We start from the raw sequence: 54,542 nt of genomic DNA on the forward strand, positions 1-54,542 counted from the left end.
GAGAACGGAGAACAAGGCCGTGCCCTGCTCCGCATCGCTGCCCGGCGCTTCGATGCGGATGACTTCCGCACCCGCCTCCGAGAGCAGCAACCCGGCCGCCGGACCGGGGATGCCGCATGCGATCTCGACGACGCGGATACCGGCGAGGATGCCTTCGTGCATCGCCCTACTCCGCGTACGCCTGCTGCACATAGGTCATGCGCCCACCCGCTAGCATCAGCGCGCAGAACATGTTCAGCTCGACGATCTGGGCGGTGGAAAAATGGCGGCCGAGCTCGGCGAATACCGCGTCGTCGATGGCCATGTAGTCGGCCGCAAAGAGCTCGGCGTATCGCAGCGCCGCCTTCTCGTGCGGCGAAAAACGAGCATCGTCCGCGCTCAGGCAGGCGATATCCTCCTCGCTCACCGCGTCGTCCTTGCGCGCGAGCTGACACGCCTTGCAGGTCGTGATCGAGGCGATCCTGAGCCGCACCAGCTCGCGGAGGCGGCCGTCGAGCACCCCACTCACGTGCATCGTTTCCAGGGTCGCGAGCCAGGCTTGGGCAAGCTCGGGGCGATGTGCCCAGACCTGCACCGGGACGGTGGAACTCAACATGCGGTTGGCGCACCCCCGCGCCACTGCGTCGGCAAGCGGTGCAGGCAACGCATCGAGGGGAATGGGCTGGATTCTCGCCATGGTGGGTCCTCGGTTGGGATGAACGGATTGCCCGGCGAGACGTCGGTCAGAACGCTCAGGCAAGGCTGCAGAACTTCGACGAGCCACCCGACCCTGCATGAAGCGCTCGATCGCGGGGTCGAGCGGCCTCACCGATGCACAGCCTCTCGTAGTTATATGTTCAGTTTTTGCATTTTTGTTCAAATATACGACTGAATCCCCTCCGAAACAAGAACGGCGTGATCTGACCGGGTGTCAGAACACGCCGCACCTGCCTCAGGATGTAGAGAGGACGTTCGCAATCGCGGTTTTTCCCGACCGCGCCGTTACTGCCCGTTCAGGGCTGACGAATGAAGTAGCGCACGTGGAGCTTGCCGCCCTCGTCGAAGCGATAGAGCTCGATGGTTTCGATCGTCACATCGGTCCCCTTCACCCTGTTGCGGTTGTGACAGGCCGCCTCGCAGCCATTGATGATCATCGCGACCTCCTCGATGTCGATCTTGGCGTTCTGCGCGGTCCACATCGCTTCAAGCACCGGCCACCCGTCAGCGGGCGGTCGGCCGACGTATTCGATTGAGAGACCGCCGGGCGCGACCTCGCGGTAAGCAGCCAGCAAACCTTCCTTGTCGGAGGCGTTCCATCGGGCAAGCTGTGTGTGCAGGAAATGCTCGATGGCCTTCGCGTCGATGCTCATGGGAGCTCCTTTTTCGTGTCTCGTGTTGATTGGGCGCGTCAGAGTTCGCTGCCGCGCACATTGCGCGCGCTGCCGTTGCGGCGGTCCGATTCGCCCCAGGCCATCCAGCGATCCGGCTCGCGCGTATCACCCACACGCCTCCAGCGGCCTTCCTGTTGCGCGGTGATCGGGAATCCGCCGACAAAGTCCATCATTTCGCCTTTCGGATCAGGCAGGAACTCCCACTCCTCCCGGCCATCGACCACGATGCGGGCAGTTTCGGCGAAATAACTTCCCTCCTTGTGTCGCACCTCGCCCTCGATATCCGTCGTGCAATAGATCTCGCCCTTGTGGTTCTGGAAGATCGCGTAGCCCAGATTCTCGTGACCGACCATAAACGAGCCCGCATCCCAGGTCCCGTCCTTGTAGATCGTCGCGAACGACCACCAGATGACGTGCATCTTGTTGTTTACGACGAGGTCCTTCTGGAAGTGAATGGCGCCGCCGTCGGCCATCCACGCCTGGTCGAGCGCGATGACGCCCTTCACCGGACGCCCCTCGCAGATGCCGGACACGTCGTAGAGTTGCGACACGTAGAAGGTGCCCCAATCCTCGCCGGGCAGGTACCACTGCATGCCGTTGCCGATAAGCGGCCCGCCGATGTCGAGAAGCCCCTCCTCCTTCCAGCTGAAGCGCTCACCCGACGCGGTGATCAGCCACGGCTCGCCGGGTTCGCCGTCCAGGCTGGACCAGCAGGCGGTATCTCCTTCCAGCCAGCGTTTAGGGAACATCGTCATCGCGCGAGGCAGGATCCTTTCCTTGTCGACCCGAATGTGGCGCTCGTCAATCCGGGTGGACTGATAGATGAACTTTGTCGGATTGGGGGAGCTGCCAGGCGCATTTACGGCACGGACGAAGGAATAGATGTGCCCTTCTTCGTCGCGCACACTGCCGAAGGGCATGTGCTTGGTGAGCTTGAGCCCAAAATGATCACGCAGGTCCGCGAGCTTGGCGCCGCTGACTTTCTGCGGTCCGACCAGGCATTGATAGGCGAAATCGCCCCGTTGAGGAACGGTCTGGAAGATTCTCATCGTTGAATTCCGGAAGAGGTCGGGAAGCCGCCCGTGCGCGCGACGGGCGGGAACGGTGCCCGGGTTCAGTCCCAGATCACATGCACGTGGGACGCGCCGCGCAGCTGGGCACCTTCGATGACCGGTGCGGGCTTGTCCGGGTCCAGCCGCAGGTTCGGAAAGAGATCGAGGATCGCGTTGATCGCGCAATTGAGCTCCACCTTGGCAACGAACTGTCCGATGCACATGTGCGGGCCGAACCCGAAACCGAAGGAGGGCTTGAGCTTGCGGTCGATGTCGAACTGGTCCGGGTTCTCGAACACCTCCTCGTCCCGGTTCGCCGATACCACCATGCACTGCACGAACGACCCCTTGGGGATCGTCACGCCGTGCAGTTCCACCTCCTTGGCCGTCTCGCGCACCTTGAAGGTCGCCACCGGCTCATAGCGGACGGCTTCGTCGATCAGCTTGGGCACCAGCGAGCGGTCGGCCCTGACGCGATCGACCAGCCCCGGCGTCGTCAGCAACAGGGTCATGACGGAACTGAACGTGCGCGTGGTCGTCTCGCCCGCCGCCGGCAACAGCGAGCGCACAAAGGTGATGACCTGGTGGTCGTCGAGCCTCTCGCCCTCATATTCGGCACGCAGCAGGCGCCCAATGATGTCGTCGCCGTGGGAGCCCTCGGCGCGGCGCTTGACCACCACCTCCTGAATGGCGTCATAGAGCAGTTTGACCGCAACCCCGGCATCGCGGCGCGCCTCATCGATCTTCTCGGGGTCGACCTGGTTGCCTCCGACCATCGCCAGGGTCCATGCCGCGTACTTCTTGTACTTCTCGGTGTCGTCCGTCGGGAAACCCATCAGCGCGTACATTTCACGGATCGGGAAGTACAAGCCGAAGTCCATCAGATCCGCCTTCCTCTGCGACACCATCGGCTCGAGGAAGTCCTTGCGGATCACGTGGTCGATCTGGCCCCGCCACTTGTTGACCGTATCCGGCATGAAGGCCGGTTGCAGCAAGGCCCGCACGCGCCGGTGTTGCTCGCCGTCCATCGCGAGAATGATCAGGCCATCGAAGAATGCCCCCAGTCCCTCGGCAATGAATCCGTTGGTGTAAGTGTCGGCATCACGCAGCACGTTCATCACGTCCTTGTAGTCGAACAGCGCGAACGTGGGCCGAGTGCCCTGTTTGAGGCCGGCGTTCGTCGGCACGCCGAACTGCTTGATGAAGTCCCCGACGTAGATCGGGGACTTGCCGCGCATCTCCCGGCACGCGGCGTGAATGTCGCCTTTGCCCTTGTAGGTTTCCGATACGGCCGTGTATGCGGTTTCGAGGTCGAGGTTGAGGATATCGGTGCTCACGGTTGTCTCCTGTGTGGCGCCCGTTGCTGCGGTTATCGAGAAACAACCGCCAGACACATGCGCATTTTTTGCAAAAGCGTCCACATCCTAACCATCAAATCGAAGCGGTGGCCGATTCGGCAGCGACTGTCGTTTGACCTCGAGTCAACTGCGCTAAGCTTCGCGGACAACAAGCGGAAACGAAATCTTCCAACATGCCCAGCTCTTCCCGAAACCCGAGCAAGTCGACCGAACGCGCGGCCCCCGATAAGAGGGAGACCTTGCGCCGCATCAGCGCTGCGGCGCGACGGGAATTCGCCGCCAAGGGACTGGCGGACGCCCGCATCGACGATATCGCCCATGCCGCCGGCGTCACAAAACAGCTCGTTTATCACTACTTCCGGAGCAAGGAGGAACTCTTCGCCTGCGTGCTGGAAGACTCGTCCGCGACGACCATGGGCGAACTCGTCGCGGTAGAACTGGATCACCTGGCGCCGCGTGACGCGCTGCGGGCACTCCTCAACCACATGATCCGGCCCTATTGCGACCCCATGCTGAGCGCGCTCGCACAGGAAGGGATCCGCTACCACGAGAGCCATGCCACGCCGCGCAACAGCTTTGTCGACCTCGCTCCCGAGCTCAAGCGCAAGATGCGCAGCGTGCTCGCACGCGGGGCCCAAAGTGGCGATTTTTGTGCGAACGTCGACCCGGACCTGTTCCTCGCCGCAGCCGCGCAGGTGACCACCAGCGCCTTCGTCAGCCGCTACACCGTCGTCACCCTGTGCGGCCTGGACGTGGCGAACGCCGACGACGCGGACACATGGCGACGCTTCGCGGTCGACTTCGTGCTGGCTGCCGTCGAGCGCGAGCGCAGCGACCAACATCCGCTCATGCGGCCCGACGCCCCGCCGAAGACGCCGCCCGAAGCGGCCTGACAGCTACGGCCACCTTGCGCGACGCGCGCCACATCAGCGTGCGAGGAAACGCTTCACCCGACTGGCGGCGATCCGTCCCGGCAAGCCGTTGACCCCACCACCCGGGTGGATGCCCGCGCCTCCGAGGAAGAGTCCTGCAACCGGCAGGCTGTCCCCACCCAATCCCGCCGCCGGCCTCATCATCGCGGAACGCGTGGTGCTCGTATCCACATGCACCACGCAGCCGCGATGCACATTGAGCCGTTTCTCCAGGTCCGGCGCGGCCTCGACCCGACGACCGATCTCGAATTCCTTGAGACCCAGCATGTATTCGGCGGCCTGGTCGATGACCGTCTGCCCTACCCGGTCCCTGATGGCATCCCATCCTTCGCGCGGCTCGACCGGCGTCGCAACGGGATAGAGGTAGGCCACGTCCTGCCCCTCTGGCGCCTGCCCAGGATCGACAGCGGTCGGCACCGTGATCCACATGTAGGGCAGCTTCGACACCTCGCCGCGCGCGGCGCAGCGGAAGTTGTCGAGCACGGCATCGGAGGTGCCGATCAGGAGCACGCTCTTGCGCAGACTCAGCCCGTCGGCCCGCAGGGCTTCAATGCGGCGGTAATTCACCTGGCTACTGAGCGCGACATCGACCTTCAGTGGCGATGCCCCGTGGCCGTTGGCCGGCGCAAGTGCTACGCGAGTTAGCGTGCGCCGATCGAGCGCCCCGGGCGTAACCATTTCCAGCGCCATCTTCGGGTGGATCGACGCCACCACGGCTTTCGCCGACAGTACACGTCCGTCCTTGAGTCGCACCCCCTTCGCCCGACCATCGCCGGCAATGATCTCCGCCACCGGCGCAGAAACCAGGATCTCCCCACCCAGCTCGCGCAACCGGGCTGCCAGCGCATCCGACAACGCCTGAGTCCCCCCCACGGCGCGACCCAGCCCGAAGCGATGGATGAAGCCCAACAGCGCGAAGTAGATCCCCGTCGCGTCGTTCGCGATGGGTCCGGCCGCGCCAAGCAGGCAGCACAGCGCCGACTGTACGACCGGATGCTCGAAGCGCTCCATGATCGACGTGTACGCCGGACTGCCGATGAGCGCCATGATTTCCGGTTTCAGATGGCGGTTCCTGAGGACCGCCTTCAGGGCCTGCCATTTCGCGCCCAGGTTGCGCTGCGCGGGGTCGACACGCATCATCGGAATGGCCATGTCGATGAAGGCATCCACGAGCTTCATCAGTGCCAGGAACTCCTCCGCGTCTCGGGACGAGAAGCGCCGGATCTCGGCCGCAGTCTTTTCCGGCTCGCGCCAGAACACCAGCGAATTGCCATCCGGATGGACGTACACATATCCGGGAGACATTTCGACCTGACGAAACCCATGACGCTCGAGCTGCAGCTCCTGCGGCATCATGGGATGAACCCGGAGCGACATAAGATCAAGCGCGCAGGGGTTGATCAGATGCCGGGGCGCCTCCGGAATCAGGTAACCACTGGAGGCCATGCCGCCGATCTTCTCGCGGGCCTCGATGACGACGACACGTTTGCCTGCCTCGGCCAGATAACAGGCGGCCGCCAAGCCATTGTGCCCGCCACCGACGATCGCCACGTCATAACTGTTTGCGCCACTCATTCTGTCTCCCTCCGGGGTGTACCGGATGCGCTTGTTGGTGAAATGCGTCCGATTCGACGAACCAACCGATTGAAGCACAGCGCCCCGGCCGGACACGGCGGAGCGGTTTGACGCGGAGTCAAAGCGCAGTGGAAGACGGACGGATGCCGCACCCTCACTCGTCCGCAGCGGCGGGCGGACGCGGCGTGTTCAGCGGCGGGAAACGCGGCCCTGCATCAGCATGGCGAACATCCGCTCGAGGCGGCGCGGCAGGCTTCGGCGCTCAGGGCCGGCGGGGACGAGAATCTCACTGAGGATGTATCGGACCAGCAGTTCGCAGGTGAGCTCGCGGTCGATTTTGATTCCCGCACGCGACTCCCACGCATCGAAGACCGGCCCAAGCACGTCCTGGAACCGGATCACCGAGTCGGGGAAGATGCGCTGCAGCCAGCGCATTGCGTACTCCGGCGCGACCACGAGCAGCCGTCGTGCATTCCCGCGCTCGAGGTAATCATCGACGAATCGCAATACGGCGTCGAAACGTTCGTCCGGATCGGTATACGGAGCAGTCGCCTCGATCAGCGCGGCATGGAAACGATCGCGCCGATGACGTGAAAACGCGTCCAGGAGATCGTCCTGCGACGAAAAATACCTGTAGAACGTCCCACGCGAGATGCCTGCGGTCTCACAAACGTCGAGGATATTTACCCGGTCTGCTCCGGACTCGAGAACCACCGCTTCGGTAGCGTCGAAAATGCCCAGGATCGTGCTTTCGGACCGCCTGTTCCGGCGAACTGCCTTCACGGCCTTGACCGGCGCGGGCTCGGCGCCCTCCTTCGCAGAGGCGGTCGCGCGAGGCTTCTTCACCTTTGCCTTTCCCGCCTCGACTGCTTCCGCCATCTCCGCTCCCCGAGAATTCACCGACGGTGATTGTAGCGTGCCCCAACCGCATGAACATCCGAGCCCCCATCAAAATGATCACTCCGCCTCCTTATATTTGACAGTTTTTCTCTTTGTGTTTATGTTTTACCATCACAAGGAAAGCTGCACATCACCCCAACACGGCGAATCGGGACAGGAGACATTACATGGCAGGCATGGGCAATCAGGAAAGCTGGTCGGTCGGCCCACAGGATACGGTCATCGCGGCACTCGACCGGGCAGTTGCAAAGCACCCCGAGCGGGTGCTGCTCGACTTCGGCGGCGAGTTTTACACTTACGGCCAGGTCGACCAGCTTTCGACGCGCCTCGCCCACTCGCTCGCAGCATTGGGCGTCCAGGCCGGGCAGACGGTCCTGAGCATGCTCGACAACAACATCGATGCAGTCGTGACCTGGCTCGCCATCAACAAACTGTGTGCCGTGAGTGTTCCTGTCAACACTGCGCTGCGGGGCGAGTTCCTCCGCCATCAGATCGCGGACTCGCAGGCTGCAATCGTGATCTGCGAGGCGGATTACGTCGAACGCATCGCGCAGGTGGCGGACGGATTGCCGGAAATGCAGCTGATCCTTCACCGCACCCACCTCACCAAGGTCCCGGAGTGCCGCGCCCGCATCGCGCCGCTGGACGAACACCGGGGCCGGCGCGACGACGCGATCGAGACGAAGCCGAATCCCTGGGACCTCGCCTGCATCGTCTATACGTCGGGCACCACCGGGCCGTCCAAGGGCTGCATGCTGAGCTACAATTACATGTGCAATCTCGCCCGCCTCCAGCTGCGCGCGGGACCGGCAACCGAGAATGACATCACCATCACCCCGCTGCCGCTCTTCCACATGAACGCGCTGTGTGTCGGCATCCTCTCGAACATCATGGTCGGCGCCCGGGTCGCGATCGTGCAGCGCTTCTCGGTATCCAATTTCTGGCCCGAAGTCGAGCGCAGCGGCGCCACCATCGCGTCGATCCTCGGCAGCATGGGCGGACTGCTCGCCCAGGCGCCGGACAACGAGTCGATGAAACGTTGCGTCGGACAAATCCACACCGTGCGCGGCAACCCCTTCACCGAGGAATCAAAGAAGATCTGGCGCGAACGCTTCGGCGCCAAGCAGGTGGGCGGCAATGGCTACGGCCTCACCGAAGCGAGCGTCATTACCTCGCTACCCGGCGGCGAGTACGCAGCGCCCGGCTCCTCCGGGAAGCGCATCCCCGACTTCGACGTGCGCATCGTCGACGACCTCGATCGCGAGCTTCCGGCCAACACGCCAGGCGAGATCGTCGTTCGCCCCCTGCGCCCCGACATCATGTTCATGGGCTACTGGGGACGCCCCGCCGACACCATGAAGCTGCTGCGCAACATGTGGTTCCACACCGGCGACATCGGAAAATTCGACGAAGAAGGTTTCTTCTATTTCGTGGACCGCAAGAAGGACTACCTGCGCCGGCGCGGCGAAAACATCTCTAGCTTCGAGATGGAAGCCGCCTTCGCAGCGCATCCGGCCATCGAAGAAGTTGCGGTCCACGCCGTGCCTTCCGACAAGGGCGAGGATGACGTCAAGGTCACCGCGATTCTCAAGCCCGGCAGCGCCCTCATGCCCGAAGAATTGTTCAAGTGGGCAATCGACTCCGTTCCCTATTACGCCCTCCCCCGCTATATCGAATTCCGCAGCTCGATGCCCAAGAACCCGCAGGGCCGGGTGCTGAAGTACCAGCTGCGCGAAGAGGGCAAGACGCCAACGACCTGGGATCTGGAAGAGACCGACATCAAGGTCAGCAAGCGCTGATCCCCATAGGGCAGAAAAACAGAGAGGAAGACACCATGAGCATCTTTACCCACGTCACGCTCGGGACGCGCGACATCGCGCGCGCGAAGACCTTCTACGATCAGGTTCTCGAACCGCTGCAGTTCAAGTGCCTGCTTGAGGTCGAAGGCAAGGCCTGCGGCTGGGGTATCGATGCACCGCAGTTCATGATCCTCTACCCCCGTAACGGGGAACCCGCCACTATCGGTAACGGCATGACCATCGGCCTCGGAGCCCCGAACCGCGCTGCCGTGCGCGAGTTCCATCGGCGCGCGCTTGAACTCGGGGGTACCTGCGAAGGCGCCCCTGGCCCCCGACCTTTCGCGCCGCATGCCTACGCCGCATACATACGCGACCTCGACGGAAACAAGCTCGTGGCCTCCTGCCGCAAATGTGAAGAAGAGGGATAGGCTGTCTATACTGAATGATGAGTACGCCAGCCAATGCTCAAATTGCACGACCCAACGCTTCGGCGACGATAGCCGACAACGAGAAGGAACTGCTTCGCGTCAACCGCGCCCTGAAGACGCTCAGCGCAGGCAACAGGACGCTGTTGCGGGCCAGCGATGAGGCCGAACTGGTGAATGCGATGTGCCGCGTCATCGTCGAGCAAGGCGGCTACCGCATGAGCTACGTCGGCTACGTACAGCACGATGAGCGAAAATCCGTCTCCCTGGCGGCGTTCGGTTTCGACGACCACTATGAGCAGGAGGAGGAGACGCTTCGAAACCTGTATGCGAGCTGGGCCGACAACGAGTTCGGTCACAGCGTGACCGGTATTTCAATCCGCACGGGCAAACCGTGTATCGTGCGCCACCTGCTGACCGACCCCGATCACGCACCGTGGCACGCGGAGGCGCTTCGCTTTCACTACGCATCCGCCAGCGCCTTTCCGCTGCACGTCGACGGCGAGGTGATCGGCACGTTGGGGATTGCGGCCTCGGAGCCGGACGCCTTCGATGACGCCGAAGTAAAACTGCTCGCGGAGTTGGCCGACGACCTCGCTTACGGCATCGGCAACCTGCGCTCGCGGCTTCGCCGCCAGGAGGCTGAAGCTACCATTCACCGCATGGCCTACTGCGATGCGCTGACCGGTCTACCCAATCGGGCGAGCTTATGCGAGCGGTTCGAGTCCGTTCTTGCTACCGCGGTTGCGCAGAACCAGCCGCTCGCGCTCATGATCGTAAGCCTCGACCATCTGCAGGAAGTCAATGACACCCTGGGCTACGCTCAAGGCGATCGGCTCATCCAGACATTCGCGCGCCGACTGATCGAGGCCAAGCTTGCCGAAACAGTCGCCCGGGTGGGCGAAGGCGAATTCGCGCTGCTGTTGCCGAATGCCGATTCGGCTCGCTCCTCCGCGACGGCACAGCAGCTTTCGAAGTTGTTGCACACCTCGATCGACGTCGAGGGGTTGGCGTTCGATGTACACACTCACACCGGTCTGGCCCTGTTTCCCGGCCATGGGGCGGACGCGGAGGTGTTACTACGACGCGCTCGCGTGGCGATGCGCGATGCGATGCAGGCCGGTCGGGACTACGCGGTCTTTGCACCGGCGCTCGATCAGGAAGCCTCGCGCAGGCTGGCGTTGATGGGGGAGCTGCGCCACGCGATCGAGAGGCACCAACTCGCGCTCCAGCTTCAGCCCAAGCTGCACCTGGCTTCGGCAGCGATCTGTGGCGCCGAGGCACTGGTTCGGTGGAAGCATCCACTGCTCGGCCAGGTCCCGACGTTCGAGTTCATCACGCTCGCGGAACAGGCGGGAATGATCACCCCCGTCACTCACTGGGTTCTCGAAGCGACGTTCCGCCAGCGCTACGCGTGGCACATGGCAGGAATCGAACTGCCGCTGTCGGTGAATCTCTCGGCGCACGATCTGCGCGACCCGACGCTGCTCGACAAGCTCAAGGGCCTGGTCGAGACCTGGGGAGCCCAGCCAGGCTGGATTCAGCTGGAGCTGACGGAGAGCGCGCTGATGGTGGACGCCTCGGCCGCGGTCGAGATCCTTCACTCCCTGAAGCGGCTGGGTTTTCAACTTGCCATCGACGACTTCGGTGCCGGCTATTCGAGCCTGGGTTATCTGCATCGCCTGCCCGTCGATGCCATCAAGATTGACCAGTCGTTTGTCATCCCGCTGGTACAGAGCGAGGATTGCGCGACCATCGTCAGCTCGGCCGCACAGATGGCGCACAAGCTGGGCTTCGAAGTTGTGGCAGAGGGCGTGGAAAGCCAGGATGCGTTGCGGCGCGTGACGGAACTGGGATGTGATATCGCGCAGGGCCATTTTGTGAGCCATCCGATGGCGGCCGACCAGTTCGGGGCGTGGCGGGCCGCTTCGCCCTGGTCGAGCCCGGCTTCACTCGCGCACTGAGCCCGCGCGGGGCGTTTTTACCCATTGCGCGATGCCCGGCAAAGACTCACATAGATCTCAACCACCTCCGTTGCACCGACCGTCAATCGCCGATCCTGGCTGCTTTTCCCGATACCGTCGCACGTCCGGCGGTAGCGCGACGTCCGGCCGGGCAGCGCGGAGCCAACAGGGAATTAGGGAGCCACTGATTTATTCGTCCGCCACCGCCCGGCTGGTGGGATGCCTTTGAGATAATGGCCGCTGCTGAGCCACAACGGGACCTCAACCGATGCAATCGAGCTTTTCCGAGCTGGAGTACGCCGCCAAGAAGAAGCAGACGCGGCGTGACCGGTTCCTCGCCGAGATCGAGGCGGTGACGCCGTGGTCGGCGCTGGAGGCCGAGATCGAGCCGTTCTACCCGAAGGGCGCGGGTCGCGGGCGCCCGCCGATCGGGGTGGGACGGATGCTGCGGATGTACGTGGCGCAGCAGTGTTTCGGGTTGTCGGACGAAGGGATTGAGGACGCGATCTACGACAGCCAGGCGATCCGCGGCTTCGTCGGCATCGACTTGGCTCGGGAAGCGGCGCCCGACGCGACCACGCTGTTGAAGTTCCGCCGCCTGCTGGAGACGCACGGGCTTACGCGCAAGATCTTCGAGGTCATCAAGACGCATCTCGCCGAGAAGGGCCTGATGATGCGCGAGGGCACCATCGTTGATGCCACCCTGATCGCTGCGCCGCCCTCGACCAAGAACCGCGCCAAGGCGCGCGACCCCGAGATGCACCAAGCAAAGAAGGGCAACCAGTGGTACTTCGGGATGAAGGCGCACATCGGCGTCGATGCCGAGTCAGGCTTGGTGCATGCGGTGGTCGCGACGGCCGCCCACGTGAGCGACGTGAGCCAGACGCACAAGCTGCTGCACGGTAAGGAGACGGAGGTGCTCGGTGACGCGGGCTATCAGGGCGTCGAGAAGCGCGAAGAGAACCGGGGCACCAAGGTGACCTGGCACGTCGCCATGAAGCGCAGCAAGCGCAAGGCATTGCCGGCCAACCGGCTGGGGAAGCTTCTCGAGAAGCTTGAGCGCGTCAAGGCGAGCATTCGCGCCAAGGTCGAGCACCCGTTCCATGTGGTCAAGAACCTCTTCAAGCATAAGAAGACCCGCTACCGCGGGCTGGCGAAGAACGAAGCTCAGTTGTTCTCGCTCTTCGGCCTGGCCAATCTGTTCCTGGCGCGCCGACCGTTGTTGGCGCTTCATGCCCGAGGTGCGTCCTGATGGGACACCAAGGAGCGAAAACGGGGGGCAACAGCCCGTGAACGACCCGATCGGAAGCGAAAAATGTCTTCGACCTCGAATGGTCATCACTGATACGCGCTCGAAATCGGTCCGCGGGCGCTTGAACTTGATTTGTTCAGCATTTCCTTAGCATGCAGAACAAGTTCAACGAAACGGACAAAACGTCCGGTAGCGAGATCCTCCACGTCGCCGCGTGTCACTTGCCGACACCGTGGGCGACATTCGAACTCCACGGTTTCGAAGAAGTCGCCAGCGGACGCGAGCACGTCGCCCTGACGCTCGGCGCGGTGACCGACGGGGCGCCGGTGCTCACCCGCGTCCATTCCGAATGCCTGACCGGCGACGCGTTGTTCAGCCAGCGCTGCGACTGCGGCCCGCAGCTCGAAGCGGCGCTCGCCGCAATCGCCACCGAAGGCCGCGGCGTGCTGCTGTACCTGCGCCAGGAAGGCCGCGGGATCGGGCTGCTGAACAAGATCCGCGCGTACGCGCTGCAGGACCAAGGCGCCGACACCGTCGAGGCCAACGAACGTCTCGGCTTTCCCGCGGATAGGCGCGACTACTCGGTCGCGGCGGCGATGCTGCGCAGCCTCGGCATCGCGACGCTGAAGCTGATGACGAACAATCCCCGGAAGGTGCACGCGCTGGAGCGCTACGACATTGCGGTCGCCGAGCGCGTCCCCCACATCATCGAGCCGAACCCCCACAACGCCGGCTACCTGCGCACGAAGGCGGAGCGGCTCGGCCATCTGTTCCCTTGGCCGGAAGCTTGATCGGGGCGCATGTGTGCTCTGGACATTACGGCCCAAGGCTTCAATCGCGCCCAAACGAGCCAGTTGCGAAAGCGACGACTCCCTCTTCGCATGCCCGTACGTCAAGAGTATTTCGCGTAATTCAATTTGGTTGCAGCTACGCAGCGGGATTGGACCGAGACCGCAGCCTTGAGCGCGGGCACTGTGGTGGGCGCGCCGCCGTTCGCAGCTAGACGCAACAGTGAGCACGACATTTCACTTCTTGAAGTGAAACCGGTCACCGCGAGGCGACCGGTTTGGATTCGTCGCCGCTGTATCGTTTTCGCGCCCAACCAGAGGCAGGAGCTATCTCAGAGGCTGACCGGTCGCAACGCCCGGCTCGGCTTGGTCAACGGTGTGGATTCACGTCTCGCGCGCCGGCAGTCCGCCCGGGACAATCCGCAGGGCAACCACACCCGGCCATTGTCGCTGACATAGGCGACCTGATGGTCGCCGCTGTCGAGCACCTAGCCTCCTGCCCAATTGCCGGCGCCAGGCGCATACTCCGCGACAAAAGTACGCACGCACCAGCGCGCCTCATGCATCGAGGCGACTGGTGTCAATCGGTTGGCAATTCCCAGCAGCGGCAGGCCGGGATCCTGGCCGAGGTCCGGATTGCCGCGTGTGAGGAGTGCTACCAGCAACGGATGCATATGCCCCACTACACCATGGCAACCTCGTCGGCCTCGCGGTCGGCCTCGCGGTCGGCGTCACGGGCTCGGAACGCGCCTCGGCGCGACGCTGATATGAATCTCGCTCCAACTGCCGAAACCCGCGAATCCTGACCGTCCGGTGGCCCACCCATGCCCGTCGATCAGTGCATCGCACACGCGGGGACGCTAACCGTCTTGACCTGTGCACGCTACCTGAAACAGATGCAACCAGGAGAACGGCATGACCGGCACTATCCTCATCGGAACAGCCTCATGGACCGACAAGACCCTCATCGAGTCCGGACTCTTCTACCCCGACGAAGTGAAGACCCCAGCGGGCCGTCTCCATTACTACGCCACCCAATTTCCAGTCGTGGAGGCGGACAGCTCCTATTACGCCATGCCCTCGGTGAGAAACGCCTTGTTGTGGGTCGAGAGAACACCTCCCGACTTCACCTTTGACGTAAAGGCGTTTCGCCTTTTCACGCAACACCAGACCGATCCGCAGGCATTACCAAAGGACATCCGGGATGCTCTGGGAGCAGTGCAGAAGAAGAACGTGTATTACAGGGACCTACCGCCAGAGCTCAAGGATGAATTATGGACTCGGTTTGCAATGGCCGTGGAACCGTTACGTGCAGCCCAAAAGCTCGGGGTGGTTCTATTCCAGTTCCCGCCCTGGTTCGTGCCCTCCAGGGCGGCTTTCGATCACATACTGGAATGCGCTGAACAGCTCCGGGGATTTCAAGTGGCGGTGGAGTTCCGGAACCGGACTTGGTTTGAGGGCGATCGGGCAGCCCAGGTGATGGCGTTTGAACGGGAACATCGGTTGGCACACGTCGTCGTCGATGAACCCCAAGGCTTTGCCAGCAGTGTCCCGGCACTTTGGGAGGTGACGTGCCCGCACGTGGCGATTGTCCGGTTTCACGGGAGAAACACCGACACCTGGGACAAGAAAGGACTGAGCTCGTCCGGGGAACGGTTCAACTACCTCTATGCCGATGCGGAGTTGACCGAGTTGGCTCAGAAGGTCCGACAGCTGGCGCGGGAGGCCAAGTCCGTCCATGCCGTTTTCAACAACAACTTCGGTGACTATGCGCAACGGAACGCGGCCCAATTCCGGCAGATGGTCGCGAGAGCTATGACCGAACCCCGATAGCAACCTGCGGGCCTTGGGACTGATGCGCTCGCAGCTTCTCGAGCCGGGACCGGCGCACTATGACCGCACCGCCTCCTGGGCCTCGACCCTCCATGCAGCCTGCCCCGATGCCGACGGTCTGATCTGGCGATCGCGCCAGCACGACGACAGCGAATGCCTGCTTCTCTCTGGCGACCGCGTTGGTGAGGCGGAGCTGGTCGTCAGCGAGCGAATGAGCTTCGAACCGCCGAACGGGTGGCAGACCCTTCTCGCCGCGGCCGCACAGGCAGGCTTCGTTATCACCGAGAACTGAAATACGCTTCGCGCTGCCGGTTGTGACTGGCCGACCTCAGCGCAAGCAGGATGAGACAGGGGCAATCGTTTACGTGGCGTCGACAGCCGCCTCGCTCGTGGAACCAGCGAGCTCGCGCTTGGGTTTGTAGTCGGCTCGCTCGACCCGGCCCAGGCATAGCGTGACGTCGTCAGCGGTCACCTGGAAGCCGGGCACCTTGTCGGGGGCGCCCTCCGGCGAGTACATGAACTGCTTGAGGACGCCTTCGACCTGCACGCGCGCACCTCGCCGCAGCACGCGCGCGGCGTCCTCGCCGCGCTGGCCCCACAGCGACACACTCATCCAGAATCCGCCGACCTGCTGATATTCGTCGTTGGTCTGGTCGTAGGCGTAGTCGTCGAAGAACACGCGCATCTCGGCGACGACCTCATCGACCCCGTTGATTGGGACGTGCTTGAGGATCGGCGTATCGCCGAGATTGCCTTTCCCGCGAAATACGTTCGGCATGTTGCACTCCTTGGCGTCGACGTAGAACACGACGGTGGCCGACGCCGGTGCCCGCCGCCGTGCGGCATACTACGGATCGCGCTGCCGGGCATGCTTCAGGGCGAGGCGCGCCTCGATTTCACGCCGGTTGAGCTCGATGGCGCGCCGGTGGGTGCGCTCATACCACTCGCGCAGCGTCCCGGGGAGTTGGGCGAAATGGGCGTGGATGGCGCCCCAGGGGATGTGGCCGGCCCGGGGCCCGGCGCCTGCCGCACGCCAGCGCAGTTGCACCTGCCCGGTCACAGTGCGCCGGTGGAGCGCCAAGTAGAAGGTGCGCCCTCGCACTCGGCGTGTGATTCGCGACAGTTCCTCCTGTTGGCGGTGAATCGTGTCGACACGGGCCTGCGCCTGCCGCACGTCGGCGGGGGCGCCGCCCCTACCCGTAAAGGCCTTTGCGTCAGCATCCGGTTGACAAGGCTTACTGTCGCAGCGCTGGTCGACGACATCGGCAGCACCCGGCGGATCAGGTTGCGCCAACTCCGTTTCCGGCGCGTCAGTCGACCAGCCCATCATCCGTTGCCTCATCGCCCGCTGCGCCACGTTCCGAATCGATGGCGGCGATCTCAGCGGCCACGCGCTCGAGCATGGCCTTCTCGGTGTCCGAAATCGAAATACGGCGCTGGGAGTGGCGCGAGATCTGGTGGCCTGCGTAGATGCCTGCTGGCACAGCACCGAAGATACCGGTGACGGCTGCGACACGCTTCTGCGCATTGGCGTCGGCGCCGGGCAGGAAGTCGGCGCGGCTGAGCGGCAGCAGGTCCGGCTTGGTGAGCCAGTTCTCGAAGCGGATGAACTCCTCGAAAGCGGCGCGGATCGGCCGGGTGAATTGACGGATGGCGTCATGCGCCTCCTTGTCGGAGAACAGAGCCTTGCGGCCAAGGGTCTTGACCACCCGGATGTAGTAGTCGAACTCCACGATCAGCTCGGCAATCACATAGCCGTAGGGGCTGCGGAATCCGAGTTCCAGGACCTTCGGCTCGCGGGACTTGAGGATGCCGAAACCCAGTCCCTTGTCGGCCCGCTTCTTGAGCTCGGCGCTGAGCAGGGTTGCTTGGCGGTCGAGCGCCCGCCTGAGCTCCGGAATGCGGTGATCGGCGCGAAGGAGCGCCCAGTCGGCATAGGGGTTGTTGTTGCGCGTGAGTGCCCACAATGCTTTCAGGCTCGAGGCGACCCGTTTGCCGCCGGGAATCGCGTTGTAGTGCCCCGCCGGGTCGCGTCGGCGGCCCATGAACATCCGAAAGCCCTCTTTCGTATGGAGGGTCATGGTGTCGACACCGTCGTCGACCAGGGAGCCCAGATCGCGCAGCTGGGTCGCGACCGCGGGTTCGACGGTGGCGTCGGCTCCCGCAGTAACCCGGTATTCAGCCTCCATCTGCTTGAGCTTGTCGCAGCGTTGAAGGTAGAGCTCGTAGCGCGCCCAGAGCGGATCGTGGGGATCGGGGTCGTCTGCCTCGATGAGATCGGCAAGCTTCTCGCGCTCCTTGGCAATGCTGTAACGATCGGGAAACGGGGAGCGATCGTCGGTCTCGAAGGGGATTGGGGTTCCGCCTGGAAAGACGGGATCGAGGAGTCCGGGCTGATCGTCGACAGGTGCCAGAGAGGACCGGGGGATCGGTGGGGCGATCGGGTGGGATGACATTTGTCTTCCTCTAGGTGGCGTCGGTGAGGTCGTCCGCAGGCGACTCGACGGGTTGCAGTTGGGCCAGCGCCGGAATGGGCGTGAATCCGGGTAGGAAGTCGCATTCGGGAAGGGGGCCGCTCAAGAGGTGCCGGAGCGCCGCCATGTCGACGGTGTACGCGCCGGTGGCGCAGCGGACCTTGCGACTGCGGATCAAACCGTGCCTTTCCAGGCGCAGCAAGGCGCGCTGGACAACCTGGTGTCCCAGCAGGGTGTACTCGGCCAGTGCGCGGCTGGAGATGCGCACTGGCGCCCGATCTGCGGCCCGCCACAGCAAGGCGAGGAGGACGGCGGTGGCGGCGTAGTCACCGTCCAGGCGAACGAGAACCTCGAGGGTGATCTGCGGCTCGGAAAGGGAATGTCCGGACATCGGTGAAGCACGGCTGGGTAAATGGAATCCCAACGAAGTCGGCGTTGCTGTTGGGTTGGATGAATCCAGTTGTTTACGGCTTTAACGTTGGATTGGATGAATCCAGAAAATCGATGCCCTCGACATCCGCGTCGAACTCATGCACGACATGCCACAGCGTGGCGATCGAATGGTCCGGGAATGCGCGATGGAGATCTACGAACTGACGTTGTGGCGGGTGCGTGCATCGAATTCGCGACCAAGCGTTATGGATCGCTTCACGTACGCTTGGATCGGGAAGGGCCGGCCGGCCGCGAGGCGGCGGATCGGGGCACAGCAGCGCGCGGTGCTGCTGAATCTCCGTCAGGGTCATTTTGAAGAGGTGAACCAGGAGCGGAGGCTGGGCGCCGTGCATCACGTGATATTCCATCAGCTGCCGCATTTCGGCGATCGCGCAGTGCCGTCGATAGGCGGCCTCGAGCGTTGCGGGATCGAAATGAATGCAGACGTCGAGCTGAGGCATGCCGGCGATGGATGCGAGATCCCGTGCGGACGCGGCACGCAGGGTATCCAGAATCTCGGGGCTGAGCCCGGCCTCGAGCAGCGTCTGCAGCTCTCCGGTGTCGAGCAGGTGAATGAGATGCGACAGCAGAGCGTAGCGCAGCTGCTCACTTCTTATCGGGATCATCTCCTCCTCCTAGTTGTCCTCGGCGGTGTGTGGCTTCTCCGTGCATGCGCGGTGATACGCGTCGATCAGCGAACGCGTGAGCGACCACGACGCCGGATGTCGCAGCAGGGCCACAACGGGGTCGTCGGCTTCCCCGTCGCCCCCCTCAGCCGACAGGGCGAGCTGCACCAAGAGCCGGTGCGCCCCGTGGCGTTCGGGCTCTCCGGACGCGTCGGAGGGCATGCGAAGCGGCTCAACGCTGAATCCCCCCCGCCGGCCGGCGTCCTGGCGAATGCAGTCCGAGAGCTTGAATGCGGCAGCGAAGTCGCCCAGCCGCCTCGAAAAGCGCGTGCCGGCCCGCCCCGCGGGGGTCATTCGCGCAGCGTGTCCGGTGCCGTCCGTCGCCTCGGGCACCGCCTCCTTCGGGGGCTCGGTTAGGAGGCGGTGGATCTCCGCAAAAGCAAGCTGCCCCTCGGCGCCGGCGACCGCCACGAGCGCACGCTCCACGGCCGCTTGCACGCATTGCGCGAGCGCCGCGAACTGGGCGGTCATGCGAGACAGGATCATCTCGACCTCGGGCTTGGTGAGCCGCGGCGGCTCGTCCATGTCGCGAACGGCATTGATCCCCGTCGCCACCTCGGCGATGAGCTCGTCGAAGGCGGTCTTGCGCACGTAGGGGGCCAGGTTGATCGCATCGGCAAGCTTTTCCAGGCACCCGAAACGGCTTCGAATGGCCCCCGCGCTCTCGTGGGTGAGGTGCGGGCCGATCGGCGCCAGGTAATCCACTGCGAAGAGGAGATTGGCGGCCGTCGCGCCATGAAGCTTCAATCCGCAACCCCGCGCGCGCTCCGCTAGCTCGCGCAGCGACAGAGGCCGCTTCAGCTCGCACTCGAGCTCGCTCTTGAGGAGCGCCACCCCTCGCCCCCGCTCCCAGAACGTGATGTCGCCTCGATTCTCGTTCTCGGCCAGATGCGCCGCAATGACATCGCTTTCACTCACCCACGGGCGCACCACCACGTGGATCCATTCGTAGCGGGGATCATGGGTCTCAAGCCACAGCTCCTGCATGATCTGCAGCCGCGTGTTGCCGCCGAAATAGCACATGTACCGCCCGGCACCGGGCCGGCGCGTCACCGAGAGGGCTTCGGTGAGGCCGCCGCGCGATTCGATCGATGCGCGAATGTCCGCATAGCGCGGATTGGTCCGGATTCGTGGGTTCTTGTCGTAGCAGTCGATCTCCATGCAGCGCATCAAGCTCCAGCCGTCCACGTCCTCGCCCGGCTGGAGGTCGGCCGCGGCGTTGGTCGGCCCCTTGACCGCCAGGCTATGCTGGGCGAGCAGCGCGCGACGCTCCCCGGTCGTGGCATTGGAGGACGCTTGCGGCTGGAGCTTTCCTCGCTTTTCCATGTGCTCGGCCAGCTCCTTGACCGAGATGGAGTCAGGCAATCGCGTTCTGGGCGTCATGGTCACCGCCAACCTCGCAGGGGGCTCCGGGCGGCACACCGGCGTGGATGCCGTCGAGGCTCGGAATGAGCTCCCACAGGAGCGCATGCATTGCAGGACACGCCTTGACCGGGTCGACCCAGTGGACCGGGACCTGGGCAGTGGCAGCATTGCGGTATGCAACGGCGTGCGGGATGACCGTCTTCAGGAGCAGGACCTTGCACTTGAGTTGCTGATAGCTCTCGCAAATGGCCTTGCCGATCTCACGTGCATCGCGGGTGTTCTCGTGACGGTAGATCATCGCCAGCATTTGCGGCACGGAGATGCCGAATGCAGCAGCCGTTTCGACGCGGTTCAGCAATTCCTCAGTGCCCGACAGGAACTCGCGCGCGGAGAGGATATCGGGCGAGATCGGCGAAAGGAGCACATCGGCTGCCAGGACTGCGGCATCCTGAAGGTGCCCCACCGCGCCCTGGGTGTCGATGAGCACGACGTCGTAGTGCTCATGCAGCAGCGGACTGCGCAAGGCGAGCTTGATGCGCAGCGCGCTGTCCATGCGCGGCGCCAGCCAGTCCTGGAGCGTCCCTTGCGGCGCATCGGAGATGACGATGTCCAGGCAGCCATTCGGGTTGAGCCGCGGCTGGCGACGCAGTGGCATGGGCGCGAGCGCGAAGTCGATAGTCGAAATGCAGTCGTCTGTGAGCGCGCCCTGCTTGATCATTTGCGTCAGTCCGTGCCGCGCCCTCTTGGCAATGGGGTAATAGCGACTGAGGCTCGGCTGCACATCGGCATCGACCAGCAAGACACGCATGCCGATGTCAGCGAGCAGCGCGCCGAGGTTAGCGGTCAGGGTGGATTTCCCGACGCCTCCTTTAGTCGATACGGTGCTGTAGACGATCATCCGACCTCCTCCGGTCAAGCAGCGGCGGCGAGCAGGGGACGAAAGCGAAGGGAAAGCATGAGTGCCGGCGAGGTGAAGCTGCGGCACACGCGCATGAAGCGACGAGGGCGTCCCGGATGGAATGGAGCGTATTCCTAAACAGAATTGAACATCATCCTCGGCTTGTCAACGCCGATACATCCCGAAACACGCAACTGGCATGGGGACCGGATCCCTGGTTGAGCAGGTTTGGCAACCGCGAGCAAGCGGATCACGAGGATGCACCGGATTGCTCGGACGAGTCGGGATCGACAAAGGACACAATGTTCGGATTCGATGGCGGGACAGGATTGAACCAGTGCTCGGGGTGCTTGATCACGACGGCTGCGAGTTTTCCTACGCGTTTTCCGCCGCGGCCGAGAACGCCGAAGTGATGAACGTTCGAGTTTCCGGGCCCGACCAAGTGCCAGCGCGCCTTGATGACCTGCCGCTGGATGCCGATGCCCAGCTTGTCCGACGGGCTCGCATCAGGATCCATCCCGTTGCCGTCGTCACCGTAGAGCGCCGCGAAGTCGCGGAATGTCCGCGGGGAGACGAGTGCCATCCCTTCTGGCACGAAATGGACCGGTGCGCCGGCTTCGTTGTAGGGGATGGATCCATCAGCGATCCCCTGTTGCAGCCACGCCATGAAGCGAACGGCTGCATCGCTGGGCGTCTCGTGAATGGACTTGGCGTCGTCGGTGTCCGACTTTGGCACGGATGCGAACGGAGTAACGGGTCGCGTGGCTGAAGGCGGTTGGCGGCGGGGCCTCCCGGATGTCGTGCCCGCGGATGTCACCGAGTCGTCATCCGAGAGGAATTCGTCTTTTCGGCCGAGATTCGCGGTCGTGGCTGGTACCTCGTGCCCCTTGGCTTCGCTGGTCTTCACCTCGCTCGCCGGCTGGTCACGACCCGTGGATGGCCTGGTCGCCGCATGGGCGGGCTTGGGAGGAGGAATATCGGGCGGCGTCAGCGGACCCGAGGCGCGTTGCCGCTCAGGGCGATCACCGGGCTTTGGTGCCCCGCCCTGGCCGTCGCCCGGTGGTTCGTCCGCTCGCTTGTCCCGTGTCTTTCGGGGCGGTTTGACGACGAGGTCGCCATCGAAGTCGGACGGGTAGTCGTCGGCCGAATCGAAGAGCTTCGCCAAGGGGAACTTCAGCATCGCGAACTCGTGGGCGTAGCCCTCGCCGCGGACCTCCACGTACCAAATCGCCTGACCGGTGTCGGGGTTGCGCTCCAGCAGCCCATAGTCCTGCCAAGTGTCGAACAGCCGGTCGTTCTTGGCCGGACCGGGCATGCTCGCGCCATCATCCGGATTGGCGTGCGCAATCTCTTCCCGGACCGTGTCCGCGAGCCGCTTCGCCACAAACCAGGCTGCGCCAGCGCCGATCCAACCTGCCGCACCGTCCCGGTTGAGCGGCAACGCACCTTGGCGCAGCAGCCGGCGTATGGCGTCCATCAGTTGGTCGACCAGCGGGACCGCTGTCGCAGTCGCGAACTGGTTGCGTGGCCCATGCTGCAAGTTGCTCGCGGCCGAGCGGCGATCGGCCTGGCGCACGATCTCGGTCAGCACCCCGGTTGCGTCATCGCCCGACCAGGCAGCCTCGAGCTGGCGCATCACCGACGGTTCGCGCGCCACAAAGGTCAGGGCTGTTGCAGGGACGATCCTCGGCGCCAGCACCAGCGGCAGGCGACGGTGCGCACCGTAGTTGCGTTCGGCTTTCGGCGCGAATCGCACCTCGTATTCGACCGCGCCGGCGGTCGGCATGTCGCCGGATACCGGAAGCCATTGCCGTCCGGGGCCGCCTGGTCGGTCGGCGACACTCACCCGCAAGTCGGTCATCGGTTTGCCGATGTCGTGGAACAGCGCGGCGAGGATGACGGCGTAGGTCCAGTGATCGCGCTGGGCGTCGATCGCCTCGGCGGCGCCGCCCTTGGGCAGCAGGTATCCATTGCGCAAGGTGACCGCTGCATGGAGTACCTCGATCGTGTGGGCGGCCAAGCCGCCGACATGGGCGTGATGGTGCGCTTCGCTGGCCGGCAAGAGCTGCACGAACCGCAGGTAGCCGAGGATCGCGGGCGCGACGTCGCGATCCCAAGTGGATTGGCTCAGTTTCGATTCACGATGGATCTGTTGCAGCGCGTTCGAAAGCTTGCATACCTGGACCAGGGTCGGCGCGTCGAGGACCCTGAGCCAGCCGCTTCGGCTGGCGGCCAGACCGGGGGCGGCAAGGGCACCGGTGGCCGGCGCTCCCGCCGTCGCCTGCTCCGCATCGGCATCGGCCGGACGTTGCCGCACGGCCCGTTCGCGGTAGATGGACCAGCCGAGCCAGCCGGCCAGCGCTGCCGCAGCCAGGAAACATGCGGCGGCAAGCGCGGCCATGGGGATCAGCCCTGGCGATTGCGGATCTGAGCCGCGCAGAACTGCGCCAGCAGCCACTTCTGCAGCACGTCCGACGGTGGCGATGGCCGCTCGGACTCCCAGACCTCGACAGTCGTCCCTCGGCAGAACGAGGAGAAGGTTTCGGCCAGCGGCTTCCACTTTTCGTCGTCGCGTTTCGCGCGGTACCGGCAGAACGACAGGGTGACCAGATCCGCCGCGAGCTGGGCCGGATCAGCCGGCCGCAGGGCCTCCACGTAACGCGCCAGCAGGTCGCGGACCGTCAAGACCGGGTCATCCTCCGGGTAGAGGTACGCTTCCAGGCCATCGTATCGTCCAAGCCAGCACAGCAGCACGTTGCGCCATCCCGGCTCTCCAAGGCCCTCCAGGAAATGACCGATGGTCATGACGGCCTGGGTACGGGCCTCCTGCTGGTGCGGGGGAATTGGCGGGGGCAGGTCGTTCATCACGAAAACACCTCTGAAAGGTGCGAGTTGTTTTTCTTCACGTCTTGGCCCAAGCCGTGGACGGCCGCCCGCGGCCGCGCATGGCACACCTTACTTTAGGCATAGGACAGGGGACTTGGCGAGGACTCGATGACACCCGCGATTGCCGGATCCCGACGAGAGCGTGCCGCAATTCACCCTTTCTGTCCGCACCAAAATCGCGCCAGGTTTTTCGACTTTCCGCTTGACATGCCACAGTGGTTGTACCGGAACCTTTGGCGCATTTGCCGCCAAGCCGCTCCAGGCGGTCTGGCGGCCCGTCTCCCGTCGGCCTTTGCCGCAAGGCGCCCCGTACCCGTAAATCCTTCGCCCAGCGGAATTCGAGCTGGGCGCCCTTTCGGGTTGGGCCTGTAGCCCCGTAGAAGGCGGACCGCCACCGGCCGCCCACCCTTGCGCCCTTTCGCCAACCATTTTCTTCCCCGCGATGCAAGGCGAAACTCGAAAAATGTTTTTCGAATTTCGGGCTGCAAGACGCAAACGCGCTCGCCACACTGCGCCCCGTGACTGGCCGCTGACCCCAGCAGCCCGGCGTCCTCACCGCTCCCGGTGGGGACGCCTCCCCTCACGGAGCGGACCCACATGCCTCGCCTTCTTGCGCTTGCGCTGCTGCTGGTTGTCACCGGTGCGTGGGCCACCACGCCCGACCAGGTCCGCCTTGCCCGTTACACCGTCGCCGAACCTGCACCTGCCGCAGCCGTCGTCGATCCGCTCGCCGTAGTCGCAGCCGTCAACTTCCCGCGCGAGCATGTGCGAACCGTAGGCGATGCGATCGCCTACCTCCTCCTGCGGACCGGCTACCGCGTGGCATCGGCCGATCCCGCTGCCACCGCCCTCCTGGCCCTGCCCCTGCCCGAATCACATCGCGTCCTGGGACCCTACCCGGCCCGCGCGATTCTTCATGTCCTCCTCGGGGACCCGTACAACGTGAACCCCTCGCCCGTCGATCGCACCCTGACGATCGCTCTGCGCGGCCCCAACTCTGAGGCCCCAAACGAGGTGGCGATTGTGGAAGCAGTCATCACCCGTCCCGTCGCACCTGTCACGCCACCGGAGACGATCGAATGAACGCGCCGCAAACTCCGCCCGTCGGCGCATTCTCCCGCTTCGCTCCACGCATTTCCCTGCGCGCGTCGGGCCACCGCGCGCGCGTCGTGTACCTGATCGCTGCCCTGCTCGTCGCCGGGGCAGTCTTCCTGGTCCTCAGCCCGAGCCCGTCGGCACCGCTGCGCAAACCCGAAGGTGTGGATCCGGTGCCGCAGCCGCTACCCGCGATCGCGGCACCCGAGCCGCCGCCCCCTCCCTCGCCACGGCCGGACCAGCTTGACGACCGCATCGCTGAACTCTCTCGCTCCTTCGAGGATCTTGAGGCCCGGTTCTCGTCCATTGAGGCCCACCTTGTCGCGTTGGATGAGCGCAATGACGACATTCGCGCGCGGCTGGAAGCGCTCGCCAATTCACCCCTGCCGAAACCGGTACCGGCACAGCGGCCCGTAGGCGCCAAGCCGCCCAAACCGGCAGGGCCCAAGCCGCGGATGCCCACAGTCCTGTCGATCGACACCTGGGGCAGTAAACCTTCTGTCGCGATTCGCGACGCACAAGGCAACTTGGCGTTCTATCGCGAGGGCGATGCTGTCGGAATTGCGCGCATCGAGCGCATCGATTCCCAGGCCCGCCGGGTCCACCTCCGCCTGCCCGATGGCACCGTGACCGCCGTCGATGCCAAGAACTGAGGCGTGAGTCATGCGCAAGACCGTCCTGTTCCTCCTCGTCGCCGCGCTGCACCCGGCCGCGGCCGTCGAGACCGGCCACACGCAGCTGCGCGCCGTTCAACCTGGTACCACCGCCGCCTACCCCTCGGCCCCCGATGCCACCGAAGTTGCTGCCGTCGATCGCGTCGAAGCCGGCTACTGGGGCATCACCCTCGAGGAGCTGCACCGCGCGCGACGCCTGATGCGCGGCCCACGCGGCGCCTTCAGCGTAGCCACCATCAGCCCGGTCGAAGTGCTTGGCATCCACGCCCGCTCCGACGCGGAGCGAGACCGCTACGCGGAGCTCTTCGCCAAACTGCTGCACGACGATACGCAGCGTGTCCTCGCGTGGCAGCGAGCCGGTGACGCGGCCACGCGGCGTCTCTACCCACACGGCAAGGCGATCGACTTCGGGCGCGCTCCGAACGCCCCCACCCTCCCCAACTGGTATTTCACGCCAGGAGGTGCGGCGCAATGAACTCGTCTCCCGCACGTCGCACCTTCCTCGTCCGCCTCTGCCAAGGCGGGCTGCTCGCGGCAGTGCCTGGGCTCACCTTCGGCCACGAGCGCGCCCGCGTGGTCTATCCACCAGTCCCGCCCGCCTACCGCATCGTGGCCCAGTCGCTCGCGCTCCCGCCCAAGCTCCTTTTCGCCATCGCGATCCAGGAGTCCACCATGCAGTGGGGCGCGCTGGCGCTGCCCTGGCCGTGGACGCTCAATGTCCGCCGTAGCCCCCGCCGCTACCAACGCTATCCGGAAGCGGTCACCGACCTCAAGCACATGCTCGCCCAAGGGGTACGCAACGTGGATTGCGGCCCGATGCAGGTTAACTGGCACTACCACTCCGACAAGTTACGCACGCCCGAGCTTGCGCTCGACCCCTGGCACAACCTGCGGGTGGCCGGCGCGATCCTCCTCGAGAGGCGCCGTTCCGCAGCCAACTGGTTCGACGCCGCCGGCGCCTATCACAGCCCCGGCGACTCGGCGCGGGCCAACCGCTACGCGCGTTCCGTCTTCGCACGGATGGAAAGGATTCCCGATCATGCCTGACTTGCCGCATCGGACGCGTCTCACTGGCTTCCGCATCGGGGGCGACCGCCCGCACCTCTGCGCTGCCTCTGCCACCTTCCGTGCGGGATCCCATCGCGCCGGAACGACTCCGGCGCCATATCCCATCCACATTGCCTTGTTGTCTCCCTCCCCTCGCAGTTCTTGCGGGTCCTTGACCGCTGCAACGGCGGCTTCAGCACAACCATGGTCCTCTTCAACGGCCTCCTCCCTGCCGATGGACCATGGTTGTGCGCTCTTCTTGGGGAATCGCACATGAGCCATGGCACCATCGAAGCGTGGCTGCGCCCTCCCATCGAGATCTGGAGTGCCCTGACCGCGGCGTGCTGCGGCCTCGTCGCACTCATCACTCCGTGGGCGCTGATGATGCCCCCGGACCTCGGCCTGGGCACCGCCGCCCTCGCCTTCGCCTTCGCCGCCCTGCGCGCCCGACAGGCCTGGCGGGTATGCCGTTATCAGTACGGTCTCACCCGGTACAAGGCGACGACCATCGCGCCGCACAAGCTGCCGCGCATTCCGGGCAAGCTGTATCTGGGCGAAGGCTTCGCCTGGGGGCAACAACACACGCAGCGCCGCATGGACGCCACACGCCCGCAGGCCCAGCCCTACCTGGTCGAAGGCGCAAGCATCCGCGCAACGCGCGCGGTGCTTCGCGCGATGGGCGCCACACCGCTCAAGCCGATTGCCGCGGCGCTCGCGCTCCCCCGTTGGTGGAACCCGCTATCGGAGCCTGCCGATCTCGGCGGAACGCCGGTACTGCACGGTGTCGAGCCCAATGAGGCTCACGTCGCCCTCGGGCAGAAGCATCGCCCCGGTCACCTGGTCGTCCTCGGCACGACGCGCGTCGGCAAGACCCGTGCAATGGAACTCTTCGCCACCCAGGACATCCGCGACGGGAAGGTCGTCATCGTCATCGACCCGAAGGGCGACGCGGACCTCATGCTGCGCGTCCATGCCGAAGCTGCGCGCGCCGGGCGCCTCGACCACCTCTATCTCTTCCACCTGGGTTACCCCGAAATCTCCGCCCGTTACAACGGCATCGGCAACTTCGCCCGAATCACCGAGGTCGCGAACCGAACGACGAATCCCCTGCCCTCCAGCGGCAACTCGGCGGCCTTCAAGGAATTCGCATGGCGCTTCACGAATCTCGTCGCCCAAGCCCAGGTCGCCCTCGGGCAGGTGCCCACCTACAACCTGCTGCTGCGCGACATCACGGACATCGAACCGCTCTTCCTGCGCTACGCGACGCACGTGTTGCGCACGGAAGGCCCCGAGAACTGGGAGATCCTTGTCGAGGAAGTACAGACCCGCATCGAGAAACGCCAGATCACTGTTCCGCGCGCCCTGCAGGATCGCAGCGACCGCCTGATCGCCCTCGTGCACGTGCTGAAGGATCTGCAGCTTCCCGATCCCGTCCTCCAGGGTCTCGCCACCGCGGTCCGCTACGAGCGGAGCTTCTTCGAGAAGATCGTGGCCTCGCTCGGCCCCTTCCTCGAGAAGCTCACCACCGGCCCCGTCGGCAAGCTGATCTCGCCGGACTATTTCGACGCGACCGATATCCGGCCGATCTTCGACTGGATGCAGGTCATCCGGCAGGACGGCATCGTCTATGTCGGTCTCGACGCACTCTCGGACGCCACGGTCGCAGCGGCCGTCGGGAACTCGATGCTCGCCGATCTCGTCAGCGTTGGCGGCAAACTCTACAAGACCGGCCTCGATCCCCACCATCCCGAAGGCAAGATCATCCTGCCCGATGTGGCCTGCCACTTCGACGAGGTTAACGAGATCGCTGGACCGGAGTTTGTGCCGATGGTGAACAAGCTGGGCGGATCGGGCTTCAGCATCACCGCCTACACCCAGACCATTCCCGACATCGAGGCGAAGCTCGGAGACGCCGCCAAGGCCCGTCAGGTGCTGGGCAACTTCAACAACATCATCATGCTGCGGGTGAAGGATCCGGGCACTGCGGAGTTCTTCTGCAATCAGCTGCCTGAGGTCGACGTGCAGCACCTCATGGTCGTGACCGGCGTGAGCGACACCGACGGGTCGACCGAGACGGACTTCACCTCCCGCAACGAGGACCGCCTCACCACCCAGCGGGTCCCGATGGTATCCCCGGCTGACATCATGGCCCTGCCGCAAGGACAGGCCTTCGCCCTGCTGGAGGGCAACCGCCTCTTCAAGCTGCGCTTTCCGCTGCCCGATGCCACGAACGATCGCTTCATTCCGCCGTCGCTCCGCGAGGTGGCAGTCCAGATGCGGGCCAAGTATCGGACGGCCGAGCACTGGGCCGCTCAGACCGATTGGTTGAAGGACATGCCGGTCGGGCTCGTCGCGCCACTGGGCTTCGACACCTCGGACGATGACGCCGGGGAGGCGGCAGTGAGCACCCCCGCCCGGCCGCCCGAAGGGGGCGCTCCCCCTCCCTCGGGGAGGATGTCGCGTAGCGACAGGAGGGCAGTCCAGTGAGCACCGCCGCGTCGTCCGCAGGATCCGCCCGTCCCCCGGCGCCCCAGGCATCGGCCACACCGGCGGGCCGGTCCCGCGGCCCCATTGCTGCCCTGGCGAGCGTTGTGATCGGCCTCGCCTTTTCCACCCTGAGCTCCTGGATCTTCGGGACTGCCCTTACCATCCTAGGCGATCACACCTTCTGGAAGGGCCGCGGCGTCGAACGCGCCATAGCCGCCGTGGAGGAGGACTTCGGCTACCTCCAGGGCTATCCCCGGTCGCTCATGGTCGACGACACCGTCGCCTTTGCGCGCGACTTCGCCGAGCTCGTCGCGCGTCCGTTCCATTCGCTGGGCGCCCCCGCCTTCATCGCCCGTACGACTGCCATTGAGCCCGACGCGGTGGCGAATCCCCACGCGCGCGCCGTACGCTGCATCGTCAAGGAAGTCGGGCGCGCCGTCGAGACCGCCTACTACGTGGCCCAGGACACCGCCATCCGCCTGGCGATCGCCTTCTATGCGCTGCCGGCCTTCGCGATGGCCATCTTCATCGGCCTGATCGATGGCCTGGTCCGTCGCGACCTGCGCAGGTGGACCGGTGGCCGGGAGTCCTCCTACGTCTACCACCACACGAAGCGCTTCACGTGGTGGTTCCTCACTGCCGGTTTCACCGCCTATCTCGCGTGGCCTTTTGGCGGATTCAATCCCGCGTACCTCGTCCTGATCTTCGCAACCCTGGTGGCCGCGGCCCTCTCGACCACCGCCAGCACGTTCAAGAAGTACCTGTAGCAACCAAGGAGTCCGTCATGCCATTGCTGCTCCGCTTCACCATCGCCGCCCTCGTCGCAGCTACCACCTTGCCGGTGGCTGCCGACACCGACCGCGAGCGCGAGAACCTCGCACGCCTGGAACATGAGCTCGCACTTCTCAGCTCCGAGGTTCGCGCAGCGAAGGCAGATGCCCCCTCCATTGCCCGCATCCATTTTCAGTACGACGAGCTCGCCCGCGACCTCGATCTCATCCGTGCGGGTATTGCGGATCACCTCGACGCACCACGCCATCCCCGCCCGATCGAACCGCTAAAGGGCGACTACCGGCGCTGAGCCCGGAGGTACCGGCATGTCGCCCCAACAGTCCGCCGCCTTCGCCGCCGCCGCCGGCTACCAACCCAGCTACATCGGGCTCTTCTTCGCCCTGCTCGTCGGCGCCGTGGTCGTTCTCTGGGCCGCCGACATGGTGCGCAGACTCGGGATCGAAGGCCTCGACGACCCGCGCCGCCTGCCGATGCTCCTGTTCTACAAGCTGCGTGTGCTGATCATCGTTCTGCTGCTGATCTATCTGCTCAGCTAGATCGCGACCGCCTCGGCAGGCCGGGCCGCAGGCCTGCCGGCGTTCCACGTTGCGGCGCCTCACCACCTCACGGAGGAAACCATGAAACTCCTTATCCAACCTTCGGGCGCAGCGAACGCCGCGGATCGTCACATGACGACAGCCCCCATGCTTCCCCAGCGGTGCTGGGCGAAAGCCACCGCCCGCATCGCTTTGCTTGGCCTCGCCGTCCTCGCCTCGGTCTTTGTCGCCGAACCGGCCTTGGCCGAGTTGCCGACGGCCGTCGCCGCGGACGGTGCCGCTTCGGGGGACTACATCGAGATCGGCAAGCAGTATTTCAAGAACGGCCTGCTCGTCCTGGGTCTCATCATCGCCACGCTGGGCTTCATCGCGGTCGCGGCCGGCGGCATCGCGAAATTCAACGAGTACCGCATGGGCCGGGCCGAACTCGGGGACTTGGGCGTGCTGGCCGTCGTCGGCGCCGTGGTGCTGGTGCTCATGGTCTACCTCCTCAACGAGGCGGCCACCATCATCGCCTAGGCGTCGCCATGGACTCCTCCAGCCCCCTGGCATCGCCGCCGGAAACCTCCTTCGGACCGGGTCACGCGCCGCTGCCGGACCGCGTGAACGCGGAGCCCGCGATCATCAAGGGGCTCTCGTACACCGAGTCCAAGTGGGTCATCGGGCTGGCCTTCCTGCTGTGGTTCCCGGTGGGCGGCGTGGTGGGCCTGGCCCTGCAGCACTTTCCGGTAGCCGTCCTCATCATCGCCACTGGCCCCATCGCCACGGTCTGGGTCGCGGCGGGTTACCTCGCCACGATGAAGCGCAATCGCCCCGATCACTACTACGTTCAGCTGCTCAAGCGTCGCGCGTCGCGCCTCGGCCTCATCCGCTCTCATCTTGTTTCGCACGCGGGCGCCTGGGACCTCGGCCGCACACTCGTGCCCCCTCAGGTGGCGAAACGCCGGAACCCGTTGTGCTGAGCCCGGAGCATTGCCATGCCTGCCTACACCGACAACCTCGCAAACGCCCGCGCGACGATTCGCCTCCAGTCCTGGGCCATCCTCGTCGCGCTGGTCATCGTGCTGATCGCGGTGGCCGACCGGTTCGTGAGGCAGACGGATTTCACCGTGCATATCCCGCCAGACCTCTCCCGCGGGGCCACCATTCAGGCGGGACGTGCTCCGGAGGTGCCGCCTCCGAACGTCTATGCCTTCGGCTACCTCATCTGGCAGCAGCTCAACCGCTGGGCCAAGGATGGCTCCAAGGACTACGTCGCGCAGATCTACGCGCTCCAGAACTACCTGACGCCGTCCTGCCGCGAGCAACTCCTCAAGGACGTCAGCGTCAAGTCCGGCGATGCGGAGCTGATCCAGCGCACCCGCGCCCTCCTGGAGATTCCCGGGTACGGCTTCACTGCGAACCGGGTGACGGCGCACGGCAACGGTGGATGGACGGTGCTCCTCGATGCCCAGATCCTCGAGACCTCCAGGGGGATGCCCGTGAAGGACACCTTCATCCGCTATCCCCTGCACGTGGTGCGCTACGACGTCGACCGGGAGCGCAACCCCTGGGGCCTCGCCCTGAACTGCTTCGCCCGCCGCCATCCCGAACGGATCGACCCGCAGGCCCTGGAGGCGCCGATCGCCGCCCAGCCGGCGCCGGCGGCGCCGCTGCCTCCGTCCGCGGCACCGTCTCCCACCACTACTGGTTCAGACCTGCCGCAGGCCGTGCCGCCGCGGCTCCCGGACACGAAGGAGGAGGAGTCATGATCGCCATTCGCGCCGCCACCGCGCTTGTTTGCCTCGGCGTTCTTGCTTCTGCCTCTGCGCAGGAGCCCGAAGCCAAGGCGCCCTCCCCGGTTGGCCTGTCGCCCGGGCCTGTCGGAACGGGGACTGCGCCAACCTGGCATCCCGCCGGCACGACGACCATGGATCTCGGCACCCTCCCCCCAGAGCCGGCCCCCAAGCCCGCTCCTGCACCCGCACCCCAGTCTCACGGCTCAGCCGCCGGGAAGCCTGCAAATCCTCTATCGCCCCCGGAAACGCAGGCGCCGCTGCGGTCACCCGATCGCCCCGACGACCGCCAAACTAATGTCGGCCGCACCCAGCATGTGCTGTTCGAGCGCCTTCCCGTCCGGGTGCTCCTGAGCCCAGGGCGGGAGCGCCTGCTGCAGCTCCCGTTCGTCGCATTGATGGATGTGCCCGCTAGCCTGCAGGGTCTGCTCGAGGTCCAGATTATCGAGGACACCGCTTATCTGACAGCGAACGGACCCTTCCCGCGCGCCCGGCTGTATGCGCAGGCAATCGACGGCGGCGCGACGGTTCCGCTCGATATCGAGTCGGTCGAAGGCGTCCAGGTCCCGCCGATGCTCCGCGTCCATCTGCCTGGTGATGCCGCAGAGAGTAACGAGCTTGCCGAAACCCGGCGGAACGACGAGCCGGCGGTCGACATGATCCAGCTCACTCGCTACGCGGCGCAGATGCTGTATGCGCCGGCCCGCCTGCTCCCCACGCAGCCGGGTGTACGCCAGGAACCGGTTGATCGGTCCCCCGTGGCCGGCCTCTACCGGGGAGGAGAGATCGAAACGGCGCCCTTGGGGGCGTGGTCGAGCGGGTCGCTGTACGTGACCGCCGTGCGCTTTACCAACCGCACCGGACGCGCCATCGACCTCGAGCTGGACACGCGGTGGCTGCGCGGGCAGTGGATCGCCGCAACACCCCAGCACTGGCATCTCCTGCCCCATGGCTCCGAGGCCGACACGACCGCCGTCTACCTCGTCTCCGACCGGCCGTTTACGGCCGTGCCGCTGTGGCGCTAGGAGGCTCGCCATGCAGATTGTCCAGAACAGGCTGGTCCCCTTCCTCGCCGTGATTGCCCTCATCGTGACGGGCTACATCCTCTATCGGCAGAGCGAGACGCCGGGCGTCGAGCCGGGGCCGCCCCTGAACGCAGTGCCGGAAGTACCCCTGCCTCCCACCGCCAAGGGGGCCGACGCCGATACGCCGCAGGAAACCCTCAAGACCGTGGTCGCGGGCTACACCGAGTTGAACGATCAGGTGCAGTCCCTGATCGCCGAAAACCGGCGCCTGCTGGAGCAGAACGATCGCCACCAGCGTAGCGAGGATCGCATCCGTGAGCAGCTTCGCCGTGAGTTGCGTACCGAAATGACAACCGAAATGGACGCCCTCAAGCGCCAACAGGCCGCCGCGGCCGACTCACAGGCATCGAGCGGTGTGCTGGGATCAGCGATCGGCGCAGGCAACCTCCCTGCCGGCTTCGGCTTCGACAAGGCGAAACCGGATGCGGTAGCGATGGCCGGGAACGCTGCACCGACCCGCGTCCTGCCGCTGGGCTACGAGATGGGCAAGGGCGCCGACGGAAGGCAAGGCGTCGTGCGCAAGGTCACCATCGCCGAAGCGGCGCCGCCCGCCCGCCGTACGGCGCGCGCCCCGGCCCGAACGGCCGCCCCCGCCCCCACGCCCTTCTACACGATCCCGGAGAACGCGACCCTGACAGGCGTCGCCAATATGACCGCGATCATCGGCCGCGTTCCGGTGGATGGCAAAGTGACCGATCCGATGCAGTTCAAGCTTCTGCTTGGGCCTGAGAACCTGGCCGCCAACGGTCATTACCTTCCCCGCAACCTGGCCGGCATCGTCGTTTCGGGCGTTGCCATCGGCGACATGACGCTCTCCTGCGCCGAGGGCCTCATCCAGTCCATGACCTTCGTCTTCAACGACGGAAGCATTCAGACAGTCAGCCGTCGCCGCGACGGAACGACCCCGTTGTACGGCGCAAGCGGTGGGGCAGCCGGCGGCAAGCCTTCACTCGCCGCGGCGCCGAAGCTCGGCTGGATCTCCGACCGCCACGGCAACCCATGCATCCCCGGGCAGTTCGTGACCAATGCCCCGGCCGTCCTCGCCGACACCATTGGCCTGCGGAGCCTGTCGATCGCGGGCCAGGCGGCGGCCGCGGCCCAGACCACCACCACGGAGAACGTCTTCGGCACAACCTCCAGCCGGGTCACCGGGAGCAAGGGCACCTACATCCTCGGGCAGATGGCGAGCGCCGGCACCGACGAGGTGACGAACTGGCTGATGCGCCGGCTCGCCGACAGTTTCGATGCGGTCGTCGTACGCGCCGGGGGCGAGGTGGACGTGCACATCGACACCGAGATCCAGATCGACAAGGCGCCCGACGCGCGGCGAATCGACTACGGGCGTCTCGACGCCCCGGCAACCACGACTTCCCATCTGCGAGGTAGTTATTATGGACTGGACTGATTTTCCGCGGTTCGCACGTCTCATCGCAGCTGCCACGGTCGCGGCCCTCGCCCTCGCCGCCTGCAGCGTCGCAGGCCCCCGCAAGTCGCCCTTGCCGGACGACGGACCCACCGTCGAGGAGATCTACCGCCAGCGTACCTCCGAGTACGAGCGCATCCGGGCCCGCGAAGCCCTCCCGCTGCGGCCCGCCACCGAAGTCTTGCCCGGCCCCGTCATGGAGCCGGCGATGCTCCAGCTCGAGCGCCGCTTCGCCCGGCTGCCCAACCCGGATCTCATCATGGTCGTGTTTCCCCACCTGTCCCGAGGGAAGTACCCGGCACCGGGATACGTGACGGCGTTTCCGATGTACGAGCGGGTCGAGTACCTGGTCCCAGGCGAGGCGGACGCACTGCGGCCGGTGCTCGCGCCCGCTCCCGCGTCCGCTTCGACGTCAACTCCCGCCCCAAGCGTCCCGCCGGCGCACGATTCCGGCGCCAGCCGGGTGGCCCAACCCTGAAGGAGCGTCGGCCATGCTCGGATTGATTCGCATGCTGGGGCTCGCGCCAACCGCCGGGGCCGCCCCTGCCGACACGGAGGTCTCGCGACGCGAGCCCGCCGTGCCAAGGAACCCCCTCCCGGTGCGGGAGCGCCAGCACCTCGCCTCCCGCCCACCCAGCATCACCGACCTGCTGCCCTGGCGGGACTTCGACGAGAAGACGGGCACCTTCCTCCTCGAGGACGGCGTCTCGCGCGCTCTGCTCTACGAGCTCGATCCGATGCCGAGCGAGGCCTGCGCCGATCAGTATCTCAAGGCGCGCTGCGCGGAGGTCCAGGCGGCGCTCCAGGCCCTGCCCGAATACGACGAAGCCCCGTGGATCGTCCAGTTCTTCTGCAACGACGACACGGATCTCTCGTGGCAGATCGAACGCATTCGCGACTACATCGTCTCGGTGCATGCCAAGGCACCCGAGCGGGCACAGCAGATTCTCGCGAGTGACTTCACGCGCCACTTCCTCGCCGAGATGGCAGAGCATCTGTCGCTCGTAGCCCGGCCCGAGGGCCTCTTCCTCGATGAGGGGGTGTCGGGCAACCGGTGGCGCGGCCAGATCCGCCGCGTGCGTTGCGCCATCTATCGCCGATTCCCGCCGCGCTTCGACTTCTCCCGGGAGCTCCTCGATCCCGTCGAGACGCTGCAGCAGACGGCGCGCGGGCTCATCGCCGGCCTGGCGCAGACCGGCATCCATGCCCGGCCGATGAACGCCGCGGACTTCTACTCGTGGCTGTTGCCGTTCTTCAACCCGAAACCCGACTTCGCCAAAACCGTCGGTGACCTCCTCCGGCTGTGTCCGTACCCGCAACCCGACGAGGCGCCAGACGACCTCGATCTTGGGGAGTTGCTCTTCCTCGCTGCGCCGAAGTCGGATCCGACGGCCGGTCTGTGGTTTTTCGACGGCCGGCCCGTGCGGGCGCTGGCACTGCAGTCGATGCGCAAGCTCCCCGAGATCGGCCACTTCACCGCCGAGCGCGATCATGCCGGCAAGCTCTTCGCGCGCTTCGACCGCTTTCCCGAAGGCACGATGCTCTCGGCGACCGTCGTGATCTGCCCGCAGGACACGATGACCGGTCGCATCGAAACCATCAAGAGCGCCTCGCGCGCAAATATCCTCGAAGCCGCTCACACCTACGACGAGGCGGTGGCCGTCCTCGACAACATGCGCACCGATAAGCTCTACCCGATGTACCTCACGCTGTTCGTGCGGGGCGACGACACCGCCCAGCTTGGGCGCACGGTGGCAGACCTCACCGCCGCCCTGCACACATCGGGGCTCCGCTTCATTCAGCCAGTAGACGAGCTCCACGGCTGCGACGTCTTCCTGCGTGCACTCCCGATGTGCTTCGACCCCCGGTTCGACGCGCGCCACCTGCGCCGCTCACGCCTCGCCTTCGCTTCCCAGATCGCGTCCCTGCTTCCCCTCTATGGGCGCGCCCGCGGCACCGGCAACCCCGGCTTCTGGCTGTGGAACCGCGGCGGCGAGCCCCTCCTGTTCGACCCCTTGAATCCGCACGATCGCAACAAGAACGCCCATCTCCTCACTCTGGGTCCGACCGGCGCCGGCAAGTCGGCGACCCTGTGCTATCTCGCGATGCAGATGATGGCGATCTACCGACCACGCTTCTTCATCATCGACGCAGGGAAATCCTTCGGCCTCCTGGGCGAGCACATGCGCCGCCACGGGCTCACCGTCAACCAGGTCGAGCTCACCCCCGATACGCATGTCAGCCTGCCACCCTTCGCGATGGCCCCGCGGCTCTTCGATCAGGAAGGCATCAAGGCCCTCGACGAGGCATTCCGGACGCCGGGTGACGATGAGCTCCCGGACTCGGACCCCGACGGGCTCCCCGCGTCGCCCGAGGACGATGACGAAGGTGCGGACCCCGGCAAGCGCGACATCCTGGGCGAGATGGTCATCGCGACGACGCTGATGATTACTGGCGGAGAGGAATGCGAGATGCGCAAGATGAGTCGCGCGGACCGCTACCTGGTCGCTCGGGGAATCCTGGCCGCCGCGCGCCAAGCCCGCGACCGCGGCCAGCCGCATCCCCGGGTGCAGGACGTCGCCCACGCCCTGATGGCCATGCGTGACGACGAGGATCTGGGGCCCTCGCGGCGCGACCGGGCCGAGGAGATGGGCCAGGCCATGATGGTCTTCTGCGACGGTCTGCGCGGAAGGCTCTTCAACCGGTACGGCGCGACCTGGCCGGATGCTGACGTGACGATCGTGGAGATGGGCACGCTGGCGCAGGAGGGATATGAGGATGCCCTCGCGGTCGCCTATACGTCCCTGATCACCCATGTCCAGGCGCTGGCCGAGGCGACCCAGTATGACCACCGCCCCATCATCAACCTCACCGACGAAGGGCACATCATCACGGCCAATGATCTGCTGAACGTCTACTCCGTCAAGATTACCAAGATGTGGCGGAAGCTCGGCGCGTGGTACTGGCTCGGCACCCAGAACATGCAGGACTTTCCGGCATCGGCCTCCCGAATTCTCAACATGTGCGAGCACTGGGTGCTCCTCACCATGGACCGCGACGAGATCGAGCAGGTCGCCCGCTTCCGTACCTTAACCCCCGAACAGCGCGCGCTGATGGAGTCCGCTCGCAAGGAGCCTCCGAAGTACACCGAGGGGGTGATCCTCAATCCGCAAATGCAGGCCCTCTTCAGGAACGTGCCCCCGCCGCTCGCCATCGCGCTCGCGATGACGGAGAAGCACGAGAAGGCCTGGCGCCTGGACATCATGAAGGCCACCGGCTGCACCGAACTCGAGGCGGCCTACGCGATTTCCCGCGAGATCGCGGCGAAGAGGGCAGCGTGATGGACACACAGGATCCGCGCGAACCCCTTGCCGCCGACCTTATCCTAGCCGCGCAGCTCGATCGGGTCACGGCCGAAGCCCGCGGACACCACCGGCTGCTCTTCCTGGAGTGCGTGCCCGACGACGCATTTGCCGTGTGGGCCCGCGCCAAGGCGCTCTCGGAGCCGGACGACGTGGCCTACATCCACCTTCTGGCGAGCGGCCAAGGCCTCATTTCCGGGGTCATCGTCGGCCTCGAGGTGGACGGCGACGACTTGGACGAAGACCTCAACACCGTGCTCTTCGGGCGGGCTCTGGTCCTCGTGTCCGGCATCGACAAAGCCCGCCAGCACCTGGGCGAGCGCCTGTTCCAGTGGCTGGAATGGGCCGCCATCCAGCTGCCGCTGACGGTTGCCAATACCGCGGACGCGACGCCGTTCGTAAGTCGCCTCGGGCACCACCCCGTCGCCGTCGACCAGATCCTCGACGGCCGGTTCTCGGGCACAGCCGCCGAGCTCGCGGGCCGTGTCATCAAATCCTCACGGACGAACCCATGAAGACGATGCGAAGCATTGCCGCCGCCGTCCTCCTTGGCCTCGCCGCCACGGCCCTCCAGGCGGCGGACATCCCGAGCACCCGATCCGGCCTCTACTACCGACTGGGAGGCGGCGATTCCGCTTCGCGTGCGGCCAACCCCCACGGCGTGCCCTATAAGCTCGCCCTGTCGGGGGTCGCCCGCCTCCACTACTCGTGCGGAGCCTATGACTTCGAGGTTTCGTTCCAGAACCTCATGAACCGGTTCGCGCAACTCGGCACCCAGGTCACGAACGCCGTTCAGGCCGGCATCGCCGCGTTGCCGCTGTACCTGTTCCAGCGGGCATCGCCCGGACTGTACGAGCTATTCCAGACCTACGCGAAGAAGGCCGAGGTGGCAATCCAGATCGCCACCAAGAGCTGCGAGGAGATGGAGGCCCAGATCAAGGCCGGCGAGGATCCCTACGAGGATTTCATCCGCATGGCCCGGGGCGAGGCCTGGAAGCAGCAGGCGACCGTCACCAGCGATGTGGTGGTGGCGAAGGACAAGGTCAATGCCAGTGCCGGGAATGAGGGCATCAGTTGGATCGGAGGGGAAAAGGCCGGGGGAGTCGCCCAGGAGCCTGTCCGAATAGTGTATGACACAGTATTCGGGGGCTTCAACGTCACAATGGGGCAATCGCCCAAGACGCCGGCTGCAGCCTATCCTGCCGTCAAGTTGACAGAGACCTTTCCCTCTCCGGGAAGCGCCGCCACCTTCGGAACGGACGTACTTGGCGATGTGGAGATAAGTACCTGCAAGGAAAATGCCTGCCCCGTACCTCAGTCGAAGACCGGCCTTGGCCTGATTCAGAAGTTCGAGCTTGAAATCCCGGTCGTGCAACGGCAAGTCGACGCCGTATTTGCCAACGTCGTGCCACGCGGGACGGATCTCGCGGCGGCGTCCGCTCCCGGTATCGTCGTGACCCGCGAGCTCGCCGACGCCATTCGCGAGCTTCCTGCCATCGAGCAAGGCATTGCGCGCCAGCGCCTGGTCCAGGACGTGGCACTAGCGAGGACCGTCGACAAGGCACTGATCATCAGGAACCTGCTCCTGACGGGACGGATGATCCCCGAGGTGTACAAGACCGCCAATACACAGATCGAATCGAAGCTCGCCGAGCTGAATCGCCACATCGACGACGTGCTCTACGAGGCCAACGTCCGTAAACGCATCATCTCCGAAACGGCGACCATCCTGCTGGACAATTATCACGCCGCGCGCGCCGCTTCGGCCGCGAATGCCGTGCAGCAGCCGGTCGACCAGCGGCCCATGATCGACGGGCGGGTCAGGAAATGACGGTTCATCCGTTGCCGTCGCGACGCCGACGCCTCGTCACTCGTCCTCTCGCCCGCTCGGTCATGGCCGCACTGCTGGCGATTGTCGGGCTCGCCGCCTTCGTCGTGGTAGCGCTGATTGCGCTCGGATTCCGCGACGATCTGGAGGTCCTGCATCAGGTCGTCGGGCGGATCAAACCGTACCTGGCCGGATTACACCTCCTCGCGATCGGCGCCCTGTGGCTGGCCTGGCCATGGCTCACCCAGCGCTTGCCGGCGCACTGGCCCAACGAAGCCCGCGCGGCCTTCCTGGGCGCGCGCCACCGGATCTGCATCGGCTTGCTCTTCATCGAGCTCCTCGTGGTGCTCGGAATTCCATTCGGCCACAGCATGTAGGAGGACCTGCCGTGAGCGTCGACAGTTACCTGGAGCTCTTCACCACCATGTACGGCTGGGCGTTCGCGGGCATCTTTCGCGACATCCTCGTGGACACTGGCATCATCTTCCTCCCCTTCCTCTTCATCATCATCGGCACCTGGTTGCGCGCCCACGAAATGAACGCCGTCGAAGGCGCCGATGCGGCCTGGATGGTGAGGAAAATGGAGGTCGAGTTCTGGACCGCCATCTTCGTCATGGCCTTCTGCTTCACGCCGGTCGGCACCAGCCTCCAAAACGTCAGTCTCCGCCACACGCCCGCAGCGACCGCGCTCAATCCGGCTCCCGCCACTGCAACCGGAACGAGCTCGGACAGCACCTACGACGATGCCTTCAGCTCGGTGCCGCAGAACCTTGCGCTGCCCCCCTGGTGGTTTTCCGTCATGGGCCTGTCTGCCGGGTTCAATGATGCGGTGCGCGGCGGCATCTCGGGCGGCTTGAGCGGCCTCCGGGAAGTGGAAGAATTCGCCCGCTCCGCCGCGGTGGAGGATCCGACCCTGCGCGCGGAGGTGCAGCGCTTCTACAACGAATGCTACCTGCCAGGCCGGTCCCGTTATCTCGAAAATCCGCCATCCCCTGCCGCGGCTGCCGCGCTGGAGGCCTACGGCGAAGGGGATCCCGACTGGATGGGAAGCCACGCCTTTCAGGCCGACCCGAACCTCTACCCGGCCCTGCATGCGCGTGCCGGCGTGCCGGGGTTCGCTCTCGACAAAGCCGTCCAGGATGCGGATATGGATGCCAACACCGCAGTCCCGGACTACGGGCGCCCCACCTGTCTCGAATGGTGGGCGGATCCTGCGATCGGGGTGCGAGCCAAGCTGGTCAAGGGCGTCGGCAATCTCGCGGCGATGTCGACCTCGCTGACCGAGAAGGTGGCGCTGGTGTTCAGCCCAGTCGCCGTCGAGAAGCGGGAGGACGGACTGGCAAGGCTCGCCACGGGGCGGTCAAATCCGGCGCTCGCGCCCGAGACGATGCTCCCCGATGACAATCGCCGCTGGTACCAGGCCTTACTCGGAGCCGGACCCGACGTCGCAGGAATGGCGGGGATGGTGAACAAGGCGCTCCACACCCAGGCTTCCCGCTTTCCCATCATCCAGTTCGCAACCCTGGCCCAGCCCCTGATCCTGATGGGTATCTACATGTTCCTGCCCCTGATCCTGGTCTTCGGGCGCTACAGCCTTCAGATCATGTTCCTGGGCGCGCTTGCCATCTTCACGGTCAAGCTTTGGGCGGTCCTCTGGTACATCGCGATGTGGATCGACGAACACCTGTGGATCGCGATGTACCCGGACGCCGAGCACCTGCTGCTGAACGTCCTGCACCTGGAGTTCGACGCGGCGCTCAAGCGTAGCACCTTGAATACGCTGCTCATCGGCCTTTATCTCGGCCTACCCCTGATCTGGAGCGGGATGATGGGATGGGCGAGCCTGCACGTAGTGCATGGCATCGATGCCATGAAGCACAGTGCAATCACCGCGGGGATGGCGGCGGGCCAATCCGGAGCAAATATCGCCACCCGCTTTGTCGGTGGCGTCGGGCACACACTCCGGCGGGGACGATGATGATGGCGTCAGACTCAGAAATGGACGATCGGGTCACCGGAATATGCGCCGACTCTCTCCCCGTTGCGACCGACAGAGACCGGTTCGCGACCATGCACCGTGTAACCGGTGTAAGCCCCCTCGGTAATGTCCAGGCCCCCAAAAGGTCCGTAGTCGAACGGCGCAATGTCGTGACGTCCGAACGCGTCAGCGCTGCGTTCATGGCTCTCTGCATACTCGTCACGCCCTGTCGTCAGGAAGAAAGCCAACAGCTTCGCCATGCCCGCCAGGAGGGCAAACGCGCAAACGAACGTCGTACGGATCAAGTTCGCAATTGGCTTCATACGTGCCTCCTACACAGGTGAGGAATGTACCAATGACAATCACCCACTCTGAAAAATACGCCGCCCGACCCGGTACGTACACCTCGAAGATGTACCGCGCTGTAAGCCATGTGGCGGGCGCGATCCTCCTGTCCTTCTCCCTCGGCATCGCCACGGCCGATCCGATCAAGGCGTCCGACGACATCAAGGCCGCCGTCACGCGCAACACCGCCGGACAGGTCCGGCCCGACTCGGTGGCCCCCACGCCAGTTTCCGGCATCTACGAGATCGTCAATGGAACGGACGTCTTCTATGTGGACGCGACCGGGCGCTACGCCTTCGTGGAGGGTCGCCTGGTGGACATGGTTGATCGCCGCGACCTCACGCAGGCGAGGCTCGAAGCGCTCGCGGCAATCCCCTTCGCCGATCTGCCGCTCGACCTTGCGATCAAGACGGTGCGCGGGAACGGCTCGCGGCGGCTCGCCGTGTTCGAGGATCCGGCTTGCCCTGCGTGCCGGTCGCTGCAGCCTACGCTCGCCGCACTCGACAATGTGACGATCTACACCTTCACGTACCCCGTTGTCTCCCCCGAATCGATTCCCGCAGCGGTGGCCGCCTGGTGCGGCACGGGCGGTCAACAGGCCGGTCAATGGCAGGCCTACATGGAAGGCGCGCCGGCGCCACGGCAGATCGAGCCCCACTGCGAGCCGGCCATGGAGCGGGTCGGGCGGATCGTCGAGTTCGGGCGTAGCCGTGGTATCCGCAACACGCCCACCCTCGTGCTGGCCGACGGGCGCCGGGTGGTCGGGGCGATCCCCGGCCCCGAGCTCGAGGAAGCCCTGACGCGCACTGCCGGGAAAGCAAGCAGGTGAACACGACGATGCGGCGGCTCGTCGCGTCACTGGCCTGCGCCGCCGCCCTTCCGCCCGTCCAGGCTCAGGAGCGGGTCGAGGTCTTCCTGCTCGGCACCCAGCACGTGCGCGGCACGGGAACGGCGACGGTGTATCACGTTGACGGCATGGAACGAATTAATGCCGCCCTGTCCGCCGGGCTACCCCCCGACCCCGCTCGGGCCGAAGCGATCGCCAGGCGCCGCTTCGAGGCGCTCACCGAGGCCGACCGCCGGGCGATCGGGATCAGCACACAGGGCCTGGCCGCGGCCATGCAGTACCGGCTCATCAAGGTGCCGGCGATCGTCTTCGATGGGGCGGCCGTGGTTTACGGCGTGGAGGACGTGGATCAGGCCCGCGCCATCTACCAGACATGGCGTGCCCGGCGCGGCCGGTAGGAGGAAGCGGCATGTACGCATATTCCGTCACCCGGTCGGCCGCGGCGCCGCGTCTGCACGCGCTCCTGGCCGCCTGCCTCGTCACCTGCGCGCCCCAGTCGGGCGCTGTGGAGATCACCACCACCGCTGCCCTCCTCGCCCAGGCAGTCGCAAGCTACCCGGCCTGCGCTGCTTGGCATGTGTCGGGGATCTGCTACTGGTTGCAGTGCACGCCCACCGGCTGTTCCATCAGGACATCCACCCGCTTCAGCCACTTCGCCCCCGACCTGGTAGTGAGCACCTACCATGATGTAACCACGCACCCCTGGCCCGAGCTTGGCATCCCGCTCGCGGCCGCGAGCCAAGGCCTCCTCGGGACACTGCTCGGCATCGATCTGGCCGACAGCGCCGGAACCCACTCGCAGACCGATCGCACAGACAAGCAGCGGCGCTTCCGCGACGCGGATGTCATCGGCCATCCCGCGGCTGGACTGCCCGACCTCGTCACCTGCCCCTCGGCCGTGACTCCCTTCGTGCCCTACTACCAATCGACCCTGGACGCGGCCGTGTGGCGTTCTTATCTGCCAGCAGAGCTCCTGCTTCCTGCCTCCTGGGTGCCGGGCATGCGCGAGGTCGGCGCCTGGCCGCTCAACACCTGGGGCAACCTCTATCCGCGCACCGGCGAGGTGGTGCAGCAGCACGAGGTCAAGGCCGCCGCGGTCCTGTCGCAGCGCATCGCCGATTTCATCACCCGGCCGGCGCAACCGCACGTCTACGCCTACGTCGCCTCGGGCGGCACGCGGCGCCGGCGCGGTCAGCTGGTATGGGATCCGCCGCCGGCGCGGGAAAACGATCCCATGGGTGGCCTGTGGCAGATGAACGTCGCGCTCCCCACACCCTGCCACGTCTTCGGGCTCAATGACACTGCGAGCCCAGTCTCCTACGGCGACGCCATGACCACCCGTTCCGGAAGCTACGCCTACACGCTGTGGCGTCCGTACGCCTGCTGCCGGGTGCGCGGCCAGATCTTTCTCGGCAGCATCCAGTTCGGCTTGTGGTGAATGCGATGAATCCGATCCGTTTCATCCCCATGCTGGCCGTTCTTCTCGCCGCGCCGTCCTGGTCGGCGGCCCCCCTTGCCAGCCGGCCGCCCACCGTCATCCACGACGCCGGAGGCATGCCGCTCGCGCCATACCTCGAGCCGTTCGCCGACGACTCCCGCGACGCGACTGCCGAGCCGGTACCCCAAATGCCGGCGCAACCACAGCCGCCTCAGCTCTTCCCGGTGGTCTCGATCCGCGCGGGGCCCGGTCGGTTGCTGCAGAACCCAATGCCCAGCAAGCTGCCGGGCGGACCCGGGCAGCCCGTCTTCATCGTCGGCGACGACCCGGCCTCCCTCGACTGGCTGCAACGCAACGCGGACGCATTGCGTCGGATGGGCGCGCGGGGAATCGTCGCGTCGGTGGGCACCCCGGAGGATTTCCTGCGCCTGCGGACCTCGGTCGACCTGAACATGGTGCCCATGTCGGCCGATGCGCTCCTCGAGGCGGCCGGGATTCACGTCTGGCCCGTCCTCATCGGCGCCGACGGGGCGATTTCGCAGTAGGAGGCACACCATGAGTCAGAGAAGCAACCTCCCGCAGGGGCTTGCCATCGGCTTTGCCCTCGCCTATTCGGGCGTGCCGCTGGCCGCAGACACGTCGCACGGCGAGTTACAGACGCTTGCCGCCGCGCTCTTCGCCGCGGTGCCGCCTGCCGGGTTGTCTCAAACAGACCGGGCCGAGCTCGCGGCCCTCACGCCTCTCGCCCTGCGCAATGGCGTCGTCGTGAGCAGCCTCCCCGGCTGCGAAACGGCGATGCATCCCGAGGTGACCCTCGAAGACCTGAACGGCGACGGCGGCCCCGAGGTCTTCGTTGTCGCCGGCAATACCTGCACGTCGGGGATGACGGGCAGCAGCGTCTGGCTGTTCGCCAAACGCCTCGACGGGCGCTGGAGCCAGCGCCTCGACGTCACGGCGGCCGCCTACCGCGTGCTGCCAACAACGACCCAGGGGTGGCGCGACCTGACCGTCGGCGGCCGTGGGTTGTGCCAAGGGGTGTGGCGGCTCGCCGCAGACGGTGCGTACCGGTACGCGCGCTCCATCAGGCCCGACGGGACACCGTGCCCAAACCAATAGGAGGCGTGGCATGAACGCCCGCATGCGGCTCGCATTCGTCCTGTTTCTGCTGGCCGGCCTCGTCTGGGCCGGCGTGGCATACACCGATTTCCTCAAGGCGTTGGGGCAGCGGGAGAGCAGGATGAACCCGGATGTCACCAACCGGTTCGGTTACGTCGGCCTCTTTCAGTTCGGTGAAGCCGCCCTGCAGGACGCAGGCCTCTACGCGGGCGACGGCACACCGAAGACCAACGACTGGGCGGGCCGCTTCACCGGTAAGTACGGGGTGAATTCACTGGCCGATCTTCTCGCGAATCCCGACGCCCAGGTCCGGGCGGTAACCGCCTACCACGAGCAGGTGTGGAACACACTCATGAAAGTCCATGGCGCCGAAAGCTACCTGGGGACGACGATCAATGGCATCCGCGTCACCGCGTCGGGTCTCGTCGCTGCGGCACACCTCGTGGGCGCTGGTGCCGTGGGAGAGTGGCTGAAATCGGGTGGAGCGACCGATCCGGCCGACGGCAACGGCACCAAGCTCGTCTCCTACCTGGGGCAGTTTGCCGGCTATACGCTGGCCTTCATGCCCCCGAGCTACGCCGAGGTCCTCGCCGCCACACCCACGAGCGGCTCGCCTGGCGGCTATGTCCATACCCCTGCCCCCTTGAAGCCGTCGGCTGGGACAGGCTCCGCCGCCTTGCTGAAGGGCACGAGCTCCGGCTACACCTCCGCCGCGCAAGGCTTCTTCGGCGCCACCGGCTACCAGATGGGGCAGGTCCGGCAGTTGCTGGTCGGAATTGCGGCAATGGCCCTCGTTACCTGGATCGCATGGGTCGTCGTCGCCAAGTGGCGCGGCCTGTCGGAGGGATTTGATACAAAGCGGGATCTCGCGGTCGACGTCGGTCGCGCTATTGTTCTGACATGGATTGTGCTGCTCATCATGATGTAGGTCTGATGACTTCCATGGAGGCGATGATGAAACGAACGCCATACCTGGCCGCCCTCCTTCTGGTGGCGGCCCTACAGCCCGCTCGCGCCGACGTGCTCGACGGCCTGATCTTCGGCGCCAAGTGCATGGGCGCTACCGATCGCAAGGCCTGCGAGGAGCAAGCCAAACGCGAGGCCGACGAAACGCGCGAGCGAATGCGACAGCAGTCGAACCATAGCGCACCGACCATGACGAATCCCGACTCGCCCGAAGATACCCTCGGCAAGAGGATCTATCGGAACTGGCGCAAGAATGTGGAGTGCAACCCATTCTCTACACGCTCCGTCCGAGACGTCGATTCAACTTATGCGCGGGTGATGAGCCGGTACAGCTTCGTTACTCCGAACCAGGCCAAGGTTCAATCAGGAACCGGCGAGGCGGGACTCTACATCGCGGGTTATCTCCACGAGACCACTCCCGGCGCCCTATACCGCCTCGAACAGGTGGTGCATTCGCCCGACGTGGCCGACGGCCGGCGCCAGTACAAGCTGCGCCTCGACCTCGCCCGCGACGGCTCCGGCACCCGCGTCACCGGCCAGTACTGCGTCACTACCGATGACCCGGCCGGCTGGCAGGATCTGCCAGCCAAGATCCGCTCAAGCCTCGACAACACCTTCTAACCGTCTGGAGCCTCGCCATGCTCAACGACAAACAGCCCTGCCCGCACTGCCGCGGTGCGGGCGAGACCCAGGTAGCGAGCGAGCGCACTTGCCACTCGTGCGGTGGCACCGGTCGCGACCGGCGCTCCTCGACCGACGATCCGCGGTTCGGCGCCGACACCTGCCGGGCATGTCACGGGTACGGCGTCGAGACGAGCAGAGAATTTCAGCTGTGCCCGTCCTGCAACGGCCGAGGCTCAATTCCTGGCTAACGGCATTTCGGCACATTCGCACCTTTGTCGAACTGTGCGCCATGCCCCTGACAGCAAAGGACCTTCGCTACTTATCCACAGCTCTATCCCCAGTTTCTGTGGACAAGCGCGTTGGCGCCGGCGCGATTCGCATTGGCGTGAGCTCGGAGAGGCCGCGCACTGCCACAAGGGGTGCCGTCCGACATTGAAATCGTGCCACGCGCCAACTAGCATGTCTTCAACGCCCAGCCGCGCGGCTGCGTTGCGTCCGGTCAGCCCCTGTAACCGGAACGGCCTTCGGGCTCGGGGTCAAGGATCAGTTTCTCGTCAATCCCGTGGGGAGTTGTTTTCCCGCGGGAACACGGCGCTCCCCGCATTTCTCCAAGGAGACGCCGATGTTGTCCTTCTTTTCCTCTCAAACGTCCCTTGCGGATGCCGCACTGCTCGAGCGCTTCTTCGGCCCCGAAGCCGAGGACATCTGGGAGCACTGCGATGGATCCTGGAGCAAGATCGTCGAACTTGCCCGGGAGCCGCGCACCCCGGCATGGGAGGCGCTCGCCTGCGCGATCGAGGTTCTGCACCGCAGCTTCGCTGAGCAACTGACAACCCGGAACGTCCTCGACTCGCCTGATGTCGTCAGGCAGTTCCTCCGGACGTTCTTCGAGGGGCTGCCCTACGAGGTCTTCGTGGTCCTGTACCTCAATGCCCGAAACCACCTTATCCGCGCCGAAGAGGCGTTCCGCGGCACGCTGACCCAGACCAGCGTCTATCCCCGCGAGATCGTGCGCCGAGCGCTCGAGCTTCGCGCAGCCGGCGTGATCTTCTCGCACCAGCACCCGTCGGGCGCGTCGGAGCCTTCGACGGCCGATGAGCTCCTGACCCGGCAACTGAGGGAGGCACTCGCCACGGTCGATGTGAAGGTGCTCGACCACTTCGTCATCGCAGGCACTGCGGACGTGTCCTTCGCCCAGCGGGGGCTCCTGTAGTCTTGCCTATCCTGCGGCCACCGTAGCCGTGGCGTCGATCCGTCAGGGGAATTCGCCAGCGAATTCCCCTGCACTTGCCAAACCACGGTCTGGCCGGTATTTTCGTCCTGTCTCGAAGGCGCAATGCCGCCACTCGAGACCCGGCGGGGACGCTCTTGATCTCTCGCTTCGCGCGGCACTTGCGCATTTCCTTGCTCGTCGACCGGCGCCTCCCGCCGCTCTGACCTCGACCCGTCCTGATGCCCCGCCCCGCGGCCGATGCAATCGCCATCGGACTGCCTTGGCATGTATCGACCATCTCGGACCACGAATGCCAGCGAGGAAAGCACATGGAGGAATCACAGGCAGCATATCCCGGGCGTCAATTCGACGGCTTGATTCACGCCGATCAAGAGATGCGCTGTCCTCCTCGACCCACGGCCCGCGCGGGTGAGGTAGCGTCTTCGTGAGCATCAAGGTCATGTCCCTCGTGTGGGAAGGTTTCCCTGCGTCCGGAAGCGAGATGCTGGCAATGCTCGCCCTCGCCGACTGGTGCAATGACGAGGGCGGGAGCCTCCACCCATCGATGAAAGCTGTTGCGGAAAAGATCCGTGTGTCGGAAAAGCAGGCCCGTAGGATCATTCACGGCTTTGAAGAGGAGGGATACCTCAAGGTGGTCGGGCATGCCAATGGTGGCGCGCCCGGCACCACCAAGCAGTATCAGCTCAACGTCGCGAAGCTAAAGGGGTTGGCGGACGGGGCGGCAGCCCGAAAGACGGCTCCCGTCGGTGTCACCCCTCCCGCCGATGTCACCCCTCCCCCCAATGTCACCCCTCCCGTCGTTGTCACCCCTCCCACTCAGGGGTGCGGAGGGCTCCCGCCCATGGGAGGGGAGGCCTCCCATGGGTGTCCCGAGACGCCTCCCACCCATGGGAGCCAAACCGTCAGTGAACCACCAATGAACCACCAGTTAACCGTCAGGGGGACGGCGCCGTGTTCGGAGCCAGAACGCCTCCCTGCTGTCGCCAAGGCGCCAGCCCCCCAGCAGGATCCGGCCGGCGAGACGCGCCTACAGGCCGCGTGCCGGACGACCTGGGCGGCCTACCGGAACGCCTATGCAGGCCGCTACGGCGCCGCCCCAGTTCGAAACCAGAAGGTCAGTTCGCAGGTGAAGCAGTTCGTGCAGCGCATCGGCTACGACGAATCACCCTTGATTGCCGCGTGGTTCGTGCAGCACCCGGGGAGCTACTACGTTGGCCGCATGCACGACTTCGGCTGCCTGCTGAGCGACGCCGAGAAGTTGCGCACCGAGTGGGTGACGGGAAGGCTCATGACCGCCGGCAAGGCGCGCCAGTCCGACAGAGCCGGCACCACCATGGCCGCCCTCGCCGAGGTGCTGGCCGAACGAGGAGAGTCACTGTGAGCGCGAACACGCTGAAGGCCATTGCCATGACGGCCGAACTGACCGGGACCGAGCTATCCGCGGCGGCACTGAAGGTCATGGATGCGGACCTGTCGGCCTACCCCGACGCCGACGTACTGCGCGCCCTGGAGCGTTGCCGCAAGGAACTGAAGGGTCGCCTGACCGTGGCCGCCGTGCTCGAGCGGGTCGCGGAGCTCGATAGTCGCCCTGGCGCGGAGGAGGCGTGGGCGACCGCCCTTTCCGCGGACGACGACGCCGCGACCGTGGTATGGACCGACGAGATCACGCAGGCGCTGGCGGTGGCTAGGCCGCTCCTTGATGCGCGCGACAAGGTGGCGGCGCGCATGGCGTTCTGCCAGGCGTACGAGCGTCTGGTGCGCGAGGCGCGCGAGGCGAGGTTGCCATGCCGGTGGTGGGCGTCGCTCGGCCATGACCCGCAACGGCGCGCGGCGACGCTCTCTGCGGCCGTCGTGGCGGGGCGGATCACACAGGAGGCCGTCCAGCCCTTGCTGCCCGCGCCGGCGGACGGCGACGCGGTGGTGGCGTCGCTCATCGGCAACGACGACGCGAAGCTGCTCGCCCACGTTCCGGAGGATGCCCGCGAGACCGCGACGCGCGGCCTCAAGCGCCTCCGGGCCCACCTCGCCGAACTGGGGGCCCAGGCGGCGAATCTCGACGCGCAGCGCGCGGCCGATGAGCGAGGGCGGCAGGCCGCGGTGGCGGAACGCAAGGCCAGCATGTTCCGCGCCGCGCAAGAGCGCATGAACGGCATGGGTTCGACGCGGCCCTCCCCTTGTGCCGAAGAGCCGGCCCACACAGAGGGCTGCGTGCATGCCGACTGCTCGAATCACGCCAGCCCGTCCAACGCTCGCATCCGGTCAGACCCTGGTACGCGGTAACCACGAATCAACAGCCCTTTCCGAGGAAGGCCGCCCTCGCCCCCCGACCATCCTTAATCCTTGAATGCCAGCCTGGCATGAACCACAATTGGATGACATTCTCCAGCACCGGCTCCTCGTAGCCGCGCGACCTGTCAGCCCCTGAAACAGGTACGGCATCAGCCCGGGGTCTTCGTCCCAGTTGCATCCAACTTCCCCTCCGGGATGATCCACGTCCCGGTCGCGGCTCGTGCGTTCTCCCGTCCAGCACCTACCCTCCGGGAGATCGCAAAATGTGGCACGACGAACCCGCCAACAGGCCGGGGCAGGATCCCCAAGCCTACCTTCCATTTACCCACTGGGAGGACCGTTTTCGCGAACGCATCGCACATTACCAGGAGCTGCTACTCGTGTTTCCCCGCTCCGCTTACTTCGCAAACGAGCTCGCAAAGTACCAGCGCTGGTTCCATGAGCATCTCTTGCTGCGCCCCACCGGCTCTATCGCCGAAGAAGAGCTACCGTTCTAACCAGAAAGCGGCGTTCCGGGCAGATTGGCCCGGAACGCTCGACACCGCCCGCGCAGCCAGCATGCTGCAATAATGCCTTGCCGATATTCGACTGAAGCACTATCGTAAAGCCGTCCAGTCGACATTTCCTGCTCTCGCTCCCCTCGCTAAGCGACGCCTCTTCGACCCTTCGAAGCAGCTTCGCCTCTTGCTTTCCCTTCGCTGCTGTCTGAGCGACTCGCCTAGGCGGGTTGCCTCGTCTCGTTGGATCCCTCGCGGCCGGCGCATGCCGGCACAGTGTCCAGGCGTTCCGCGCCTGGCGTCGCTCCGCTTTCGCGATCGGTGTCCGCCCGCCTCCACGCCCCGTGCCTGGCTGCGACACGTCGAAAAGCCAAGAACCACGGCCGAGACATTTTTCGGCCACCGGCAACCGAGACACGGAGAGGAACAATGCACACGACACGCAATCCCCCGGAACACCCGCATGGGTGGAATTGGAATCAACGGCGCAGCGTCCGGCCCGCGCGCCGGCTCCATCAAGCCACGGACGCAACGGCTCGCTCGCACCTTCGGATCGGGCGAGACCTCCGACGCGCCGTCGAGCATGACGAGTTCGTCCTTCACTACCAGCCCGAGATCGACGCAAGCACTGGCCGCATGGTGGCGGCCGAGGCGCTGATCCGCTGGCAGCACCCCCAACTCGGCATGATCCGCCCCAACACCTTCATCCCGGTCGCGGAAGACCAAGGACTCATCGGCAAGATCGGACAATGGGTGCTTGAGACCGCGTGCGCGCAGCTTCACGCGTGGCACGCCGCCGGCCATGACCTGCGGGTCGCGGTCAACTTCTCGGTCGAGCAATTGCGCCGGCGCGACATCGCCGACACGGTCGCCAACGCACTCGAACGATTCGACCTGCGACCCGATGACCTGGTAGTCGAAATAACCGAGAGCATTTGCATGCGCGCCAACGATCGCGCGCGGGAGAACGTCGCCCGCCTCGCGCATCTGGGCATACGGCTGGCCATCGACGACTTCGGCACCGGCTACTCCTCGCTAAGCTACCTCAAGCGCATACCGGTCCGCATCCTGAAGATCGATCGAAGCTTCGTCGTCGATCTCGCCGACCGCGCGGATTCGACAATTGTGCGAAACATCATATCGCTCGCCCATGAACTGGATCTGATCGTCATCGTGGAAGGCGTCGAGACGGCGGCTCAGCATGAACTCCTGCGCATCATGGGTTGTGACATGGTCCAGGGCTACCTGGTTGGCAAAAGCCTGCCACCGGCCCTGTTCCACGACGCGTTTCTCGCGCCCCGACAGCACACGATCGTCGAACCATAGCGGATCTGAATGAACACGCCGACCGACAAGCTGGCGCTGCGCGCCGACCCTTCAGGTGCAGCCTCCGTTATCGCGGAGGGGGTCACACGCGCCGTCATCGAGACAACCAATCACTCTGACTTCGGCGTCAATCTCGGCAAGCCGCACTTTGACCTGTTGGCGGTCGTCGCTGAGCACGGTAGTGTGTCGCCGTCGCTGATCGCGATGACGAGGCCGAAGATGAAATCGGCGGTCCCGCTCACGAGCTCTTCTTCGTCTTCGCTATCCCGCGCAGTTCGCCGAGAATCGTGGCGGCTTTCGCTTCGGTGCCGAATGCGAGGTTCAGGAGTACCTGCACCGGGCCGGGGATGTCGCGGCCGGCTTCGTACCGACTCCCACCACTTTGCGTGGTTTGAAACGGCGCCCAGAACTGCGCTTGGTTCAGTCCCGCCTTGCGCCGTAGTTCGCGAACGTCTTTGCCGGAGTAGTTCTTGAGCTTCATGACGCGTCTCGAATGTTCCACGCGCATATTCTACTTCGGCGAGTTCCACCGCTGCAGTCCGTCCGGCCCGATGATCTGTTCGAGCGGCCGGACCTCCCATTCCTGTAACACTGCACGGTCGCCGGCTTGCTCGAACCCGCGAACGAGCATGCCGCCAACACCGTTCTGGATGGCGATCACGCGCGCGTCGTAAAGGACGTCAATCGGCTCCGTGTTTGACAGATGCCGCGTGAGGATGAAACGCCCGGCGGAGGACTGCAGGTCGCCTTGGGCGCAATGCTCAGGGTGCCCTGCCTCATGGTCTGGAATGCGGCGGCCCGCACGACGAAGGCGGCGAATTCGAACGAACATCTACGTGGCTTTAAGCTGTACAAACATATAGTTTAGCTGCCGACTCTCCTTCGGTGTAGGGTGGTCGCGTTGCCACAACAAGTTGGGGCCCAGCCATGTGCGGCAGATACGCCTTGTACGGACCGATCTCGCGCGCCCGCAGGCAGTTCAACGTCGACCTCGACTACGACGACTTCGAGATCGTTCCGCGCGATGCTCCGAGCCCGTTCACCTGGGCAGACCGTTACAACGTTGCACCGACGCAGTTCGCCCCAGTGATCCGCGCACTGGGCAGCCATCGAGAGATTCTCGCGGCGCGCTGGGGTCTGCGGCCGCGCTGGATCAAGGAACCCGGCAAGCTCTCTCAACCCATCAACGCGAAGATCGAAACCGCGGCGGAAAAGCCGATGTTCCGCGATGCGTTCAGACGGTCCCGCGTGCTCGTGCCTGCGTGCGGCTTCTACGAGTGGCAGCCAGCAGCGGGTGGCAAGCAGCCGTATTTCATTCGCCCGGCTGGCGGCGAGGCGCTGTTCGGCTTCGGCGGGCTGCACGAACGCTGGGAGGGCCCAGACGGCCCGCTGCTCACGTTCGCGATCCTGACCACAGCGGCGAACGAGCTGATGGCGTCGATTCACGACCGCATGCCGGTGATCATCCAGCCCGAGGACTACACGGCATGGCTTGATCCGGGCGTCACCGACCCCGGGCTCGTGCGCGAGCTGGCCGCCGAGTTTCCCGTGGACCGCATGGAGGCTTACCCCGTTGGTCGGGCGGTCGGCAATCCCCGGACGGAGGGTCCGGGGCTGGTCGAACGGGCCGACGTTCCTAGCTGACCAATCGCGCGGCGGTGCTCACTTCGAGGCCTCCATGAGCCGTTGCAGCTTGGCGCTGGTGAAGTTGCGGTCGCGGTTACTGACTGCCTTGAACTTGCTGCCGTCGATCACGACCACGGCTTCGATGAGGAGCTCCAGTTCGCGG

Annotated in this window: 59 protein-coding genes and 2 pseudogenes (2 of these 61 only partly in view); 41 read left to right on the top strand and 20 right to left on the bottom strand. The window is 65.4% G+C overall.

What is annotated here, in order from left to right:
- The 5 genes from AzCIB_RS12540 to AzCIB_RS12560 form a co-directional block, all read right to left on the bottom strand.
- Positions 1–162, bottom strand: partial view of a CoA transferase gene (locus AzCIB_RS12540; protein ID WP_050416199.1) — the 5' end (the start) only. The gene continues 2,070 nt to the left of window position 1, outside the view; the window shows 162 of its 2,232 coding nt (coding positions 1–162); the start codon lies at positions 160–162; its stop codon lies off the left edge, out of view.
- Between the two features lie 4 nt (positions 163–166).
- Positions 167–676 (bottom strand): carboxymuconolactone decarboxylase family protein, encoded by a 510-nt coding sequence (locus AzCIB_RS12545; RefSeq protein WP_050416200.1) that lies wholly within the window; start codon positions 674–676, stop codon positions 167–169.
- 316 nt (positions 677–992) lie between these two features.
- Entirely contained in the window at positions 993–1,349 is a 357-nt protein-coding gene (locus AzCIB_RS12550) for a hypothetical protein (protein WP_050416201.1), read from the bottom strand.
- 38 nt (positions 1,350–1,387) lie between these two features.
- The gene (locus AzCIB_RS12555; RefSeq protein ID WP_050416202.1) at positions 1,388–2,419 is read right to left on the bottom strand and encodes a hypothetical protein; all 1,032 of its coding nucleotides are present in this window, start codon (positions 2,417–2,419) and stop codon (positions 1,388–1,390) included.
- A gap of 65 nt (positions 2,420–2,484) precedes the next feature.
- On the bottom strand, positions 2,485–3,759 hold the full coding sequence (locus AzCIB_RS12560) for a cytochrome P450 (protein WP_050416203.1): 1,275 nt from the start codon (positions 3,757–3,759) through the stop codon (positions 2,485–2,487).
- 194 nt (positions 3,760–3,953) lie between these two features.
- Between AzCIB_RS12560 and AzCIB_RS12565 the strand changes: the two genes are divergently transcribed.
- A complete protein-coding gene (locus AzCIB_RS12565; protein WP_050416204.1) occupies positions 3,954–4,673 on the top strand; it encodes a TetR/AcrR family transcriptional regulator in 720 nt (239 codons plus the stop codon).
- Positions 4,674–4,706: 33 nt separating this feature from the next.
- Here AzCIB_RS12565 and AzCIB_RS12570 read toward each other — a convergent pair whose 3' ends face one another.
- Complete coding sequence (locus AzCIB_RS12570; protein WP_232299216.1) at positions 4,707–6,263, bottom strand: phytoene desaturase family protein; 1,557 nt, start codon at positions 6,261–6,263, stop codon at positions 4,707–4,709.
- A 213-nt stretch (positions 6,264–6,476) separates the two neighbouring features.
- The gene (locus tag AzCIB_RS12575) at positions 6,477–7,166 is read right to left on the bottom strand and encodes a TetR/AcrR family transcriptional regulator (protein WP_050416206.1); all 690 of its coding nucleotides are present in this window, start codon (positions 7,164–7,166) and stop codon (positions 6,477–6,479) included.
- A gap of 188 nt (positions 7,167–7,354) precedes the next feature.
- On the opposite strand from AzCIB_RS12575, the gene AzCIB_RS12580 reads away from it, so the two are divergent.
- From AzCIB_RS12580 to AzCIB_RS12610, 7 genes are all read left to right on the top strand, one after another.
- The gene (locus AzCIB_RS12580) at positions 7,355–8,986 is read left to right on the top strand and encodes an ATP-dependent acyl-CoA ligase (protein ID WP_050416207.1); all 1,632 of its coding nucleotides are present in this window, start codon (positions 7,355–7,357) and stop codon (positions 8,984–8,986) included.
- 35 nt (positions 8,987–9,021) lie between these two features.
- Positions 9,022–9,414, top strand: a complete 393-nt coding sequence (locus AzCIB_RS12585) for a VOC family protein (protein WP_050416208.1) — start codon at positions 9,022–9,024, stop codon at positions 9,412–9,414.
- Between the two features lie 14 nt (positions 9,415–9,428).
- Positions 9,429–11,375, top strand: a complete 1,947-nt coding sequence (locus AzCIB_RS12590; protein WP_050416209.1) for a putative bifunctional diguanylate cyclase/phosphodiesterase — start codon at positions 9,429–9,431, stop codon at positions 11,373–11,375.
- A 268-nt stretch (positions 11,376–11,643) separates the two neighbouring features.
- Positions 11,644–12,627: an IS5 family transposase gene (locus tag AzCIB_RS12595; RefSeq protein ID WP_021444719.1), complete on the top strand. Its 984-nt coding sequence runs from the start codon at positions 11,644–11,646 to the stop codon at positions 12,625–12,627.
- Positions 12,628–12,779: 152 nt separating this feature from the next.
- Positions 12,780–13,418: a GTP cyclohydrolase II gene (gene ribA / locus AzCIB_RS12600; protein WP_018990568.1), complete on the top strand. Its 639-nt coding sequence runs from the start codon at positions 12,780–12,782 to the stop codon at positions 13,416–13,418.
- Between the two features lie 912 nt (positions 13,419–14,330).
- Positions 14,331–15,248, top strand: coding sequence for a DUF72 domain-containing protein (locus AzCIB_RS12605; protein ID WP_050416210.1), 918 nt, complete (start codon positions 14,331–14,333; stop codon positions 15,246–15,248).
- Positions 15,249–15,270: 22 nt separating this feature from the next.
- Positions 15,271–15,540: an RES domain-containing protein gene (locus tag AzCIB_RS12610; RefSeq protein WP_050416211.1), complete on the top strand. Its 270-nt coding sequence runs from the start codon at positions 15,271–15,273 to the stop codon at positions 15,538–15,540.
- Positions 15,541–15,609: 69 nt separating this feature from the next.
- On the opposite strand, the gene AzCIB_RS12615 is transcribed toward AzCIB_RS12610, so the two are convergent.
- The 9 genes from AzCIB_RS12615 to AzCIB_RS12655 form a co-directional block, all read right to left on the bottom strand.
- Positions 15,610–16,026, bottom strand: a complete 417-nt coding sequence (locus AzCIB_RS12615) for a single-stranded DNA-binding protein (RefSeq protein ID WP_128106570.1) — start codon at positions 16,024–16,026, stop codon at positions 15,610–15,612.
- A gap of 69 nt (positions 16,027–16,095) precedes the next feature.
- Positions 16,096–16,578 carry a hypothetical protein gene (locus tag AzCIB_RS12620; protein ID WP_128106571.1) on the bottom strand — a complete coding sequence of 161 codons (483 nt, stop codon included), beginning with the start codon at positions 16,576–16,578 and terminating at the stop codon, positions 16,096–16,098.
- Positions 16,559–17,704, bottom strand: coding sequence for a PFL_4669 family integrating conjugative element protein (locus AzCIB_RS12625; protein ID WP_050416214.1), 1,146 nt, complete (start codon positions 17,702–17,704; stop codon positions 16,559–16,561). Before AzCIB_RS12625 ends, AzCIB_RS12620 begins: the two co-directional genes overlap by 20 nt.
- Positions 17,705–17,714: 10 nt before the next feature.
- Positions 17,715–18,113: a MarR family transcriptional regulator gene (locus AzCIB_RS12630; protein WP_050416215.1), complete on the bottom strand. Its 399-nt coding sequence runs from the start codon at positions 18,111–18,113 to the stop codon at positions 17,715–17,717.
- Positions 18,114–18,186: 73 nt separating this feature from the next.
- A complete protein-coding gene (locus AzCIB_RS12635; RefSeq protein WP_050416216.1) occupies positions 18,187–18,780 on the bottom strand; it encodes an STY4526/YPO1902 family pathogenicity island replication protein in 594 nt (197 codons plus the stop codon).
- Positions 18,781–18,789: 9 nt separating this feature from the next.
- On the bottom strand, positions 18,790–20,223 hold the full coding sequence (locus AzCIB_RS12640; RefSeq protein WP_232299217.1) for a ParB family protein: 1,434 nt from the start codon (positions 20,221–20,223) through the stop codon (positions 18,790–18,792).
- Positions 20,198–21,103 carry a ParA family protein gene (locus tag AzCIB_RS12645; RefSeq protein WP_050416218.1) on the bottom strand — a complete coding sequence of 302 codons (906 nt, stop codon included), beginning with the start codon at positions 21,101–21,103 and terminating at the stop codon, positions 20,198–20,200. Before AzCIB_RS12645 ends, AzCIB_RS12640 begins: the two co-directional genes overlap by 26 nt.
- Positions 21,104–21,353: 250 nt before the next feature.
- On the bottom strand, positions 21,354–23,504 hold the full coding sequence (gene mobH, locus AzCIB_RS12650) for a MobH family relaxase (RefSeq protein WP_050416219.1): 2,151 nt from the start codon (positions 23,502–23,504) through the stop codon (positions 21,354–21,356).
- Positions 23,505–23,509: 5 nt separating this feature from the next.
- Positions 23,510–23,968, bottom strand: a complete 459-nt coding sequence (locus tag AzCIB_RS12655) for a hypothetical protein (protein ID WP_157058494.1) — start codon at positions 23,966–23,968, stop codon at positions 23,510–23,512.
- Positions 23,969–24,586: 618 nt separating this feature from the next.
- On the opposite strand from AzCIB_RS12655, the gene pilL2 reads away from it, so the two are divergent.
- The 19 genes from pilL2 to AzCIB_RS12750 all read left to right on the top strand — a co-directional run bounded on the left by pilL2 (position 24,587) and on the right by AzCIB_RS12750 (position 42,071).
- Positions 24,587–25,072: a PFGI-1 class ICE element type IV pilus protein PilL2 gene (gene pilL2 / locus AzCIB_RS12660; protein WP_050416221.1), complete on the top strand. Its 486-nt coding sequence runs from the start codon at positions 24,587–24,589 to the stop codon at positions 25,070–25,072.
- Positions 25,069–25,737: a hypothetical protein gene (locus tag AzCIB_RS12665; RefSeq protein WP_050416222.1), complete on the top strand. Its 669-nt coding sequence runs from the start codon at positions 25,069–25,071 to the stop codon at positions 25,735–25,737. The genes pilL2 and AzCIB_RS12665 overlap by 4 nt, the downstream gene beginning before the upstream one ends.
- A gap of 10 nt (positions 25,738–25,747) precedes the next feature.
- On the top strand, positions 25,748–26,233 hold the full coding sequence (locus AzCIB_RS12670) for a hypothetical protein (RefSeq protein ID WP_050416223.1): 486 nt from the start codon (positions 25,748–25,750) through the stop codon (positions 26,231–26,233).
- Positions 26,230–26,805 (top strand): transglycosylase SLT domain-containing protein, encoded by a 576-nt coding sequence (locus AzCIB_RS12675; protein ID WP_050416224.1) that lies wholly within the window; start codon positions 26,230–26,232, stop codon positions 26,803–26,805. The genes AzCIB_RS12670 and AzCIB_RS12675 overlap by 4 nt, the downstream gene beginning before the upstream one ends.
- Before the next feature lie 273 nt (positions 26,806–27,078).
- Positions 27,079–29,292 (top strand): type IV conjugative transfer system coupling protein TraD, encoded by a 2,214-nt coding sequence (gene traD / locus AzCIB_RS12680; protein ID WP_083447003.1) that lies wholly within the window; start codon positions 27,079–27,081, stop codon positions 29,290–29,292.
- The gene (locus AzCIB_RS12685; protein ID WP_083447004.1) at positions 29,289–30,059 is read left to right on the top strand and encodes a TIGR03747 family integrating conjugative element membrane protein; all 771 of its coding nucleotides are present in this window, start codon (positions 29,289–29,291) and stop codon (positions 30,057–30,059) included. Before traD ends, AzCIB_RS12685 begins: the two co-directional genes overlap by 4 nt.
- Before the next feature lie 17 nt (positions 30,060–30,076).
- Positions 30,077–30,373 carry an integrative conjugative element protein, RAQPRD family gene (locus AzCIB_RS12690; RefSeq protein WP_050416226.1) on the top strand — a complete coding sequence of 99 codons (297 nt, stop codon included), beginning with the start codon at positions 30,077–30,079 and terminating at the stop codon, positions 30,371–30,373.
- A 16-nt stretch (positions 30,374–30,389) separates the two neighbouring features.
- Entirely contained in the window at positions 30,390–30,620 is a 231-nt protein-coding gene (locus tag AzCIB_RS12695; RefSeq protein ID WP_050416227.1) for a DUF3262 family protein, read from the top strand.
- A gap of 81 nt (positions 30,621–30,701) precedes the next feature.
- Positions 30,702–31,139, top strand: a complete 438-nt coding sequence (locus AzCIB_RS12700) for a TIGR03745 family integrating conjugative element membrane protein (protein ID WP_198149529.1) — start codon at positions 30,702–30,704, stop codon at positions 31,137–31,139.
- 8 nt (positions 31,140–31,147) lie between these two features.
- On the top strand, positions 31,148–31,582 hold the full coding sequence (locus AzCIB_RS12705; RefSeq protein ID WP_050416228.1) for a TIGR03750 family conjugal transfer protein: 435 nt from the start codon (positions 31,148–31,150) through the stop codon (positions 31,580–31,582).
- 15 nt (positions 31,583–31,597) lie between these two features.
- Positions 31,598–32,371 (top strand): PFL_4703 family integrating conjugative element protein, encoded by a 774-nt coding sequence (locus tag AzCIB_RS12710; RefSeq protein WP_083447006.1) that lies wholly within the window; start codon positions 31,598–31,600, stop codon positions 32,369–32,371.
- Positions 32,368–33,420 carry a TIGR03749 family integrating conjugative element protein gene (locus tag AzCIB_RS12715; RefSeq protein ID WP_083447007.1) on the top strand — a complete coding sequence of 351 codons (1,053 nt, stop codon included), beginning with the start codon at positions 32,368–32,370 and terminating at the stop codon, positions 33,418–33,420. Before AzCIB_RS12710 ends, AzCIB_RS12715 begins: the two co-directional genes overlap by 4 nt.
- A 10-nt stretch (positions 33,421–33,430) precedes the next feature.
- Entirely contained in the window at positions 33,431–34,885 is a 1,455-nt protein-coding gene (locus tag AzCIB_RS12720) for a TIGR03752 family integrating conjugative element protein (protein ID WP_050416230.1), read from the top strand.
- Positions 34,872–35,381 carry a TIGR03751 family conjugal transfer lipoprotein gene (locus AzCIB_RS12725; RefSeq protein ID WP_050416231.1) on the top strand — a complete coding sequence of 170 codons (510 nt, stop codon included), beginning with the start codon at positions 34,872–34,874 and terminating at the stop codon, positions 35,379–35,381. The genes AzCIB_RS12720 and AzCIB_RS12725 overlap by 14 nt, the downstream gene beginning before the upstream one ends.
- Before the next feature lie 13 nt (positions 35,382–35,394).
- Positions 35,395–38,244: a conjugative transfer ATPase gene (locus AzCIB_RS12730; RefSeq protein ID WP_050416232.1), complete on the top strand. Its 2,850-nt coding sequence runs from the start codon at positions 35,395–35,397 to the stop codon at positions 38,242–38,244.
- Entirely contained in the window at positions 38,241–38,780 is a 540-nt protein-coding gene (locus tag AzCIB_RS24450; protein WP_198149530.1) for a hypothetical protein, read from the top strand. The genes AzCIB_RS12730 and AzCIB_RS24450 overlap by 4 nt, the downstream gene beginning before the upstream one ends.
- The gene (locus AzCIB_RS12740) at positions 38,777–40,096 is read left to right on the top strand and encodes an integrating conjugative element protein (protein ID WP_050416234.1); all 1,320 of its coding nucleotides are present in this window, start codon (positions 38,777–38,779) and stop codon (positions 40,094–40,096) included. Before AzCIB_RS24450 ends, AzCIB_RS12740 begins: the two co-directional genes overlap by 4 nt.
- Positions 40,097–40,158: 62 nt before the next feature.
- A complete protein-coding gene (locus AzCIB_RS24455) occupies positions 40,159–40,470 on the top strand; it encodes a hypothetical protein (protein ID WP_050416235.1) in 312 nt (103 codons plus the stop codon).
- A gap of 11 nt (positions 40,471–40,481) precedes the next feature.
- The gene (locus AzCIB_RS12750; RefSeq protein ID WP_050416236.1) at positions 40,482–42,071 is read left to right on the top strand and encodes a conjugal transfer protein TraG N-terminal domain-containing protein; all 1,590 of its coding nucleotides are present in this window, start codon (positions 40,482–40,484) and stop codon (positions 42,069–42,071) included.
- A gap of 14 nt (positions 42,072–42,085) precedes the next feature.
- Here the strand turns inward: AzCIB_RS12750 and AzCIB_RS12755 are convergent, their stop codons facing one another.
- A complete protein-coding gene (locus AzCIB_RS12755) occupies positions 42,086–42,394 on the bottom strand; it encodes a hypothetical protein (protein ID WP_050416237.1) in 309 nt (102 codons plus the stop codon).
- A gap of 32 nt (positions 42,395–42,426) precedes the next feature.
- Here AzCIB_RS12755 and AzCIB_RS12760 point away from each other — a divergent pair, with 32 nt between their 5' ends.
- The 13 genes and pseudogenes from AzCIB_RS12760 to AzCIB_RS12815 all read left to right on the top strand — a co-directional run bounded on the left by AzCIB_RS12760 (position 42,427) and on the right by AzCIB_RS12815 (position 52,753).
- On the top strand, positions 42,427–43,245 hold the full coding sequence (locus AzCIB_RS12760; protein WP_050416238.1) for a DsbC family protein: 819 nt from the start codon (positions 42,427–42,429) through the stop codon (positions 43,243–43,245).
- On the top strand, positions 43,242–43,661 hold the full coding sequence (locus tag AzCIB_RS12765; RefSeq protein WP_050416239.1) for a TIGR03757 family integrating conjugative element protein: 420 nt from the start codon (positions 43,242–43,244) through the stop codon (positions 43,659–43,661). Before AzCIB_RS12760 ends, AzCIB_RS12765 begins: the two co-directional genes overlap by 4 nt.
- A gap of 11 nt (positions 43,662–43,672) precedes the next feature.
- Positions 43,673–44,701 carry a TIGR03756 family integrating conjugative element protein gene (locus AzCIB_RS12770; protein WP_050416240.1) on the top strand — a complete coding sequence of 343 codons (1,029 nt, stop codon included), beginning with the start codon at positions 43,673–43,675 and terminating at the stop codon, positions 44,699–44,701.
- A gap of 5 nt (positions 44,702–44,706) precedes the next feature.
- Positions 44,707–45,246: a PFL_4695 family integrating conjugative element protein gene (locus AzCIB_RS12775; protein WP_157058495.1), complete on the top strand. Its 540-nt coding sequence runs from the start codon at positions 44,707–44,709 to the stop codon at positions 45,244–45,246.
- A gap of 10 nt (positions 45,247–45,256) precedes the next feature.
- Positions 45,257–45,817, top strand: coding sequence for a hypothetical protein (locus AzCIB_RS12780; protein WP_050416242.1), 561 nt, complete (start codon positions 45,257–45,259; stop codon positions 45,815–45,817).
- A gap of 10 nt (positions 45,818–45,827) precedes the next feature.
- Positions 45,828–46,745, top strand: a complete 918-nt coding sequence (locus AzCIB_RS12785; RefSeq protein WP_050416243.1) for a transglycosylase SLT domain-containing protein — start codon at positions 45,828–45,830, stop codon at positions 46,743–46,745.
- 26 nt (positions 46,746–46,771) lie between these two features.
- The gene (locus AzCIB_RS12790) at positions 46,772–47,404 is read left to right on the top strand and encodes a hypothetical protein (RefSeq protein ID WP_083447152.1); all 633 of its coding nucleotides are present in this window, start codon (positions 46,772–46,774) and stop codon (positions 47,402–47,404) included.
- Positions 47,405–47,421: 17 nt separating this feature from the next.
- Complete coding sequence (locus tag AzCIB_RS24995) at positions 47,422–47,655, top strand: zinc finger domain-containing protein (RefSeq protein WP_083447013.1); 234 nt, start codon at positions 47,422–47,424, stop codon at positions 47,653–47,655.
- A gap of 241 nt (positions 47,656–47,896) precedes the next feature.
- Positions 47,897–48,620: pseudogene (locus AzCIB_RS12795) on the top strand (JAB domain-containing protein).
- 937 nt (positions 48,621–49,557) lie between these two features.
- Complete coding sequence (locus AzCIB_RS24245) at positions 49,558–50,022, top strand: hypothetical protein (protein WP_157058496.1); 465 nt, start codon at positions 49,558–49,560, stop codon at positions 50,020–50,022.
- Complete coding sequence (locus tag AzCIB_RS12805) at positions 50,019–50,921, top strand: hypothetical protein (protein WP_050416247.1); 903 nt, start codon at positions 50,019–50,021, stop codon at positions 50,919–50,921. The genes AzCIB_RS24245 and AzCIB_RS12805 overlap by 4 nt, the downstream gene beginning before the upstream one ends.
- Before the next feature lie 272 nt (positions 50,922–51,193).
- Complete coding sequence (locus AzCIB_RS12810; RefSeq protein WP_050416248.1) at positions 51,194–51,427, top strand: hypothetical protein; 234 nt, start codon at positions 51,194–51,196, stop codon at positions 51,425–51,427.
- Positions 51,428–51,856: 429 nt separating this feature from the next.
- Entirely contained in the window at positions 51,857–52,753 is an 897-nt protein-coding gene (locus tag AzCIB_RS12815) for a putative bifunctional diguanylate cyclase/phosphodiesterase (RefSeq protein WP_083447014.1), read from the top strand.
- Between the two features lie 238 nt (positions 52,754–52,991).
- Here AzCIB_RS12815 and AzCIB_RS12820 read toward each other — a convergent pair whose 3' ends face one another.
- Both AzCIB_RS12820 and AzCIB_RS12825 read right to left on the bottom strand, forming a co-directional pair.
- A complete protein-coding gene (locus AzCIB_RS12820; RefSeq protein WP_050416250.1) occupies positions 52,992–53,234 on the bottom strand; it encodes a helix-turn-helix domain-containing protein in 243 nt (80 codons plus the stop codon).
- A gap of 30 nt (positions 53,235–53,264) precedes the next feature.
- Positions 53,265–53,585 carry a hypothetical protein gene (locus AzCIB_RS12825; protein ID WP_050416251.1) on the bottom strand — a complete coding sequence of 107 codons (321 nt, stop codon included), beginning with the start codon at positions 53,583–53,585 and terminating at the stop codon, positions 53,265–53,267.
- Positions 53,586–53,680: 95 nt separating this feature from the next.
- Between AzCIB_RS12825 and AzCIB_RS12830 the strand changes: the two genes are divergently transcribed.
- A complete protein-coding gene (locus AzCIB_RS12830) occupies positions 53,681–54,397 on the top strand; it encodes an SOS response-associated peptidase (protein WP_050416252.1) in 717 nt (238 codons plus the stop codon).
- A 30-nt stretch (positions 54,398–54,427) separates the two neighbouring features.
- Here the strand turns inward: AzCIB_RS12830 and AzCIB_RS12835 are convergent.
- A pseudogene (locus AzCIB_RS12835) lies at positions 54,428–54,542 on the bottom strand (transposase); its annotated part runs 128 nt beyond the window's last position; the annotation flags it as partial.

The sequence above is a fragment of the Azoarcus sp. CIB genome (assembly GCF_001190925.1).
Taxonomy (GTDB): domain Bacteria; phylum Pseudomonadota; class Gammaproteobacteria; order Burkholderiales; family Rhodocyclaceae; genus Aromatoleum.

What these genes read in the sequence shown, in the direction of transcription:
- AzCIB_RS12755 (WP_050416237.1), bottom strand. Translation starts at nt 42,394, where the DNA reads ATGAAGCCAATTGCGAACTTGATCCGTACGACGTTCGTTTGCGCGTTT.
- AzCIB_RS12555 (WP_050416202.1), bottom strand. Translation starts at nt 2,419, where the DNA reads ATGAGAATCTTCCAGACCGTTCCTCAACGGGGCGATTTCGCCTATCAA.
- AzCIB_RS12605 (WP_050416210.1), top strand. Translation starts at nt 14,331, where the DNA reads ATGACCGGCACTATCCTCATCGGAACAGCCTCATGGACCGACAAGACC.
- AzCIB_RS12815 (WP_083447014.1), top strand. Translation starts at nt 51,857, where the DNA reads ATGCACACGACACGCAATCCCCCGGAACACCCGCATGGGTGGAATTGG.
- AzCIB_RS12670 (WP_050416223.1), top strand. Translation starts at nt 25,748, where the DNA reads ATGCGCAAGACCGTCCTGTTCCTCCTCGTCGCCGCGCTGCACCCGGCC.
- traD (WP_083447003.1), top strand. Translation starts at nt 27,079, where the DNA reads ATGAGCCATGGCACCATCGAAGCGTGGCTGCGCCCTCCCATCGAGATC.
- mobH (WP_050416219.1), bottom strand. Translation starts at nt 23,504, where the DNA reads ATGGCCGCGCTTGCCGCCGCATGTTTCCTGGCTGCGGCAGCGCTGGCC.
- AzCIB_RS12715 (WP_083447007.1), top strand. Translation starts at nt 32,368, where the DNA reads ATGATCGCCATTCGCGCCGCCACCGCGCTTGTTTGCCTCGGCGTTCTT.
- ribA (WP_018990568.1), top strand. Translation starts at nt 12,780, where the DNA reads ATGCAGAACAAGTTCAACGAAACGGACAAAACGTCCGGTAGCGAGATC.
- AzCIB_RS12760 (WP_050416238.1), top strand. Translation starts at nt 42,427, where the DNA reads ATGACAATCACCCACTCTGAAAAATACGCCGCCCGACCCGGTACGTAC.
- AzCIB_RS12820 (WP_050416250.1), bottom strand. Translation starts at nt 53,234, where the DNA reads ATGAAGCTCAAGAACTACTCCGGCAAAGACGTTCGCGAACTACGGCGC.
- AzCIB_RS12585 (WP_050416208.1), top strand. Translation starts at nt 9,022, where the DNA reads ATGAGCATCTTTACCCACGTCACGCTCGGGACGCGCGACATCGCGCGC.
- AzCIB_RS12725 (WP_050416231.1), top strand. Translation starts at nt 34,872, where the DNA reads ATGGACTGGACTGATTTTCCGCGGTTCGCACGTCTCATCGCAGCTGCC.
- AzCIB_RS12705 (WP_050416228.1), top strand. Translation starts at nt 31,148, where the DNA reads ATGGACTCCTCCAGCCCCCTGGCATCGCCGCCGGAAACCTCCTTCGGA.
- AzCIB_RS12620 (WP_128106571.1), bottom strand. Translation starts at nt 16,578, where the DNA reads ATGATGGGCTGGTCGACTGACGCGCCGGAAACGGAGTTGGCGCAACCT.
- AzCIB_RS12675 (WP_050416224.1), top strand. Translation starts at nt 26,230, where the DNA reads ATGAACTCGTCTCCCGCACGTCGCACCTTCCTCGTCCGCCTCTGCCAA.
- AzCIB_RS24245 (WP_157058496.1), top strand. Translation starts at nt 49,558, where the DNA reads ATGAACCACCAGTTAACCGTCAGGGGGACGGCGCCGTGTTCGGAGCCA.
- AzCIB_RS12590 (WP_050416209.1), top strand. Translation starts at nt 9,429, where the DNA reads ATGATGAGTACGCCAGCCAATGCTCAAATTGCACGACCCAACGCTTCG.
- AzCIB_RS12790 (WP_083447152.1), top strand. Translation starts at nt 46,772, where the DNA reads ATGAAACGAACGCCATACCTGGCCGCCCTCCTTCTGGTGGCGGCCCTA.
- AzCIB_RS12595 (WP_021444719.1), top strand. Translation starts at nt 11,644, where the DNA reads ATGCAATCGAGCTTTTCCGAGCTGGAGTACGCCGCCAAGAAGAAGCAG.
- AzCIB_RS12610 (WP_050416211.1), top strand. Translation starts at nt 15,271, where the DNA reads ATGCGCTCGCAGCTTCTCGAGCCGGGACCGGCGCACTATGACCGCACC.
- AzCIB_RS12580 (WP_050416207.1), top strand. Translation starts at nt 7,355, where the DNA reads ATGGCAGGCATGGGCAATCAGGAAAGCTGGTCGGTCGGCCCACAGGAT.
- AzCIB_RS12630 (WP_050416215.1), bottom strand. Translation starts at nt 18,113, where the DNA reads ATGTCCGGACATTCCCTTTCCGAGCCGCAGATCACCCTCGAGGTTCTC.
- AzCIB_RS12825 (WP_050416251.1), bottom strand. Translation starts at nt 53,585, where the DNA reads ATGTTCGTTCGAATTCGCCGCCTTCGTCGTGCGGGCCGCCGCATTCCA.
- AzCIB_RS12780 (WP_050416242.1), top strand. Translation starts at nt 45,257, where the DNA reads ATGAGTCAGAGAAGCAACCTCCCGCAGGGGCTTGCCATCGGCTTTGCC.
- AzCIB_RS12770 (WP_050416240.1), top strand. Translation starts at nt 43,673, where the DNA reads ATGTACGCATATTCCGTCACCCGGTCGGCCGCGGCGCCGCGTCTGCAC.
- AzCIB_RS12690 (WP_050416226.1), top strand. Translation starts at nt 30,077, where the DNA reads ATGCCATTGCTGCTCCGCTTCACCATCGCCGCCCTCGTCGCAGCTACC.
- AzCIB_RS12830 (WP_050416252.1), top strand. Translation starts at nt 53,681, where the DNA reads ATGTGCGGCAGATACGCCTTGTACGGACCGATCTCGCGCGCCCGCAGG.
- pilL2 (WP_050416221.1), top strand. Translation starts at nt 24,587, where the DNA reads ATGCCTCGCCTTCTTGCGCTTGCGCTGCTGCTGGTTGTCACCGGTGCG.
- AzCIB_RS12655 (WP_157058494.1), bottom strand. Translation starts at nt 23,968, where the DNA reads ATGAACGACCTGCCCCCGCCAATTCCCCCGCACCAGCAGGAGGCCCGT.
- AzCIB_RS12700 (WP_198149529.1), top strand. Translation starts at nt 30,702, where the DNA reads ATGAAACTCCTTATCCAACCTTCGGGCGCAGCGAACGCCGCGGATCGT.
- AzCIB_RS12645 (WP_050416218.1), bottom strand. Translation starts at nt 21,103, where the DNA reads ATGATCGTCTACAGCACCGTATCGACTAAAGGAGGCGTCGGGAAATCC.
- AzCIB_RS12775 (WP_157058495.1), top strand. Translation starts at nt 44,707, where the DNA reads ATGAATCCGATCCGTTTCATCCCCATGCTGGCCGTTCTTCTCGCCGCG.
- AzCIB_RS12625 (WP_050416214.1), bottom strand. Translation starts at nt 17,704, where the DNA reads ATGTCATCCCACCCGATCGCCCCACCGATCCCCCGGTCCTCTCTGGCA.
- AzCIB_RS12720 (WP_050416230.1), top strand. Translation starts at nt 33,431, where the DNA reads ATGCAGATTGTCCAGAACAGGCTGGTCCCCTTCCTCGCCGTGATTGCC.
- AzCIB_RS12615 (WP_128106570.1), bottom strand. Translation starts at nt 16,026, where the DNA reads ATGCCGAACGTATTTCGCGGGAAAGGCAATCTCGGCGATACGCCGATC.
- AzCIB_RS12710 (WP_083447006.1), top strand. Translation starts at nt 31,598, where the DNA reads ATGCCTGCCTACACCGACAACCTCGCAAACGCCCGCGCGACGATTCGC.
- AzCIB_RS12785 (WP_050416243.1), top strand. Translation starts at nt 45,828, where the DNA reads ATGAACGCCCGCATGCGGCTCGCATTCGTCCTGTTTCTGCTGGCCGGC.
- AzCIB_RS12545 (WP_050416200.1), bottom strand. Translation starts at nt 676, where the DNA reads ATGGCGAGAATCCAGCCCATTCCCCTCGATGCGTTGCCTGCACCGCTT.
- AzCIB_RS12665 (WP_050416222.1), top strand. Translation starts at nt 25,069, where the DNA reads ATGAACGCGCCGCAAACTCCGCCCGTCGGCGCATTCTCCCGCTTCGCT.
- AzCIB_RS12565 (WP_050416204.1), top strand. Translation starts at nt 3,954, where the DNA reads ATGCCCAGCTCTTCCCGAAACCCGAGCAAGTCGACCGAACGCGCGGCC.
- AzCIB_RS12550 (WP_050416201.1), bottom strand. Translation starts at nt 1,349, where the DNA reads ATGAGCATCGACGCGAAGGCCATCGAGCATTTCCTGCACACACAGCTT.
- AzCIB_RS24995 (WP_083447013.1), top strand. Translation starts at nt 47,422, where the DNA reads ATGCTCAACGACAAACAGCCCTGCCCGCACTGCCGCGGTGCGGGCGAG.
- AzCIB_RS12740 (WP_050416234.1), top strand. Translation starts at nt 38,777, where the DNA reads ATGAAGACGATGCGAAGCATTGCCGCCGCCGTCCTCCTTGGCCTCGCC.
- AzCIB_RS12575 (WP_050416206.1), bottom strand. Translation starts at nt 7,166, where the DNA reads ATGGCGGAAGCAGTCGAGGCGGGAAAGGCAAAGGTGAAGAAGCCTCGC.
- AzCIB_RS12640 (WP_232299217.1), bottom strand. Translation starts at nt 20,223, where the DNA reads ATGACGCCCAGAACGCGATTGCCTGACTCCATCTCGGTCAAGGAGCTG.
- AzCIB_RS24455 (WP_050416235.1), top strand. Translation starts at nt 40,159, where the DNA reads ATGGCCGCACTGCTGGCGATTGTCGGGCTCGCCGCCTTCGTCGTGGTA.
- AzCIB_RS12695 (WP_050416227.1), top strand. Translation starts at nt 30,390, where the DNA reads ATGTCGCCCCAACAGTCCGCCGCCTTCGCCGCCGCCGCCGGCTACCAA.
- AzCIB_RS12730 (WP_050416232.1), top strand. Translation starts at nt 35,395, where the DNA reads ATGCTCGGATTGATTCGCATGCTGGGGCTCGCGCCAACCGCCGGGGCC.
- AzCIB_RS12810 (WP_050416248.1), top strand. Translation starts at nt 51,194, where the DNA reads ATGTGGCACGACGAACCCGCCAACAGGCCGGGGCAGGATCCCCAAGCC.
- AzCIB_RS12635 (WP_050416216.1), bottom strand. Translation starts at nt 18,780, where the DNA reads ATGATCCCGATAAGAAGTGAGCAGCTGCGCTACGCTCTGCTGTCGCAT.